At 50.9% G+C, this 57,671-nt stretch carries 51 protein-coding genes (1 of these 51 running past the window's edge); 31 read left to right on the forward strand and 20 right to left on the reverse strand.

Features of this window, described 5'->3' with window-relative positions:
- A partial coding sequence (locus tag OGY04_RS10235) for a DUF2931 family protein (protein ID WP_286585226.1) occupies positions 1-398 on the reverse strand: 398 nt, incomplete at its 3' end.
- The gene (gene tssD, locus OGY04_RS10240; protein ID WP_286585228.1) at positions 395-2,380 is read right to left on the reverse strand and encodes a type VI secretion system tube protein TssD; all 1,986 of its coding nucleotides are present in this window, start codon (positions 2,378-2,380) and stop codon (positions 395-397) included. The genes tssD and OGY04_RS10235, both read right to left, overlap by 4 nt.
- Before the next feature lie 277 nt (positions 2,381-2,657).
- Here tssD and parC point away from each other — a divergent pair, with 277 nt between their 5' ends.
- The 3 genes from parC to ftsP all read left to right on the forward strand — a co-directional run bounded on the left by parC (position 2,658) and on the right by ftsP (position 7,333).
- Positions 2,658-4,916 (forward strand): DNA topoisomerase IV subunit A, encoded by a 2,259-nt coding sequence (gene parC, locus OGY04_RS10245; protein WP_003828391.1) that lies wholly within the window; start codon positions 2,658-2,660, stop codon positions 4,914-4,916.
- Positions 4,917-5,111: 195 nt separating this feature from the next.
- On the forward strand, positions 5,112-5,849 hold the full coding sequence (plsC, locus tag OGY04_RS10250) for a 1-acylglycerol-3-phosphate O-acyltransferase (RefSeq protein WP_003024540.1): 738 nt from the start codon (positions 5,112-5,114) through the stop codon (positions 5,847-5,849).
- Between the two features lie 71 nt (positions 5,850-5,920).
- Positions 5,921-7,333 (forward strand): cell division protein FtsP, encoded by a 1,413-nt coding sequence (ftsP, locus tag OGY04_RS10255; RefSeq protein WP_286585229.1) that lies wholly within the window; start codon positions 5,921-5,923, stop codon positions 7,331-7,333.
- A gap of 16 nt (positions 7,334-7,349) precedes the next feature.
- On the opposite strand, the gene OGY04_RS10260 is transcribed toward ftsP, so the two are convergent.
- The gene (locus OGY04_RS10260) at positions 7,350-8,825 is read right to left on the reverse strand and encodes a TrkH family potassium uptake protein (protein ID WP_279850803.1); all 1,476 of its coding nucleotides are present in this window, start codon (positions 8,823-8,825) and stop codon (positions 7,350-7,352) included.
- A 199-nt stretch (positions 8,826-9,024) separates the two neighbouring features.
- Here OGY04_RS10260 and OGY04_RS10265 point away from each other — a divergent pair, with 199 nt between their 5' ends.
- Positions 9,025-11,196: a YgiQ family radical SAM protein gene (locus OGY04_RS10265; RefSeq protein ID WP_003024532.1), complete on the forward strand. Its 2,172-nt coding sequence runs from the start codon at positions 9,025-9,027 to the stop codon at positions 11,194-11,196.
- 103 nt (positions 11,197-11,299) lie between these two features.
- On the opposite strand, the gene OGY04_RS10270 is transcribed toward OGY04_RS10265, so the two are convergent.
- From OGY04_RS10270 to yqhD, 4 genes are all read right to left on the reverse strand, one after another.
- Positions 11,300-11,755 carry an HIT family protein gene (locus OGY04_RS10270; RefSeq protein WP_008785817.1) on the reverse strand — a complete coding sequence of 152 codons (456 nt, stop codon included), beginning with the start codon at positions 11,753-11,755 and terminating at the stop codon, positions 11,300-11,302.
- A 44-nt stretch (positions 11,756-11,799) separates the two neighbouring features.
- Complete coding sequence (locus tag OGY04_RS10275; RefSeq protein WP_003828381.1) at positions 11,800-13,254, reverse strand: DASS family sodium-coupled anion symporter; 1,455 nt, start codon at positions 13,252-13,254, stop codon at positions 11,800-11,802.
- Between the two features lie 187 nt (positions 13,255-13,441).
- Positions 13,442-14,269, reverse strand: coding sequence for a 2,5-didehydrogluconate reductase DkgA (gene dkgA, locus OGY04_RS10280; protein ID WP_032945014.1), 828 nt, complete (start codon positions 14,267-14,269; stop codon positions 13,442-13,444).
- Between the two features lie 224 nt (positions 14,270-14,493).
- On the reverse strand, positions 14,494-15,657 hold the full coding sequence (gene yqhD / locus OGY04_RS10285) for an alcohol dehydrogenase (protein WP_286585230.1): 1,164 nt from the start codon (positions 15,655-15,657) through the stop codon (positions 14,494-14,496).
- Positions 15,658-15,851: 194 nt separating this feature from the next.
- On the opposite strand from yqhD, the gene OGY04_RS10290 reads away from it, so the two are divergent.
- The gene (locus OGY04_RS10290) at positions 15,852-16,751 is read left to right on the forward strand and encodes an AraC family transcriptional regulator (protein WP_286585231.1); all 900 of its coding nucleotides are present in this window, start codon (positions 15,852-15,854) and stop codon (positions 16,749-16,751) included.
- 93 nt (positions 16,752-16,844) lie between these two features.
- Here the strand turns inward: OGY04_RS10290 and yghB are convergent, their stop codons facing one another.
- Positions 16,845-17,504, reverse strand: a complete 660-nt coding sequence (gene yghB, locus OGY04_RS10295; RefSeq protein WP_003024510.1) for a DedA family general envelope maintenance protein YghB — start codon at positions 17,502-17,504, stop codon at positions 16,845-16,847.
- 131 nt (positions 17,505-17,635) lie between these two features.
- Complete coding sequence (metC, locus tag OGY04_RS10300) at positions 17,636-18,823, reverse strand: cystathionine beta-lyase (RefSeq protein WP_032945009.1); 1,188 nt, start codon at positions 18,821-18,823, stop codon at positions 17,636-17,638.
- A 250-nt stretch (positions 18,824-19,073) separates the two neighbouring features.
- On the opposite strand from metC, the gene exbB reads away from it, so the two are divergent.
- Together exbB and exbD are read left to right on the forward strand one after the other, a co-directional pair.
- Positions 19,074-19,808, forward strand: a complete 735-nt coding sequence (gene exbB, locus OGY04_RS10305; RefSeq protein ID WP_003024507.1) for a tol-pal system-associated acyl-CoA thioesterase — start codon at positions 19,074-19,076, stop codon at positions 19,806-19,808.
- A 6-nt stretch (positions 19,809-19,814) separates the two neighbouring features.
- Complete coding sequence (gene exbD, locus OGY04_RS10310; RefSeq protein WP_003828370.1) at positions 19,815-20,240, forward strand: TonB system transport protein ExbD; 426 nt, start codon at positions 19,815-19,817, stop codon at positions 20,238-20,240.
- Between the two features lie 77 nt (positions 20,241-20,317).
- Here the strand turns inward: exbD and OGY04_RS10315 are convergent, their stop codons facing one another.
- Both OGY04_RS10315 and OGY04_RS10320 read right to left on the reverse strand, forming a co-directional pair.
- Positions 20,318-20,725: a hypothetical protein gene (locus tag OGY04_RS10315; RefSeq protein ID WP_008785811.1), complete on the reverse strand. Its 408-nt coding sequence runs from the start codon at positions 20,723-20,725 to the stop codon at positions 20,318-20,320.
- A gap of 1 nt (position 20,726) precedes the next feature.
- Positions 20,727-21,131: a hypothetical protein gene (locus OGY04_RS10320; RefSeq protein ID WP_008785810.1), complete on the reverse strand. Its 405-nt coding sequence runs from the start codon at positions 21,129-21,131 to the stop codon at positions 20,727-20,729.
- A 104-nt stretch (positions 21,132-21,235) separates the two neighbouring features.
- Here OGY04_RS10320 and OGY04_RS10325 point away from each other — a divergent pair, with 104 nt between their 5' ends.
- Positions 21,236-21,739: an ESA_00282 family adhesion-associated protein gene (locus OGY04_RS10325; RefSeq protein ID WP_286585232.1), complete on the forward strand. Its 504-nt coding sequence runs from the start codon at positions 21,236-21,238 to the stop codon at positions 21,737-21,739.
- Positions 21,740-21,807: 68 nt separating this feature from the next.
- Here the strand turns inward: OGY04_RS10325 and OGY04_RS10330 are convergent, their stop codons facing one another.
- Entirely contained in the window at positions 21,808-22,848 is a 1,041-nt protein-coding gene (locus OGY04_RS10330) for an aldo/keto reductase (RefSeq protein WP_032945003.1), read from the reverse strand.
- 155 nt (positions 22,849-23,003) lie between these two features.
- Between OGY04_RS10330 and yghX the strand changes: the two genes are divergently transcribed.
- The 11 genes from yghX (at position 23,004) to hybG (ending at position 32,871) form a co-directional block, all read left to right on the forward strand.
- Positions 23,004-23,891: a YghX family hydrolase gene (gene yghX, locus OGY04_RS10335; protein ID WP_020996329.1), complete on the forward strand. Its 888-nt coding sequence runs from the start codon at positions 23,004-23,006 to the stop codon at positions 23,889-23,891.
- A 215-nt stretch (positions 23,892-24,106) separates the two neighbouring features.
- Complete coding sequence (locus tag OGY04_RS10340; RefSeq protein WP_008785806.1) at positions 24,107-25,747, forward strand: methyl-accepting chemotaxis protein; 1,641 nt, start codon at positions 24,107-24,109, stop codon at positions 25,745-25,747.
- Between the two features lie 84 nt (positions 25,748-25,831).
- Positions 25,832-26,119 (forward strand): DUF2623 family protein, encoded by a 288-nt coding sequence (locus OGY04_RS10345; protein WP_003024490.1) that lies wholly within the window; start codon positions 25,832-25,834, stop codon positions 26,117-26,119.
- A 188-nt stretch (positions 26,120-26,307) separates the two neighbouring features.
- On the forward strand, positions 26,308-27,426 hold the full coding sequence (hybO, locus tag OGY04_RS10350; RefSeq protein WP_003024486.1) for a hydrogenase 2 small subunit: 1,119 nt from the start codon (positions 26,308-26,310) through the stop codon (positions 27,424-27,426).
- Between the two features lie 2 nt (positions 27,427-27,428).
- The gene (gene hybA / locus OGY04_RS10355; protein ID WP_003828357.1) at positions 27,429-28,415 is read left to right on the forward strand and encodes a hydrogenase 2 operon protein HybA; all 987 of its coding nucleotides are present in this window, start codon (positions 27,429-27,431) and stop codon (positions 28,413-28,415) included.
- The gene (gene hybB, locus OGY04_RS10360) at positions 28,405-29,583 is read left to right on the forward strand and encodes a Ni/Fe-hydrogenase cytochrome b subunit (protein WP_003828354.1); all 1,179 of its coding nucleotides are present in this window, start codon (positions 28,405-28,407) and stop codon (positions 29,581-29,583) included. Before hybA ends, hybB begins: the two co-directional genes overlap by 11 nt.
- On the forward strand, positions 29,580-31,283 hold the full coding sequence (gene hybC, locus OGY04_RS10365) for a hydrogenase 2 large subunit (RefSeq protein WP_286585233.1): 1,704 nt from the start codon (positions 29,580-29,582) through the stop codon (positions 31,281-31,283). The genes hybB and hybC overlap by 4 nt, the downstream gene beginning before the upstream one ends.
- Complete coding sequence (locus OGY04_RS10370; protein WP_032944999.1) at positions 31,283-31,777, forward strand: HyaD/HybD family hydrogenase maturation endopeptidase; 495 nt, start codon at positions 31,283-31,285, stop codon at positions 31,775-31,777. The genes hybC and OGY04_RS10370 overlap by 1 nt, the downstream gene beginning before the upstream one ends.
- A complete protein-coding gene (gene hybE, locus OGY04_RS10375) occupies positions 31,770-32,258 on the forward strand; it encodes a hydrogenase-2 assembly chaperone (RefSeq protein WP_234692379.1) in 489 nt (162 codons plus the stop codon). Before OGY04_RS10370 ends, hybE begins: the two co-directional genes overlap by 8 nt.
- Positions 32,251-32,592 (forward strand): hydrogenase maturation nickel metallochaperone HypA, encoded by a 342-nt coding sequence (gene hypA / locus OGY04_RS10380; protein WP_003828349.1) that lies wholly within the window; start codon positions 32,251-32,253, stop codon positions 32,590-32,592. The genes hybE and hypA overlap by 8 nt, the downstream gene beginning before the upstream one ends.
- A 30-nt stretch (positions 32,593-32,622) precedes the next feature.
- On the forward strand, positions 32,623-32,871 hold the full coding sequence (gene hybG / locus OGY04_RS10385) for a hydrogenase maturation factor HybG (protein ID WP_003024459.1): 249 nt from the start codon (positions 32,623-32,625) through the stop codon (positions 32,869-32,871).
- 94 nt (positions 32,872-32,965) lie between these two features.
- Here hybG and yghU read toward each other — a convergent pair whose 3' ends face one another.
- Positions 32,966-33,832, reverse strand: a complete 867-nt coding sequence (gene yghU / locus OGY04_RS10390; RefSeq protein WP_008785803.1) for a glutathione-dependent disulfide-bond oxidoreductase — start codon at positions 33,830-33,832, stop codon at positions 32,966-32,968.
- A gap of 218 nt (positions 33,833-34,050) precedes the next feature.
- On the opposite strand from yghU, the gene OGY04_RS10395 reads away from it, so the two are divergent.
- On the forward strand, positions 34,051-36,339 hold the full coding sequence (locus tag OGY04_RS10395) for an FdhF/YdeP family oxidoreductase (RefSeq protein WP_286585234.1): 2,289 nt from the start codon (positions 34,051-34,053) through the stop codon (positions 36,337-36,339).
- Positions 36,340-36,492: 153 nt separating this feature from the next.
- Positions 36,493-38,352 carry a bifunctional glutathionylspermidine amidase/synthase gene (gene gss / locus OGY04_RS10400; RefSeq protein ID WP_060683236.1) on the forward strand — a complete coding sequence of 620 codons (1,860 nt, stop codon included), beginning with the start codon at positions 36,493-36,495 and terminating at the stop codon, positions 38,350-38,352.
- A gap of 251 nt (positions 38,353-38,603) precedes the next feature.
- On the opposite strand, the gene OGY04_RS10405 is transcribed toward gss, so the two are convergent.
- The 7 genes from OGY04_RS10405 to OGY04_RS10435 form a co-directional block, all read right to left on the reverse strand.
- Complete coding sequence (locus OGY04_RS10405; RefSeq protein WP_186805001.1) at positions 38,604-38,759, reverse strand: hypothetical protein; 156 nt, start codon at positions 38,757-38,759, stop codon at positions 38,604-38,606.
- Between the two features lie 122 nt (positions 38,760-38,881).
- Entirely contained in the window at positions 38,882-39,991 is a 1,110-nt protein-coding gene (locus OGY04_RS10410) for a hypothetical protein (protein ID WP_286585235.1), read from the reverse strand.
- Between the two features lie 1,139 nt (positions 39,992-41,130).
- Complete coding sequence (locus OGY04_RS10415) at positions 41,131-41,520, reverse strand: hypothetical protein (RefSeq protein WP_286585236.1); 390 nt, start codon at positions 41,518-41,520, stop codon at positions 41,131-41,133.
- Positions 41,521-42,059: 539 nt separating this feature from the next.
- Positions 42,060-43,121 carry a PAAR domain-containing protein gene (locus OGY04_RS10420; protein WP_286585237.1) on the reverse strand — a complete coding sequence of 354 codons (1,062 nt, stop codon included), beginning with the start codon at positions 43,119-43,121 and terminating at the stop codon, positions 42,060-42,062.
- Between the two features lie 35 nt (positions 43,122-43,156).
- Positions 43,157-45,130 carry a type VI secretion system Vgr family protein gene (locus OGY04_RS10425; RefSeq protein WP_081364675.1) on the reverse strand — a complete coding sequence of 658 codons (1,974 nt, stop codon included), beginning with the start codon at positions 45,128-45,130 and terminating at the stop codon, positions 43,157-43,159.
- 603 nt (positions 45,131-45,733) lie between these two features.
- Entirely contained in the window at positions 45,734-46,462 is a 729-nt protein-coding gene (locus OGY04_RS10430; RefSeq protein WP_071445514.1) for a peptidoglycan recognition protein family protein, read from the reverse strand.
- Between the two features lie 474 nt (positions 46,463-46,936).
- Complete coding sequence (locus OGY04_RS10435; protein ID WP_047408665.1) at positions 46,937-47,455, reverse strand: Hcp family type VI secretion system effector; 519 nt, start codon at positions 47,453-47,455, stop codon at positions 46,937-46,939.
- A 674-nt stretch (positions 47,456-48,129) separates the two neighbouring features.
- On the opposite strand from OGY04_RS10435, the gene tssB reads away from it, so the two are divergent.
- The 10 genes in view from tssB to tssH are tightly spaced (at most 28 nt apart) and all read left to right on the forward strand, a layout consistent with a single transcriptional unit that may run on beyond the window.
- Positions 48,130-48,636, forward strand: coding sequence for a type VI secretion system contractile sheath small subunit (gene tssB / locus OGY04_RS10440; RefSeq protein WP_071445512.1), 507 nt, complete (start codon positions 48,130-48,132; stop codon positions 48,634-48,636).
- A gap of 19 nt (positions 48,637-48,655) precedes the next feature.
- Entirely contained in the window at positions 48,656-50,137 is a 1,482-nt protein-coding gene (gene tssC, locus OGY04_RS10445; protein WP_286585238.1) for a type VI secretion system contractile sheath large subunit, read from the forward strand.
- 5 nt (positions 50,138-50,142) lie between these two features.
- The gene (tssE, locus tag OGY04_RS10450; RefSeq protein ID WP_071445507.1) at positions 50,143-50,565 is read left to right on the forward strand and encodes a type VI secretion system baseplate subunit TssE; all 423 of its coding nucleotides are present in this window, start codon (positions 50,143-50,145) and stop codon (positions 50,563-50,565) included.
- 5 nt (positions 50,566-50,570) lie between these two features.
- Positions 50,571-52,403: a type VI secretion system baseplate subunit TssF gene (gene tssF / locus OGY04_RS10455; protein WP_071445504.1), complete on the forward strand. Its 1,833-nt coding sequence runs from the start codon at positions 50,571-50,573 to the stop codon at positions 52,401-52,403.
- Positions 52,370-53,413, forward strand: a complete 1,044-nt coding sequence (tssG, locus tag OGY04_RS10460) for a type VI secretion system baseplate subunit TssG (RefSeq protein ID WP_071445502.1) — start codon at positions 52,370-52,372, stop codon at positions 53,411-53,413. Before tssF ends, tssG begins: the two co-directional genes overlap by 34 nt.
- Before the next feature lie 28 nt (positions 53,414-53,441).
- Positions 53,442-54,716: a type VI secretion system-associated FHA domain protein TagH gene (gene tagH, locus OGY04_RS10465; protein WP_502872412.1), complete on the forward strand. Its 1,275-nt coding sequence runs from the start codon at positions 53,442-53,444 to the stop codon at positions 54,714-54,716.
- A gap of 23 nt (positions 54,717-54,739) precedes the next feature.
- Positions 54,740-55,246: a type VI secretion system lipoprotein TssJ gene (gene tssJ / locus OGY04_RS10470; RefSeq protein WP_502872413.1), complete on the forward strand. Its 507-nt coding sequence runs from the start codon at positions 54,740-54,742 to the stop codon at positions 55,244-55,246.
- A gap of 2 nt (positions 55,247-55,248) precedes the next feature.
- The gene (gene tssK / locus OGY04_RS10475; RefSeq protein ID WP_071445497.1) at positions 55,249-56,592 is read left to right on the forward strand and encodes a type VI secretion system baseplate subunit TssK; all 1,344 of its coding nucleotides are present in this window, start codon (positions 55,249-55,251) and stop codon (positions 56,590-56,592) included.
- 3 nt (positions 56,593-56,595) lie between these two features.
- A complete protein-coding gene (icmH, locus tag OGY04_RS10480; protein WP_240500708.1) occupies positions 56,596-57,405 on the forward strand; it encodes a type IVB secretion system protein IcmH/DotU in 810 nt (269 codons plus the stop codon).
- An 11-nt stretch (positions 57,406-57,416) separates the two neighbouring features.
- Positions 57,417-57,671 carry the 5' portion of a type VI secretion system ATPase TssH gene (tssH, locus tag OGY04_RS10485; RefSeq protein ID WP_071445495.1) on the forward strand. It continues 2,484 nt past the right edge of the window, so only the first 255 of its 2,739 coding nucleotides appear in the window; its start codon is at positions 57,417-57,419; its stop codon lies off the right edge, out of view.

The raw sequence follows: 57,671 nt of genomic DNA on the forward strand, positions 1-57,671 counted from the left end.
CAGGTTTCGGGGCCGAAGACGGCGCTGGTTTCATAGGTCTGCTGGTCAATATAGGAATCCCAGCAGAAGACAATGTACTGTGGGGGCTTGTTGACTTTGTTGAACTGATCGCCAAAACCATGCGCGTTTTCAGCCCATTCTTTGACGGAATCAGGGTCGGGAGAAGCCTGGTCAAGCGTATTAAACGTATACAGATAACCATCGGTGTCGATAACTCTTGCGTGGTTGACCATTGAGGGTAATTCATAGGGGGTGATAAAAGCGAAGATCCACTTACCGTAAGGTAGGGTCCAGTCGCCGCTGGCGGCCTGTTTTGACTGTAAAGGGTGAGACTGATGTGGGCTGCAGCCTGCAGCGGCCAGGAACAGGGCAAGCGCCAGGGCGTAAGATATTTTCATCGTTTATTTCCATCCATGTTGTAAATGGTTCTGATCCAGTTAGCGTCCGGCCGGTTGACAAAGCTGACGGTTTCCGAGGCTGATGCTCCACCCTGTAACTCCCCGCTCTGTTTGAGCTCCACTGCATTCCAGTGGGCTGAGCAGTGGATATAGCGGCCGGCAATCCGATCCACCTCTTCAGGCGTAAAGCCGGCGGTGCTTCTGTGCTGACGGGCTGCTTTTCCCATTTCCCGGGCTTGTTCGCACAACGGCTTTAGCGCATCCGGTAGGGCGTGTCTCTGAATTTTATCGACGTCCGACAGTAACGCCCCGGCCTCAACCGCCGCATCGACCATCACCCGCAACGCTACCTTCGACCAGTCGAAAAAGACCGTCCGCTGGCGCAACGTCAGGGCGGTAAAGGTGCGTTTTTGTGGCTGGGTGTAACGGTCAGTAGGTGCCCGCGGGTCCTCCCAGACCTTCGGGGTGATCTCATGGGTGCGTATAATGGGCATGATAGCCGGTGAATGTTCGAGCACACGCAACTGCGCCATCGTCTGCGCGTATATGTGAGACTGCGCCCCGGGCTGGTTCTGCGGCAGGGTTTCCACCTGCGGACGGGTGAGAAAGAGGTCTTCGCGTAGTTGCGGCAAATAGCCGCCGCCGATATCGGAGTGCACGCCGGGAAGCGCCAGCTCTGGCCAGGCGGGGGCCACGCTGTTAAGGGCGAAGTTGTAGCGGCACTCGTTCCGGGCGGTAAGATGAAACACCTTTTGCGCCACGCCCGGACGCAGCCGGAGGGTAACGTTGCCGGTGTCGGCGCTGTGTGGGTCGAGTCCGTTGGTTACCGTACCGACAGCCGCCACGGTGTCCATGATGCCGAGAAAACGGGTGTTGCCAGCCGGAGTTCCGCGATAGCTAATTTTGCCCATGCCCGCTGAAATGGCGTTGATAATGGCCTGATCTTCCGCCTGGACACGGTTAGCGAAGTGGCGGGCTGCGGCTGCGCCGCGGCTGAAGCCGAAGATATCGAACAGCAACGCCTCGACTATAAATTTTCCTTCCAGTAGTTTCAGTGCCTTTTTTATCGCTGCACCCAGTTGCGCCACCGCATCATCGGTTTTGGCAATAATCCCGGTTTCTGCGGCGCCCAGTCCCAGACCTATTGGGTTATCGGGTTCACCCGCCCGGGTACCAATTCCTTCTACATATAGTCTGTTTTGTACATAACTGCTGTCTGCAGGAAATTGCCACTGATATAACTCATTCAACCAGTGAATATTTGTGTAATACCCCAGATAACTGGTCGCTCCTACCCCGCTGATCCCCATCTTCTCCTGTGCATTTCTGGCAAGAATGCTTTGGGCATCCGGACTCTCAATATCAAAATGCTGCGCGGTGAGCGCCTCAAGCATGTTGCGGGTATTCACGGCGTTATTGCCGGTGCCGTCGAAGAATATCCCCAGCACCAGCGTCACCTTACGCACCGGCTGCTCTGCGGGCAAAATGCTCTTTTGCACCACCGGGAAAAGCCGATCGTAATTGTCCGGTGTCAGCAGGTAATCAAACTCGGTGCAGGCAATCAGATGGCGACACAGAATATAATCGTAATTTATCGATATATATTCATAATCCATATCGTTCATCTTGGACTCCTGGTGAATAGCCTGCACCGTCGCACCACGAAGTTCGATTAAGTAATATTTTTCCATGCGACCGTATCGATTGATGCGGTATATATCAAACCTCATTTTAAGACGTTCATTATTATTAATAGCATTGCAGAATAACGGAGAGCTTTTATCCAGGAGTTTGCAAAAGCGCAGGCCGAGGTGCTTAACGCCGCCTTGTATGCTGCTTTGCGCCTGCGTCAGGCTGAAGACAAAGATACTATCTTCATGCGCTGACTGATAGCGATTGCCCACGGAGGCCTGCGAGTTACAGCCTGCAGAAATCGGTCCTTGAATATCACCCTCGAGCGTTAAATAAATAAGGCTGCTCATTTATTTTCCCTTAAGGAGGTTTTTACTCAGGAAGAAGCGTAATGATAAAACGGATAAAATAACCTGCCATCAATCAAATTAAGTCGCAAATTTAGTTTATTATTTAATCGTAAAAGGAAGCGCTAATAGAAAAAATAGCCTGCCTTCTCTCTGCCTGTGATGGCGATACTGCCGCGTATCCGGCCCTTTTCTTTGTGACTCAACACGCCAGATAGGGTAGTATCTGCGGCAATATTGCCCTTCAATAGAGGGGTACAAAGTTGAGGAACCACGATTAATGAGCGATATGGCAGAGCGCCTGGCGCTGCATGAATTCACGGAAAACGCCTATCTGAACTATTCCATGTACGTCATCATGGACAGGGCGTTGCCGTTTATTGGCGATGGTTTGAAACCCGTTCAGCGTCGCATCGTATACGCGATGTCCGAACTGGGGCTGAATGCCAGCGCCAAATTTAAAAAATCCGCCCGTACCGTCGGTGACGTGCTGGGTAAATACCATCCGCATGGCGACAGCGCCTGCTATGAAGCGATGGTGCTGATGGCGCAGCCGTTCTCTTACCGTTACCCGCTGGTTGACGGGCAGGGGAACTGGGGGGCACCGGACGATCCGAAATCCTTCGCGGCGATGCGTTATACCGAATCACGCCTGTCTAAATATGCGGAAGTCCTGCTGGGTGAACTCGGTCAGGGAACGTCGGACTGGGTGCCAAACTTCGACGGCACCATGCAGGAGCCGAAGATGCTGCCTGCGCGTCTGCCAAATATTCTGCTGAACGGCACGACCGGTATTGCCGTTGGTATGGCAACGGACATTCCTCCACATAACCTGCGTGAAGTGGCAAAAGCAGCGATAACTCTGATTGAGCAGCCGAAAACGACGCTGGATCAGTTGCTGGATATCGTACAAGGGCCGGATTACCCGACCGAAGCGGAGATTATTACTTCGCGCGCGGAAATTCGTAAGATTTACGAAAACGGACGCGGCTCCGTACGTATGCGCGCGGTATGGACGAAAGAAGACGGCGCGGTGGTGATTTCCGCGCTGCCGCATCAGGTTTCCGGGGCAAAAGTGCTGGAGCAGATCGCTGCTCAAATGCGCAATAAAAAGCTGCCGATGGTAGACGACCTGCGCGACGAATCGGATCACGAAAACCCGACCCGTCTGGTGATTGTCCCGCGCTCTAATCGTGTGGATATGGAGCAGGTGATGAACCACCTGTTTGCCACTACCGATCTGGAAAAGAGCTACCGTATCAACCTGAACATGATCGGTCTTGATGGTCGTCCGGCGGTGAAAAACCTGCTGGAGATCCTCACCGAATGGCTGGCGTTCCGCCGCGATACCGTACGTCGCCGCCTGAATTATCGTCTGGAAAAAGTGCTCAAGCGCCTGCACATCCTTGAAGGTTTGCTGGTGGCGTTCCTCAACATTGACGAAGTCATCGAAATTATTCGTCATGAAGATGAACCTAAGCCTGAGCTGATGTCGCGGTTTGGCATTTCTGAAACCCAGGCTGAAGCCATCCTTGAGCTGAAATTGCGCCACCTTGCCAAACTCGAAGAGATGAAAATCCGCGGTGAGCAGGATGAGCTGGCGAAAGAGCGCGATCAGTTGCAGGCCATTCTGGCTTCCGAACGTAAAATGAGTAACCTGCTGAAGAAAGAGCTGCAGGCCGATGCAGATGCCTATGGCGACGATCGTCGCTCTCCGTTGCAGGAACGTGAAGAAGCGAAGGCGATGAGCGAGCACGACATGCTGCCATCTGAGCCGGTTACCATTGTGTTGTCCCAGAGTGGCTGGGTGCGTAGCGCGAAAGGCCACGACATCGATGCACCGGGATTAAGCTATAAAGCGGGCGACAGCTTTAAGTCGGCAGTGAAGGGTAAGAGCAACCAGCCGGTGGTGTTCGTGGACTCGACCGGACGCAGCTATGCCATCGACCCGATTACGCTGCCGTCGGCGCGCGGTCAGGGTGAACCGCTGACCGGGAAGCTCACGCTGCCGCCAGGCGCGACGGTTGAGCACATGCTGATGGAAGGCGACGATCAAAAACTGCTGATGGCCTCCGATGCGGGCTACGGTTTTGTCTGTACCTTCAATGACCTGGTCGCACGTAACCGTGCTGGTAAGGCATTGATTACACTGCCAGAAAATGCGCGCGTGATGCAGCCGGTGGTGATTGAAGATGAAACCGATATGCTACTGGCTATTACTCAGGCTGGTCGCATGTTGATGTTCCCGGTGAGCGATTTACCGCAGCTGTCGAAAGGCAAAGGGAACAAGATCATTAATATCCCTTCAGCGGAAGCGGCGAAAGGCGAGGATGGTCTGGCGCAACTTTACGTGCTGCCGCCGCAGAGCACGCTGACCATCCACGTTGGTAAGCGCAAAATCAAACTGCGTCCTGAAGAGTTGCAGAAAGTGACCGGTGAGCGCGGCCGTCGCGGCACGCTAATGCGTGGTCTGCAGCGTATCGACAGCATTGAGATTGACTCGCCTCGACGCGCCAGTCACGGCGACAGCGAAGAATAACGCTACCGTCCGGCTCTCCCTGTTAAAGCCCAGGGAGAGCCAACGTTAAAAATTCCCGTGAAACCGTTGTTTATTCGTGCGTTGCGATTAACAATACGCTTTTCCAGAGAGCCGCCCTTAACAAAGCCCTAACCTGATACCGCGTGATGAATCAGGTGACGTAAAATGCCAGGCTCTTAGGCCTTAGAGGTTGTTATGCTATATATTTTTCGTTTAATTATTACTGTTATTTACTGCGTTCTGGTCTGTATTTTCGGTTGCATATACTGTCTGTTCAGCCCACGAAATCCAAAACACGTTGCAACGTTCGGCCATATGTTTGGCCGCCTGGCTCCCCTTTATGGCCTGAAGGTCGAGTGCCGCATGCCGGCAGACGCGCAGAACTATGGTAATGCTATCTATATTTGTAACCATCAGAACAACTATGACATGGTTACCGCTGCGAATATCGTTCAGCCGCCGACGGTGACGGTAGGTAAAAAAAGCCTGCTGTGGATCCCTTTCTTCGGGCAGCTGTACTGGTTAACCGGTAACCTGTTGATTGACAGAAACAACCGCGCTAAAGCGCACAGCACCATTGCTGCCGTGGTGAATCATTTCAAAAAACGTCGCATTTCTATCTGGATGTTCCCTGAAGGGACACGTAGCCGCGGTCGCGGTCTGCTGCCGTTTAAAACCGGCGCGTTCCATGCAGCGATTGCTGCTGGTGTCCCGGTCATTCCGGTGTGCGTTTCCACAACCTCGAACAAGATAAAACTCAATCGACTCAATAATGGTCTGGCAATTGTCGAGATGTTGCCACCGGTGGATATTAGCCACTTTGGGAAAGATCAGGTTCGTGAACTGGCAGCGCATTGCCGCACGCTGATGGAACAAAAAATCGCAGAACTCGATAAAGAAGTTGCTGAGCGGGAAGCCGCCGGAAAGGTTTAATCCGCGCAATTCGGGTTTTTTACAGGAAATGACTTCCTGCGTGTTAATAGCCAGTTTTTTATGGAGTTTATATGTCATTCAGTCGGCGTCAGTTCATTCAGGCATCGGGGATCGCACTGTGTGCAGGTGCTGTTCCGCTGAAGGCTAATGCTGCCGGTCAGCAACAACCGTTACCCGTGCCTCCGCTGCTGGAATCCCGCCGGGGGCAGCCGCTATTTATGACGCTGCAACGTGCGCACTGGTCCTTTACGCAAGGCACGCGCGCACCTGTCTGGGGAATTAACGGCCGCTATCTGGGACCGACAATCCGTGTCTGGAAAGGGGATGACGTCAAGCTTATCTACAGCAACCGTCTGACTGAAAATGTCTCGATGACCGTCGCCGGGTTGCAGGTACCAGGCCCGCTGATGGGCGGCCCGGCGCGCATGATGTCCCCGAATGCTGACTGGGCGCCGGTGCTACCGATTCGCCAGAATGCCGCCACGTTGTGGTATCACGCTAATACGCCAAATCGTACTGCTCAGCAGGTCTACAACGGTCTTGCCGGGATGTGGCTGGTTGAAGATGAAGTGAGTAAATCACTGTCTATTCCCAACCACTATGGCGTGGATGATTTTCCGGTCATAATCCAGGACAAGCGGCTGGACAACTTTGGCACGCCGGAATACAGCGAGCCCGGCAGCGGTGGCTTTGTCGGTGATACGCTGCTGGTCAATGGGGCGCAGAGCCCGTATGTCGAAGTCTCCCGCGGCTGGGTGCGCTTGCGTTTGCTGAACGCTTCAAACTCGCGTCGTTACCAGCTGCAAATGAGCGATGGCCGTCCGCTGCATGTGATTTCCAGCGATCAGGGTTTTTTACCTGCGCCTGTTTCGGTGAAGCAGCTCTCGTTGGCTCCGGGCGAGCGTCGTGAGATCCTGGTGGATATGACTAACGGTAATGAGGTCTCTATCACCTGTGGTGAGGCGGCCAGTATTGTCGACAGGATCCGCGGGTTCTTTGAGCCCTCCAGTATTCTCATCTCCACGCTGGTATTGACGTTGCGCCCGACAGGTCTCCTGCCGCTGGTGACTGACAGCCTGCCAATGCGCCTGCTGCCAACGGAAATCCTCAGCGGTTCGCCGATTCGCAGCCGTGATATCAGCCTGGACGACGATCCTGGCATCAACGGTCAGCTGTGGGACGTCAATCGTATGGATATTACTGCCCAGCAGGGCTCCTGGGAACGCTGGACGGTGCGGGCGGATATGCCCCAGTCCTTCCATATTGAAGGTGTTTCGTTCCTGATCCGTAATGTGAATGGCGCGATGCCGTTCCCGGAAGACAGAGGCTGGAAAGATACTGTCTGGGTTGATGGCCAGGTTGAATTACTGGTTTATTACGGACAGCCTTCCTGGGCCCATTTCCCGTTCTACTTTAATAGCCAGACGCTGGAAATGGCGGATCGTGGCTCAATCGGACAGATGTTGGTGAACCCGGCGCCGTAATGCGCCGGGGTATTCGTTACGCCCGCCAGAACATGCGCGAGAACAGGATCAGAATGGGGTAAATCTCCAGACGCCCCATGATCATGGCCGCGCACATTAGTAGCTTTGCTTCCTCGTTTAAGGTGCCAAATGTCGTGGCGGTGACGCCAAATCCCAGCCCCATATTGTTGATGCAGGCGGCGACGGTGGCGAAAGAGGAGAAGAGATCGTAGCCCATCAGATTGAGCGCCCAGATAAAAAAGCTGGTGAACAAAACGTAGAGAAAGAAAAAGCTCCATACCGAACGCACCACCCGGTCGCTTACCACGCTATTGCCCACTTTGATATTCAGCAGGGCGCGAGGGTGCGCGAGCTGGTGTAACTCCTGACGGCACTGCTTGAACATAATCAAAAAGCGCAGCACCTTAATCCCCCCGCAGGTCGAACCCACACAACCGCCGAAGAAACTGGCGCTGAGCAGCATGAAGATCGTGTGCGAAGGCCACTGCGCGTAATCCGCCGTCGACAGGCCATTATCTGTCAGCATCGAACTGGCCAGAAAAAAAGCATGCACCAGGCTGTCCGTTAATCCGTACATGCCTGCCCGCCAAACTTGCCAGGTGGCGATCAGAGTGACCACCAACGCAATAAGCAAAAAGAAACGCAATTCGGCATTACGACGAAAGGGTTTGAAGGTACGTTTCACGATAGCAACGTACCAGAGGGTGAAGTTAAACGCAGACAGCAGTGAAAATACCCCGGCGACAAGCTCAATGGCATGGCTGTTATAAAAGCCGATGCTCTCGCTGCGAGTGGAAAATCCGCCGAGAGAGACCGTCGACAGCCCGTGGCATAAGGCGTCGAAAAACGACATCCCGGCAGCCCGGTAGGCCAGAGTACAAATAAGACCCAGAATGACATAGGTCATCCACAGCGTGCGTGCAGTATCAGCAAGTCTTGGCGTGAGGCGTTCTTCTTTAAAAGGGCCCGGCATTTCAGACTGATACAGCTTCATGCCACCAATACCCAGCAGCGGCAATACAGCCACGGCGAGGACGATAACACCCAGACCGCCAATAAAATTGAGCTGAGCCCGATAGTACAGATACGACTTCGGCAAGGCGCTGACGTCATCAATCACCGTTGCGCCTGTAGTGGTAATCCCAGAAACTCCTTCAAACAGGGCATCCGCAAAAGAGAGGTTTAAGCCATCGTCCATCCACATCGGCATCGCGCTGATAAACGAAAACAACAGCCAGAACAGGACGATAATGACGAAACCATCCCGGGTGCGCAGTTGAATCCCCGCATGTTTGGTTGCCAACCACGCCCCGCCGCCGAGGGTGAAGAAAGTCATAAACGTGCTGAAAAAAGCGAACAAGCTCCGCTCTTTGTTTAACAAAGCGATGAGCATCGGCGGCAGCATAGAAAAGCTGTAGAGAAGAACCAGAAATCCGCACAGGTGAACAACAACCCGTAACTGGGAAATATGCAGTGAATCGTTGAGTCGCAATGAAAAATCCCCCGCCGAAAAAGAGTTATCTCAGCTGGCTGGCATGGTGTTAATTATGATTGATAAAAATGATCGTCGTAAAATTTAACAATTTATATAACTTTCTACTGGTCTGGTTCAGACTCCACTTCATTTCTTGCCGACATACAGCGTATAATCCTCGGCCTTTGATTATTTTTTTACCATTTTTGGAAGCATTATGAGCGCAATATCCCTGATCCAGCCGGACAGAGACCTTTTCTCCTGGCCGCAGTACTGGGCTGCCTGTTTTGGCCCGGCACCGTTTTTGCCGATGTCACGCGACGAAATGGACCAACTTGGCTGGGATAGCTGCGACATCATTCTGGTTACCGGCGATGCATACGTCGATCATCCCAGCTTTGGCATGGCAATTTGCGGACGTATGCTGGAAGCACAAGGCTTTCGCGTAGGGATTATCGCCCAGCCGGAGTGGAACAACAAAGACGATTTTATGCGTTTGGGTAAACCGAACCTGTTCTTTGGTGTGACCGCAGGCAACATGGACTCGATGATCAACCGTTACACCGCCGATCGCCGACTGCGCCATGACGATGCCTACACACCGGACAACGTTGCGGGCAAACGTCCGGACCGCGCCACGCTGGTCTATACCCAGCGCTGTAAAGAAGCATGGAAAGATGTGCCGGTTATTCTCGGCGGTATTGAGGCCAGCCTGCGCCGTACCGCGCACTATGACTATTGGTCTGATACCGTTCGTCGCTCTGTTCTGGTGGATTCCAAAGCCGACATGCTGATGTTCGGCAACGGCGAACGTCCGCTGGTGGAAGTGGCGCATCGTCTGGCGATGGGCGAAACCATCGATCAGATCCGCGACGTGCGTAACACTGCGATTATGGTTAAAGAAGCGCTGCCGGGCTGGAGTGGGGTGGATTCCACGCGCCTCGACACGCCGGGTAAGATTGACCCGATCCCGCATCCGTATGGTGAAGATCTGCCGTGTGCTGACAACAAGCCGGTCGCACCGAAAAAGCAGGAAGCGAAAGCGGTAACCGTACAGCCGCCGCGCCCGAAACCGTGGGAAAAAACCTACGTGCTGCTGCCGTCCTTCGAAAAAGTGAAGGGCGATAAAGTGCTGTATGCGCATGCGTCGCGTATCCTGCACCACGAAACCAACCCAGGCTGCGCGCGTGCGCTGATGCAAAAGCACGGCGATCGCTACATCTGGATCAACCCGCCAGCCATTCCGCTCTCTACCGAAGAGATGGATAGCGTCTTTGCGCTGCCGTACAAACGCGTGCCGCATCCGGCGTATGGCGACAGCCGCATTCCGGCCTATGAGATGATCCGTTTCTCGATCAACATTATGCGTGGCTGCTTTGGCGGCTGTTCGTTCTGTTCGATCACCGAGCACGAAGGTCGCATCATCCAGAGCCGCTCTGAAGACTCGATCATCAATGAAATCGAAGCCATTCGCGACACCGTTCCAGGCTTTACCGGCGTGATTTCCGACCTCGGCGGCCCAACGGCGAACATGTATATGCTGCGCTGTAAGTCACCGCGCGCGGAGCAAACTTGCCGTCGTCTGTCATGCGTCTACCCGGATATCTGTCCGCATATGGACACCAACCACGAACCGACGATTAACCTTTATCGTCGTGCGCGTGATTTGAAAGGCATTAAAAAGATCCTCATCGCTTCGGGCGTGCGTTATGACATCGCGGTTGAAGACCCGCGCTATATCAAAGAACTGGCGACACACCACGTTGGCGGCTATCTGAAGATTGCGCCAGAGCATACCGAAGAAGGCCCGCTGTCGAAGATGATGAAGCCGGGGATGGGCAGCTACGATCGCTTTAAGGAATTGTTCGATACCTACTCTAAACAAGCGGGTAAAGAGCAGTACCTGATCCCGTACTTTATTTCCGCGCACCCGGGTACGCGTGATGAAGATATGGTGAATCTGGCGTTGTGGTTGAAGCAACGTCGTTTCCGTCTGGATCAGGTGCAGAACTTCTATCCATCACCGTTGGCGAACTCCACAACCATGTATTACACCGGGAAAAACCCGCTGGGTAAAATTGGTTATAAGAGTGAAGATGTGGTGGTGCCGAAAGGTGATAAGCAGCGTCGTTTGCATAAAGCCCTGCTGCGTTACCACGATCCAGCAAACTGGCCGTTAATCCGCCAGGCGCTGGAAGATATGGGTAAAAAGCATCTGATCGGCGGTCGTCGCGAATGTCTGGTCCCGGCGCCTACGCTGGAAGAGATGCGAGAAGCGCGTCGCCAGAACCGTCATACTCGCCCGGCATTGACCAAGCACACACCGGTGGCGCATCAGCGCCAGACGCCAGCCGCAAACAAAAAACGCGGGAAAGTGGCAGGGCGCTAATCTGCCTTGCCCGGTGGTGAAACGCTTATCAGGTCTACGAATAGCACGATTTTGTAGGCCGGATAAGGTGCTTGAACCGCCATCCGGCAGAGAGACTCAGTATTTATGCTTCACGAATTCTGGCCGCTAATGCGGCCAGTTTTGCATCATCCGCCCGTTCATGATCGTGTGAAGAAAGATATCCTTCATACTGCTCGAAAAATTTGTTCTGCCGCGCTTCAATCGGTTTCCAGTGGGTTAGATCGCCAGTGCCATGCATGGGGCTTAATTTGCTGTGCACATGGTCTACGCCGAAACCTTCGAAGAACATCCCCGTACGACTGACATCCGGGAAAGCCTTATCCAGTTTCTTAGCCACTTTTTGGGTCGCCAGCATCAGATCAGCCAGTGCCTGCGGCGGCATATCGAAGGCATAGCTGGGATAATGCTTTTTCGGGATCACCACGGTAAAACCGTCGGTGTTCGGGAAAATCGACAGAAAAGCCAGATGATGCTCGTCTTCCCAGACCTTATGGCAGGGTGCTTTACCTTCAACTATTTGACAGAAAATACAGGTCATTCCTTTTCTCCGCAGGTAAGGTGATTCGTCAGGACGCAGTCAGTTTAGTACAGACCCAACACCTTCCACCACATCAGACCCACGGTGATAAACACCGCCTGGTTAAACAAGCTGATGATAAATCCTGTACGCCACCAGACGCCCGTTGGAACGTACCCGGCACCAAACAGGATTGGACCGCGAGCGTGGGTGTACTGGGTGAGCGAGCAGTACAAACTGCTGGTGAAGGCCAGCATTAATGCCGTGGGGGCTGCGGGAATGTTCAGATGCAGACCGACACCAAGGAAAACGGCGTACAGCGCGGCAATCTGTGCATTACCGCTGGCAAAAAAGTAGTGGGTATAGAAGTAGGCGGCGTTCAGCAGCAGCAGGACGATCACCCAACTGGTACCGTGCATAGTACTGCTCAGGCTATCGCCGATCAGATTGCCAAACCAGGTGGTGAAGCCCAGTTTTTTCAGCTGGTTCGCCATCATCAACAGCGCGGCAAACCAAATCAGTGTGTCCCATGCGCCTTTCTCGCTCTTCACATCTTCCCAGCTCAGAACGCCGCTTAGCAATAAAATGGACAGTCCCACGAACGAAGCAGTGGTGGCGTCGACGCCTAACGTATCGCCAAAAATCCACAGCACCAGCAGTACGCCGACGGTAGCCAGCATCAGCCATTCGCCGCGAGACATACTGCCCATTTCCGCCAGCTCTTTGCGCGCCAGGTTAGGGGCATCCGGCGTGTGTTTAATTTCCGGGCGCACGATCCAGTAGACCAGCAGTGGAACCAGCAGTAAGGACACCAGGCATGGCAGCAGAGCCGCCATAAACCAGCCGCCCCAGGTCAGCGTGACGCCCGCATTGGCCGCCAGCTTCACCGCCAACAGGTTGCCGGTATAGCCGGTCATAAAGAGCGCGGCGGTGACGTCGTTGACGTTGCCAATACAGGTGATAAGAAAGGTACCGATTTTACTGCGGGACTCATCTTCCGGGTTCGAATGGAAACTGCGTGCCAGAGAGTCAGCAATCGGATAGATGACGCCGCCGCAGCGTGCTGTATTACTCGGCATTGCCGGGGAGAGGATCAGATCGGCAAAGGCCAGACCATAGGCGAGTCCCAGCGTGCGCTTGCCGAGCAGACGGATCATCTGCAGCGCAATGCGTCGTCCGAGGCCGGTTTTGATAAACCCGCGGGCAATCATAAAAGCCACGACGATAAGCCAGATAAGTGAACTGTTCAGCTCACTCAGTGCCGTGGTGATAGCGCCGCTGGCGGTTTTATCTCCGGCAGCATAGGCGAGCGCGAATACCGTAATACCAATAATGCCGACCGCGCCGATGGGTAATACTTTAGCCACAATAGAAGCGATGGTGGCGACGAAAATAATTGCCGAATGCCAGGCTGGCGCACTTAGCCCGGAAGGTGGAGTAAGCTGCCACAGTCCGGCAGAAATGAATATTATAAGAATTAATGGGAGCCATTTGACTCCGCTACTTTTTTTCTCAGTCACGTTTACGCACCTATAGATATGGTGAATATATTCATCAAATAAATATATTTATTTAATAATTAACAGGTTATGTTGCGTAATGCTGCTCCAGCGACTGCAAGAAATACATCAATATATATGTGTGAATTGTTTCCTGATATTTCAAATCAGTAAAGGCCCGACGAGAGTGTCGGGCTGGAGGAAGGGGTTAACCGCCGAACTGATCCGGGTCTGGCCCCAGACGTTTGCCCTGATCGAGTTTCGCGATTTCGCCTAATTCGTCTTTATCCAGGCGGAAGTCCCAGACGTTAAAGTTTTCTGCGATACGCGCAGGGGTGACCGATTTTGGAATCACCACCAGCCCGCTATCCAGATGCCAGCGGATGACAATCTGCGCCGGTGATTTGCCATATTTCTCAGCGAGGTCGCGGATGATCTTTTGATCAAAGACGTCTTTGCCGCCCTGCGCCAGCGGGCTCCAGGATTCGGTCTGGATTTTATGCGTTGCGTTCCAGGCATGCAGTTGGCGCTGTTGCATAAGCGGATGAAGTTCGATCTGGTTAATCACCGGAGGTACGCCGGTTTCATCCATCAACCGCTGGAGATGATTGATCTGAAAGTTGCACACGCCGATGCTCTTAATCAGACCTTCTTTTTGCAGGTCGATCATGTTTTCCCACGCTTCAACGTAGTGGTCGATCGCCGGAACCGGCCAGTGCATCAGGTATAGATCGAGGTAATCAAGTTGGAGTTTTTCCATGCTTTCGAGCAAGGCTTCCCGGGGGCGTTTTTGGTCATCATTCCACAGCTTGGTGGTGATGAATAACTCGTCCCGTGGTACGCCAGCATCGCGTATTGCTTTGCCGACACCTTCTTCGTTTTTGTACGCCGCAGCGGTATCAATTGAGCGATACCCCACTTCCAGCGCTTTATGAATGGCGGTGATGACTTCTTCGTTGCTTGCCTTCCAGACCCCCAGGCCCAGTTGTGGCATGACGTTACCATCCTGTAGCTTGATAATGGTTGGACTGGTCATAATTCCCCCCCACACTTAATCCTTCAGGCTGCCTCTTTGTTGGCTGCTTGCGTTTACCCCGGTCACGTACTTATGTACGCTCCCGGGGATTCACTTAATTGCCGCCTCGATGCACCATGAATGATTGGGTGTAAATTGAGTTCACCGGGGCAGCCCCCGGTGAGTTAGGTGTGACTTAAGCCTGGTATAAATACCCAAAAACGAAAGGCGGAGGTTAAAAAACCTTAGCGGGCAGCTTCGTAAATCCGACGGCTGACTTCAAGCGTAATGTCCTGATGTTCGCCCAGTTGCGTACCACCGTGTGCTTCCAGTTTTTCCAGCAATGCCGGGATGGAGCTACCGTCCAGGCCATAGTCAGACAGGCGAGTGGGTACGCCCATTTGTTCGAAGAAAGCGCGGGTAGCGGCAATGGCGGCGTCGATGCGCTGGTCGTCGGAACCTTCGGTGATATTCCAGATACGCTCTGCGTATTGCAGCAGTTTGGCACGCTTGGTATCACGTTTTTCATTCCACAGCGCTGGCAGAACGATGGCCAGCGTTTGAGCATGATCCAGACCGTGCATTGCGGTCAGTTCATGGCCCAGCATATGCGTTGCCCAGTCCTGCGGTACGCCTGCGCCAATCAGGCCGTTCAGCGCCTGGGTTGCCGCCCACATGACGTTCGCACGCACGTTGTAGTTTTCCGGCTCCTGCAAGGCTTTCGGACCTTCTTCTACCAGCGTGAGCAGAATGCCTTCGGCAAAGCGATCCTGAATTTTCCCGTCTACCGGATAAGTCACATACTGTTCCACGGTATGAACAAAAGCATCCACAACACCGTTTGCAACCTGACGCGGCGGCAGGGTGTAGGTGTAAACCGGATCCAGAACGGCAAACACTGGCTGCACAAACGGGGTCATAAAGGCCAGTTTATCGCCGGTGGTTTTACGCGAAATTACCGCGCCGGAGTTAGATTCAGAGCCGGTTGCAGGCAGGGTTAATACGGAGCCCATCGGGATGGCGCTTGTTACGTCGTTGCCGTGGGTTTCCAGAATGCGCCATGGATCGATGCCATCAGCGTACTGTGCCGCTGCCGCGATGAATTTGGTGCCGTCCAGCACTGAACCGCCACCTACCGCCAGCAGAAACGTCACTTTCTCATCACGCACGATTTTTACCGCGTCCATCAGCGTTTCATAAGACGGGTTTGGCTCGATACCGCCAAACTCCAGCACATCCAGGCCTTTCAGCGCGTCCTGAACCTGCGCCAGGACGCCAGTTTTTTTCACGCTGCCGCCGCCATAGGTAACCAGTACGCGAGCGTCCTGAGGAATTTGATCGCGCAGATCAGCAATCGCGCCTTTACCAAACAAAATACGTGTTGGGGTATGGAGATTAAAGTTGTTCATTGCTCATTCCCTTTAGTGGGTAATAAAAGAGGGCAGGTGAGTGTCTGCCGGATGATGAACATTGTGGTCGCCCGCCGCGTTGCTCTCAATGCTCATTTCTGCCGAAGTCTTGCCCATTTCTACAGACTGCTGGAGAAAACGGATAAATCTGCGCATTATGTCAGGGTCGAAAACCGATGATGAAATGGTGCCCCATGAACCGTGATGAGATCTGTCTTCTGCTGACAGATAAAATTAAGCAGCTGAAAAACAATGAAAATAGACTTAACGAACTGCTGCCAGATGTCCGCCTGCTACACGGTACGGAGCCGGCGGCGCGTACACCGGTCATGTATCAGCCAGGCATCATATTTCTCTTTTCGGGACATAAAATTGGTTACATCAATGAGCGCGTATTTCGCTATGACGCCAACGAATACCTGCTGCTAACCGTACCTTTACCCTTTGAATGTGAAACCTATGCGACGCCGGAGGTTCCTCTGGCCGGTATTTATCTGAATGTCGATATCCTGCAATTGCAGGAGCTGCTGATGGACATTGGGGAAGACGAGCTGTTCCAGCCCGCCATGGCTGCCAGCGGGATTAACTCTGCAACGCTCTCTGACGAAATTCTCTGCGCTGCTGAGCGCCTGCTGGATGTGATGGAGCGACCGCTGGATGCGCGTATTCTGGGGAAACAGATTATTCGCGAGATCCTCTACCATGTGCTGACCGGACCGCGCGGCGGCGCGTTACTTGCGCTGGTCAGTCGCCAGACGCATTTCAGTTTGATAAGCCGGGTACTGAAGCGGATTGAAACCAAATACACCGAAAACCTCAATGTAGAACAGCTGGCGGCAGAGGCGAACATGAGCGTGTCGGCGTTTCATCATAATTTTAAAGCGGTGACCAGCACGTCGCCGCTGCAATATCTTAAGAGCTATCGCCTGCATAAAGCACGGATGATGATGGTTCACGATGGGATGAAGGCCAGTGCGGCTGCCATGCGCGTCGGCTATGAGAGCGCATCGCAATTCAGTCGGGAGTTCAAACGTTTCTTTGGCGTAACGCCGGGGGAAGATGCGGCAAAAATTCGTATGATGCAGGGGAGTTGATTTCTTGTAGTAGGCCTGACAGGTATACCGTAGGCCTTAAAGCCGCGCGCCATCAGGCATAATGCCGGGAATTACCCCGGCTACGGATAATACTCAGGCGCTACAGTATTTTTTTTTAATCACCACGAACAATGTTCCCAACAATCCTGCGGTTAACAGGGCAATCGGCAGGATCATTAGAAAGGTCATCACCTGATCTTCATGGCGTTTAACGAACGGGATCATGCTCAGCGCATAGCCGAAACTGGTGACGACGGTGACCCACAGCAGGCCACTCAGCCAGTTAAAAAACTGGAACCGACGGTTAGGAAGCCCTGAAATGCCCGCCATCGTTGGCAGCAAGGTGCGAACGAACGCCAGGAAACGCCCTGCCAGCAGCGCCATCAGGCCGTGTTGATCAAACATGCAGGTGGCGCGCTGATGGTATTTTTCCGGTAATTGCGCCAGCCAGCCTTTCACCGTGCGCGTGTTGCCTAGCCAGCGTCCCTGAATATAACTCAGCCAGCAGCCCAGACTGGCTGCGGCCGTCAGAATAGCTATGGTAGGTAAAAAACTCATCACGTCCTGAGCGATCAGCGCTCCTGCCAGTAATAACAGGCTGTCTCCGGGTAAAAAGGAGGCGGGCAGCAGGCCATTTTCTAAAAACAGCGTGGCGAACATGACGAAGTACACCACGCTCACAACGTGCGGATCCGCCAGTGCGGCAAAATCGTGTTGCCAGAGCGCGGAGACAATATCTTGAATGACTACCATGGACTTTCCTGTGGAACAGCATTTATGTGTGGATTGTACTCCTGAATTGCCCGGGATGCCTTGATCCCGGACGCAACAATTGCAGACTTTTCCACCAGAAGTGTCTGCATATATGTCCATCTGTGGCAATTTTACTCGATTCGGGCAAATCCTGCGGCCAAATCGGCAATCAGATCGTCAACATTCTCTAAACCGATATGTAAACGGATGAGCGTTCCGCTGAAATCCACCTCGCCTTGCGGACGGATTGCCGCAATGTGTTCCGGCTGGTTGGCGAGAATCAGCGACTCAAAACCGCCCCAGGAGTAGGCCATACTGAACAGGCTGAAGTGATCCAGATACGCAGCAAGCTCCTCATTATTGAGCTTCTTATTCAATACAAAGGAGAACAGGCCGCTACTACCGGTAAAATCACGCTTCCAGAATTCATGCCCTTTGCTGCCGGGCAGTGCCGGGTGGTTCACGCGGGCGACCTGCGGATGGCTGGCCAGCCACTCGGCGACCTTTAAGCTGCTTTCATGGTGCTGACGCAGGCGAACGCTCAGCGTACGCAGTCCACGGCTGGTCATATAGGCGGTATCGGCGTCCAGCATTTGCCCCATCAGATAGGCATTTTCGCGCAGTTGATCCCAGCAGCGGGCATTAGATACCGCCGTGCCGACCATGCCGTCAGAATGACCAATCAGATATTTGGTGCCTGCCTGAATAGAGATATCAATGCCAAAATCCAACGCTTTGAACAGCACCCCGGCAGCCCAGGTGTTATCAATCATGATGATTGCATCCGGCGCGACGCTTCTGACGGCGGCAACAATAGCTGGAACATCATGCACTTCCATAGTGACAGAGCCGGGAGATTCCAGAAATACGACTTTCGTGTTCGGCTGTATGTGCTTAACGATATCGGCGCCAACCAGCGGATCGAACCAGCCGGTGGACACGCCGAGCTTGCCGAGAATTTTGGTACAGAAATCCTGACTGGGTTCATAGGCTGTGTTGGTCATCAGCACATGATCCCCTTGCTCCACAAAGGCAAGGATGGTGTTGGCAACGGCCGCCGCACCGCAGGGGAACAGCGCGCAACCCGCACCACCTTCCAGTTCGCACATCGCTTCCTGAAGAGAGAAATGCGTCAGGGTTCCGCGACGCCCATAGAAAAGCGCACCGTTCGCCCGGTTGTGCGTGGCCTGTTTTTTAGCCTCTACGGTGTCAAAAACCAGCGAAGAAGCGCGCTGGATCACGCTATTTACCGAGCCCAGCGTGTACTTTTTACTGCGTCCTGCGTGAACGAGTTTGGTTTCAAGTTGCTTATCTGCCATGTTGTCTTACCTGTTTTTATACGTCTGGATGTCTAAACTACCATGAATCAAAGATGACGCATCCTGCAGAACGGTCATACAGTAGAAAATAATCTCAAAATGCTTCTGGTGACTTTTTTACTGCGTAAGCGCAAGGAAAAGAAACCAAAGGTGCGGCAATATGTAAATAGTAATGAGAACGACTATCAATTCGACGTCGTTTTGATATGATTATGCTCAGATTTTGTGATTTGCGTCCTGGAGATACAGAGTGGGTAATAATTTGATGCAGACGGATCTTTCCGTCTGGGGTATGTATCAGCACGCCGATATCGTGGTTAAGTGCGTGATGATTGGGCTGATTTTGGCGTCAGTGGTCACCTGGGCTATCTTCTTTAGTAAGAGCCTTGAGTTCTTTACTCAGAAACGCCGCCTTAAGCGTGAACAGCAACTGCTGGCGGAAGCCCGCTCTTTAGATCAGGCAAGTGAAATTGCCGCAGGATTCGATGGCAAAAGCCTGGGCGCACAGTTGATTAACGAAGCGCAGAACGAGCTGGAACTGTCAGAAGGCAGCGACGATAACGAAGGCATTAAAGAGCGTACCGGCTTCCGTCTGGAGCGTCGTGTGGCGGCGGTAGGTCGTCATATGGGCCGCGGTAACGGATACCTGGCCACCATCGGGGCTATCTCTCCATTCGTCGGTCTGTTCGGTACCGTATGGGGCATCATGAATAGCTTCATCGGGATTGCACAAACTCAAACGACCAACCTCGCCGTTGTTGCGCCGGGTATCGCAGAAGCGCTGTTAGCGACCGCAATTGGTCTGGTTGCAGCAATTCCAGCGGTTGTTATCTACAACATTTTCGCACGTCAGATTGGCAGCTATAAAGCGATGCTGGGCGATGTCGCGGCACAGGTGCTGTTGTTGCAAAGTCGCGATCTGGACCTGAATGCAAGCGCATCCGCGCATCCGGTACGTGCAGCGCAGAAATTACGTGTAGGATAATGTTCCATGGCAATGAGCTTTAATGAAAACCTGGACGATAACGGTGAAATGCATGAAATCAACGTGACGCCGTTTATCGACGTTATGTTGGTTTTATTGATCATCTTTATGGTTGCCGCGCCGTTGGCAACCGTAGATGTGAAGGTGAATCTCCCTGCCTCCACCAGCACGCCGCAGCCGCGTCCGGAAAAACCGGTTTACCTGTCAGTTAAAGCCGATAAGAGTATGTTCATTGGCAACAATCAGGTGACGGATGAAACCATGATTAACGAGCTAAATGCGCTAACTGAAGGGAAGAAAGACACCACGATTTTCTTCCGGGCAGATAAAACCGTTGATTATGAGACCATGATGAAGGTGATGGATACGCTGCATCAGGCGGGCTTCCTGAAGATTGGTCTGGTTGGCGAAGAGACAGTGAAAGCGAAGTAATCTTCCTCATTGCCGGGTAATGGTTGCCGCCTTACCCGGCGTGTCTCTCCTGATTCAACTCCCTCGCACACTTGTTCTTATCTGTTCTCATCTAACGCGACCGTGGTTATCCTGGTGGGTTCGTAGTTCCCTTCAGACAGCTTTCGCGTCAGGCGTAAGGTGGCCGTTTCCCGCGCGAGTATATGCTGGTAGGTGCTTTCCAGTCGGGCCATGATTTTGTCCCGCAGTTCTGGTTGCTGCTCCATAATGGCTTCGATCGCGGCACCGTAGATCTCTTCTTTAGCCTGTAGCGAGTAAATTTCACGGCGATTTTGCCATTTCATCCGCACCAGTGCAGCGGGAATAGAGACTATCTCCTGAGCAACGCTTTCCAGTGTCGCGTTTTTATTGGCAATCAACACGGCTAAATTTTGCTTTAAGACAAACTCATCGCTTTTATGGTTATCTAAAGCCAAATAAACATTATTATCCTCAACATCTTTCATTTTATTTCTCTTCCAGAGAATAAAAAATAGGGTCGCTGGTTTCACGGGTAATTAAATTAAGCCAAATTTTGTTGCCCTGTTCATTTATGATGGCTGTTTTTTGAGTCAAAATTTTACTTAATTCTTGTGCATTAATGTCGCCTTCTGCCTGTAGTGAATTGAGCAGGCGAGAGAATGACTCAATTTTTGCTGCACGAAACAGGCGCTCTTTTAAATGGCGGTCGCACTCTTCAAATAGCATATTTCGTGACTGGCCGGTAGCAGCTGAGCTAATCAAAATATCGGATTCGTAATCGCTTAATGTTATCTTCCCCTGAGTCAAATTTTCACTATTATCTGTGGAGGTGGTATTGTCAGGTGAGCTGGATAAGTGAAAACGCGAGGGAACAAGATGCTCGGGAAGCATGTTGAAATATCCTTTGATGCCAATGATATGTTGTTTTAAATAAACCATGCCGCGTTGACAATAGCATGGCGTAATTTTAAAATCAAAAAAAATGGAGCCAGTATATGAACAGTATATTTTATTCTGTTATTACCCTGCTATTGCTGACCTGCGGGGTACTTTTGTTGATGCGCAGTGCAAATAAAAACCGTAATGCAGAAAATGGATACGCTGAAAACCAGCCGGAAATACTGAGTAAAGAAGAGGGTGAAGATCATTTCTCGGTACTGATGAATTCGATTACTCCGGTTTGGTATTGGCGCGTCAATCACGAATATATCGATTTTATCCACTCGACGATCAAACGGATGACAATGGTGGAGCTGAATGAGACGCCAGGGCTATTTGATGCACAGCGGCGTTGCAGCGATCTCAACTCTGCAGTGTATAAATATTACGACAATATTAAAAAACGCTGTCTGAGTGGCGAGAAAGTCCCGCATGCCGATCTGGACGTGCTTAACTTACGTCAGTGCTTCAGGGAGTTCAGCGTGGAAGCCTACCCTGCACTTGTCGCGCTGGTGTGGCCGGAATATCAGCGCCCAGAAATCAAAGCAGAAGAGGTGTGAGGAGCTGGCTGGCCCGTATTATGTGCCGGGAAGAACAACGTTGCTACCCGGCACGGTATTACCTACGGCTATTTGTCAGATGAGGCCTGCCACAGGTTCAGCTTACCGTCCGCGACGTGCTTATCGATCTGCGCCAGTTCTTCGGCGCTGAACGTCAGATTCGCCAGCGCCTGAACGTTTTCTTCCAGTTGCTCCGGTCGACTGGCGCCAATCAATACCGACGTTACCCTGTTGTCTTTTAGCAGCCAGCTTAAGGCCATTTGTGCCATCGACTGTCCACGCTGTTGCGCCATCTCATTAAGCAAACGCAGGCTGGTAAGGTTTTCTTCCGTCAGCATGTTTTCCGTTAACCCACGAACCTTTTTCCCTTCACGCTGCATGCGTGAACCTTCCGGAATACCGTTGAGGTATTTCCCCGTCAGCAGTCCCTGAGCCAGCGGCGTAAATGCGATGCAGCCCATGCCGTTGGATTCCAGCGTATCCAGCAGGCCGCTGCTGTCTACCCAGCGGTTAAGCAGGTTGTAAGACGGCTGATGGATCAGCAATGGAATTTTCCATTCCCGCATCAACTCGGCCATTTTCTGCGTACGTTCCGGAGAATAGGATGAGATGCCGACATACAGCGCTTTACCGCTTTGCACGGCGTGGGCCAGCGCCGAGGCGGTCTCTTCCATTGGCGTATTTTCGTCAACGCGGTGAGAGTAGAAGATATCGACATAGTCGAGACCCATGCGTTTCAGACTCTGGTCGAGGCTGGCGAGCAGGTATTTGCGCGAACCGCCAGAACCGTATGGCCCAGGCCACATGTCATAGCCTGCCTTGGTGGAGATAATCAGTTCATCGCGATAGTGTGCAAAATCCTCGCGCAGTAATCGGCCAAAATTCTCTTCTGCGCTGCCTGGTGGCGGCCCATAGTTATTGGCTAAATCAAAATGCGTGATGCCTAAATCAAATGCTTTACGCAACAGGGCGCGCTGTGAATCCAGCGCCTGAACGTGCCCAAAACTGTGCCATAAACCCAGCGATAGCGCGGGTAAACGCAAACCGCTGCGCCCACAGTAGCGATAGAGCATCTGCTCGTAACGTTCAGGATTGGCAAACCAAGCCATGAGATCTCCTTAGTGCAGGTGAATTTCGAAACAACGTTTCTATTCTAGCGGGTTCACGGTGAATATCCCGTTCACCAGGTCACACTGAGATGAAAAACTGGGCAAAAACAGGTCACTGTGCTTTGCTTAAAAAAACACCAATCAGGAGTGCGACGATGCCGCGTTTGACTGCCAAAGATTTTCCGCAAGAACTGCTCGACTACTATGACTATTACGCGCATGGCAAAATAACGAAACGCGAGTTTCTCAATCTGGCAGCGAAATATGCAGTGGGTGGCATGACGGCGTTGGCTTTATTCAATTTATTGAAACCCAACTATGCCCTCGCAACGCAGGTAGAATTTACCGATCCCGATATTTTGGCGGAATATATTACCTATCCTTCGCCTGAAGGGCATGGTGATGTGCGGGGGTATTTAGTTAAACCTGCGAAGGTGACAGGGAAAGTTCCGGCGGTGGTGGTAGTGCATGAGAATCGTGGGCTGAATCCGTATATTGAAGATGTGGCGAGACGGGTGGCGAAGGCGGGCTTTATGGCACTTGCACCGGATGGATTAAGTTCGGTAGGAGGATATCCTGGCAATGATGATAAAGGTCGGGAATTGCAGCAGCAGGTTGATCCCGTAAAGTTGATGAATGATTTTTTTGCCGCCATTGAATTTATGCAACATTATTCAGGGACGACGGGAAAGGTAGGTATTACCGGATTTTGCTACGGTGGTGGTGTGTCGAATGCCGCTGCTGTGGCTTTCCCTGAACTGGCCTGCGCGGTGCCTTTTTATGGGCGGCAGGTTCCTGCATCAGATGTCCCTAAAATAAACGCGCCTTTATTACTGCACTATGCGCAATTAGACACACGTATTAATGAGGGATGGCCTGCCTATGAAGCGGCGCTTAAGGCCAATAAGAAAGTCTATGAAGCCTATATCTATCCCGGTGTTAATCATGGCTTTCACAACGATTCGACCCCCCGTTATGATAAAGCTGCCGCTGATTTAGCCTGGGAACGTACTCTTGCGTGGTTTAACAAATATTTGCGATAGAAAACAATAGATTATTTAATGCTTATAACTAATTACCTGAATAATAATGCTACCTAATTTCATTAGCATTCATATTGATATAGTGTGGAGAGATAGTGGATGTACTTAAGAAAGTAAAAAAATAAAGAACGCATTATATCTTCTCTACTGCCTGCCGATAACAAGGATAAGTATCGCCTGATGGCGAATTCCTCATCAACGGCAAGGAAATTATTATGCGTTTGCTGAAAAACTTCACTATTCGTATTGTCATGTTGGCAATACTGGGACTTTTTTGCCTGCTCTGGTCGGGCGTGGGTTTATTCAGTCTTCATTCGTTATCAAAAATATCTGAAGGCAATGATATTGACCGTCATCTTGTCCATCAGATGACGGTTCTCAGTCAGGGTAACGATCAGTACTTTCGCTTCGTAACGCGCTTAAGTCGCGCCATGGATGTCAAAATGAGTGGCGGAACGCCTGATTTTGCGCCAGCGCAACAGTCCCTGGAGAATATGAGCAAAAAACTCCAGGAGATGAAAACGTTGTCTCCGGGACCAATGGATCCTGACGTCGCTAACGCAGTACTGACGAAGTGGCAGGCGCTGCTGGACAACGGCGTGATCCCGCAAATGCAACTGGCGCAGCAGGGCACGCTTACGGCCTTTGCGGAGCATGCCAGCACTATTACACCCGCGTTGAGCCGTGAATTTGGCGCCAGTGCCGAGCGTTTTAACGCCACGGCAGGTGAGCGACTCGATACCACCCGCGTGATGGTCGATGGCAAAACCTCTATCATCCGGACGCTAATTATCACCGCCGTTATTCTTGGGATTGCCCTCCTTTTCTTTACCGACCGCTACCTTGTTTCCATGATGGTGAAACCGCTGGGACGTATTCGCCAACAGTTCCAGCAGATTGCGCAGGGCGATCTCAGCCATCCCATCGAAGATTTTGGTCGTAACTGTGTGGGTCAACTGGTGCCGTTATTGTGCGCGATGCAGGATAGCCTACGTGAAGCCGTCAGTACCATCCGTTCAGGTAGTGACAACATCTGGCGAGGGGCGACGGAAATTTCGACCGGCAATAACGATCTCTCCTCACGTACTGAAGAGCAGGCTGCGGCTCTGGAAGAGACCGCTGCCAGCATGGAGCAACTGACCGCAACGGTAAAACTGAACGCAGAAAATGCGCGTGAAGCCAGCCAGCTTGCCGATACGGCCACAGAAACGGCAGGCAAAGGGAGCACGCTGGTTTCAGAAGTGGTTGAGACGATGGACGGCATTGCCGCCAGCTCTAAACAGATCGCGGAAATCACGTCAGTTATTAATAGCATTGCTTTCCAGACCAACATTCTGGCGCTGAACGCGGCGGTTGAAGCTGCCAGGGCAGGCGAGCAGGGGCGCGGTTTTGCCGTCGTCGCCGGTGAAGTACGCAACCTTGCCAGTCGCAGCGCCGGGGCGGCGAAAGAGATTGAGACACTGATTGGCGAGTCATCGCGTCGTGTTGATCAGGGCGCTCGTCTGGTTAAAGAAACAGGATTAACCATGGAGGCGATTCTGCGCGGCGCCACCGAAGTGACTGTCATCATGAAGCAAATTGCCTCTGCCTCGGAAGAACAGAATAAGGGTATCTCGCAGGTGAGCGTGGCGATCACGCAGATGGACAGCGTAACGCAACAGAACGCTGCATTGGTAGAACAAGTTTCCGCCGCGGCAGTGGCGCTGGAACGACAAACAGAGGAGCTGCAACGCTCGGTGCAACAGTTCCGCCTTTCCGCTAATGATGTGCAATACGCAGCCAGCCAAACCACTTCCTCTTCAGCAGACAGCAAAACGTCTGCGGCCGCTAAAACGGATGAGTGGGTGTCCTTTTAAGCCGTTATAAAAAGTTCGTGATACCTCTGGTCTTTGCTTAAAAAATCGCTATATAATTTATTATATAGCGATTGGAGGTTATGCATGGACAACCATTTTGGTAAAGGCCTGATGGCCGGATTAAACGCCTCAAGTGCGGACAGTGCACGCTCGGTGGCGAATTTTTGTGCGGATTATAAGCGTGGTTTTGTGCTGGGATTTTCACATCGAATGTTTGAAAAAACGGGCGATCGACAGCTCAGCGCGTGGGAAGCGGGGATCCTGACGCGCCGTTATGGGCTGGATAAAGAGATGGTGATGGATTTCTTTAAAGAGAACCAGTCCAGTACAACAATTCGGTTTTTCATGGCTGGCTATCGACTCGAAGCTTGATCCGAAAGGGGTATTATCTTGCTTTAATTAATTACACTATTGACCTACGCCTTCGTTTTGTTGCTCCGCCGAAGTATTATAATGCACATAACCATATAAAAAGTGTGGTAATGGCGCGCCGATCGCAATATGCAACATGCGAATGGTGCAAAATAAAAGCCAGGTCTTCGCAACGGAATAACTATAAAATGACTGGAGATAACTCTCTCATCAATTCGAGCGGCATTAATCGCCGTGATTTCATGAAGCTTTGTGCAGCACTGGCCGCTACCATGGGGCTCAGTAGCAAAGCCGCCGCAGAAATGGCCGAATCAGTTTCTCGTCCTCAGCGCCCACCGGTTATCTGGATTGGTGCTCAGGAGTGTACGGGTTGTACTGAATCGCTGCTTCGCGCGACACACCCTACAGTGGAAAACCTCGTTCTGGAGACAATCTCTCTGGAATACCATGAGGTGCTCTCTGCCGCCTTCGGCCATCAGGTCGAAGAGAACAAACATAACGCTCTGGAGAAGTACAAAGGGCAATATGTTCTGGTAGTAGATGGTTCTATCCCACTGAAAGATAATGGCATTTACTGCATGGTTGCCGGCGAGCCGATCGTGGATCACATCCGCCGGGCCGCAGAAGGCGCAGCCGCTATCATTGCCATCGGCTCTTGCGCCGCATGGGGTGGTGTTGCTGCCGCTGGCGTTAACCCAACGGGTGCCGTCGGCCTGCAAGAAGTTCTGCCAGGCAAAACCATCATCAACATTCCCGGCTGTCCGCCGAACCCGCATAACTTCCTCGCAACGGTCGCGCATATCATCACTTATGGTAAGCCGCCGAAGCTGGATACCAAAAACCGTCCGACATTCGCCTATGGCCGTTTGATTCACGAACACTGCGAACGTCGCCCGCACTTCGATGCTGGTCGTTTTGCTAAAGAGTTTGGTGATGAAGGCCACCGCGAAGGTTGGTGCCTCTACCATCTGGGCTGTAAAGGACCAGAAACCTACGGCAACTGCTCAACGCTGCAATTCTGCGATGTGGGCGGCGTGTGGCCGGTGGCTATCGGTCACCCTTGCTACGGCTGTAACGAAGAAGGCGTCGGCTTCCATAAAGGTATTCACCAGCTTGCTCACGTGGAAAACCAAACGCCGCGTTCCGAGAAACCTGACGTCAACATGAAAGAAGGCGGCAATGTTTCTGCCGGAGCGATTGGACTGCTGGGTGGCGTAGTAGGACTGGTTGCCGGTGTCAGCGTGATGGCGGTTCGTGAACTGGGGCGTCAGCAGAAGAAAGATAACGCTGACTCACGGGGAGAATAACCGTGAACAGACGTAACTTTATTAAAGCAGCCTCCAGCGGGGCATTGCTGTTGGGCGCAGCGCCGTCCATCAGCCATGCGGCTGCAGAAAACCGTCCGCCGATCCCAGGTTCTCTTGGGATGCTCTATGACTCGACGCTGTGCGTAGGCTGCCAGGCCTGTGTCACCAAGTGTCAGGATATCAACTTCCCGGCGCGTAACCCGGAAGGCGAGCAAACCTGGTCGAACAACGACAAACTGTCGCCGTATACCAATAACATCATTCAGGTGTGGCGTAGCGGAACAGGCGTTAACAAAGACCAGGAAGAAAATGGCTACGCATACATCAAGAAACAGTGCATGCACTGTGTTGATCCGAACTGCGTTTCCGTTTGCCCGGTCTCCGCGCTGAAAAAAGATCCGAAAACCGGCATCGTCCATTATGACAAAGATGTCTGCACGGGCTGTCGTTACTGCATGGTCGCCTGCCCGTACAACGTGCCTAAGTACGACTACAACAACCCGTTTGGTGCACTTCACAAATGTGAACTGTGTAACCAGAAAGGCGTTGAGCGTCTGGACAAAGGTGGTTTACCGGGTTGTGTTGAAGTGTGCCCAGCCGGTGCGGTGATTTTTGGTACGCGTGAAGAGCTGATGGCTGAGGCGAAAAAACGTCTCGCGCTGAAGCCTGGTAGCGAATACCACTATCCGCGTCAGACGGTGAAAGCAGGCGATACCTATCTGCATACGGTACCGAAGTACTACCCGCACCTGTACGGTGAGAAAGAAGGTGGTGGTACGCAGGTTATGGTACTGACGGGTGTTCCTTACGAGGATTTGGATCTGCCGAAGCTGGATGATCTTTCAACTGGTGCGCGTTCCGAACATGTTCAACATTCCCTGTACAAGGGCATGATATTACCCCTGGCTGCGCTGGCGGGCTTAACCGTGCTGGTTCGTCGTAACACGAAAAACGACCATCACGATGGAGGAGACGATCATGAGTCATGATCCTAAACCGCTGGGCGGAAAAATAATCAGCAAACCGGTCATTATTTTTGGGCCGCTTATCGTCCTGTGTATGCTCCTGATCGTGAAACGTCTGGTCTTCGGACTGGGCTCAGTCTCCGATCTGAACGGCGGTTTCCCATGGGGGGTATGGATCGCGTTTGACCTGTTGATTGGTACTGGCTTCGCGTGCGGCGGTTGGGCGCTGGCGTGGGCGGTGTACGTTTTCAACAGAGGACAATACCATCCGTTGGTTCGTCCGGCGCTGCTGGCGAGCCTGTTTGGCTACTCGTTGGGTGGTCTGTCGATCACCATTGACGTCGGTCGTTACTGGAACCTGCCGTATTTCTACATTCCGGGCCACTTCAACGTGAACTCGGTACTGTTCGAAACGGCGGTCTGTATGACCATCTATATCGGCATCATGGCGCTGGAATTTGCTCCGGCTCTGTTTGAACGCTTGGGGTGGAAAGTTTCCCTCAAACGTTTGAATAAAGTGATGTTCTTTATTATTGCCCTCGGCGCGCTGCTGCCAACCATGCACCAGTCTTCAATGGGTTCATTGATGATTTCTGCGGGTTATAAGGTGCATCCGCTATGGCAAGCTTATGAAATGCTGCCGCTTTTCTCGGTATTAACCGCCTTTATTATGGGCTTCTCGATCGTCATCTTTGAAGGCTCGTTGGTACAAGCCGGTCTGAAAGGTAACGGTCCGGACGAGAAAAGTTTGTTCATCAAGCTGACGAATACCATCAGCGTGCTGCTGGCTATTTTCGTCGTCCTGCGCTTTGGCGAACTGATCTATCGCGACAAGCTGTCCTATGCGTTCTCAGGCGATCTTTACTCCCTGATGTTCTGGCTTGAAGTCGTGCTGATGGTCTTCCCGCTGGTGGTGCTGCGCGTCACTAAGCTGCGTAATGACTCGCGCATGCTGTATCTGTCTGCGCTGAGCGCATTGCTGGGTTGTGCAACATGGCGTCTGTCCTATTCGCTGGTGGCGTTCAATCCTGGTGGTGGCTACCACTACTTCCCAACCTGGGAAGAGCTGTTGATTTCTATTGGTTTTGTGGCTATTGAGATTTGTGCATACATCGTACTCATTCGTCTACTGCCGATACTTCCTCCTTTAAAACAAAACGATCAAAATCGTCATGAGGCGAGCAAAGCATGAGCCAGAGAATTACTATTGATCCGGTAACCCGTATTGAGGGTCATTTACGCATCGACTGCGAAATCGAAAATGGCGTGGTATCTAAAGCATGGGCTTCCGGTACCATGTGGCGCGGCATGGAAGAGATCGTGAAAAACCGCGATCCGCGCGATGCCTGGATGATTGTGCAGCGTATCTGTGGCGTTTGTACGACCACTCACGCTATCTCTTCCGTTCGTGCAGCAGAAAGTGCGCTGAATATTGATGTTCCGGTGAACGCACAGTATATCCGTAACATCATTCTGGCCGCGCACACCACGCATGACCACATTGTTCACTTCTATCAGCTGTCTGCGCTGGACTGGGTGGATATCACCTCTGCTCTGAAAGCTGACCCAGCGAAAGCGTCTGCCATGCTGAACGGCGTGTCCTCCTGGCACCTGAACAGCGCAGAAGAGTTCACCAAGGTTCAGAACAAGATCAAAGATCTTGTTGCCAGCGGTCAGTTAGGCATTTTTGCTAACGGTTGCTGGGGTCACCCGGCAATGCAGCTGCCGCCGGAAGTGAACCTGATTGCGGTCGCACACTACCTGCAAGCGCTGGAATGCCAGCGTGATGCCAACCGCGTTGTGGCACTGTTGGGCGGTAAAACGCCGCACATCCAGAACCTGGCGGTAGGTGGGGTTGCTAACCCAATTAACCTTGACGGCCTCGGTGTGCTGAACCTTGAACGCCTGATGTACATCAAGTCCTTCATCGATAAGCTGAGCGACTTCGTTGAGCAGGTGTACAAGGTTGATACCGCGGTTATTGCTGCGTTCTATCCTGAGTGGCTGGAACGTGGTCAGGGTGCGGTTAACTATCTGAGTGTGCCGGAATTCCCGACAGACGGTAAAAACGGCAGCTTCCTGTTCCCGGGCGGTTATATCACCGATGCTGATCTGTCGACCTATCGTCCGATCACCTCTCACTCCGATGAGTACCTGATCAAAGGGATTCAGGAGAGTGCGAAACACGCGTGGTACAAAGATGAAGCGCCGCAGGCTCCGTGGGAAGGCACAACGGTTCCTGATTACACCGGTTGGTCAGATGACGGCAAATACTCCTGGGTTAAAGCACCGACCTTCTACGGTAAAACGGTTGAAGTGGGTCCGCTGGCCAACATGCTGTGTAAACTGGCGGCCAAACGCGAGTCTACCCATGCCAAGCTGAATGAAATCATCGCGATTTACACCAAGCTGACCGGTAAAACTATCGAAGTGTCGCAGTTGCACTCTACGCTGGGCCGTATTATTGGCCGTACCGTTCACTGCTGTGAACTGCAGAACGTTCTGCAGGATCAGTACAATGCGCTGATTGTGAACATCGGTAAAGGCGACCACACCACCTTCGTGAAACCGGATATTCCGGCAACAGGCGAATTCAAAGGTGTTGGTTTCCTCGAAGCGCCACGCGGTATGCTGTCTCACTGGATGGTGATTAAAGACGGCATTATCAGCAACTACCAGGCGGTTGTACCGTCAACCTGGAACTCTGGCCCACGTAACTTTAATGATGAAGTGGGACCGTATGAGCGCTCGCTGGTAGGTACGCCGATTGCCGATCCAAACAAACCGCTGGAAGTGGTTCGTACCATTCACTCCTTCGACCCTTGTATGTCATGTGCGGTGCATGTGGTGGACGTTGACGGGAACGAAGTGGTCTCAGTTAAGGTTCTGTAATGCGGATATTAGTCTTAGGGGTCGGCAATATTTTGCTGACCGACGAAGCCATCGGGGTACGTATCGTTGAGGCATTAGAGCAACGGTACATCCTGCCAGACTTTGTTGATGTTCTGGACGGTGGTACGGCTGGGATGGAGCTTCTCGGCGATATGGCGAACAGAGATCATCTGATCATTGCTGACGCCATTGTGTCGAAGAAAAACACGCCAGGAACGATGATGGTCCTGCGGGATGAAGAGATCCCGGCGCTGTTTACTAACAAAATCTCACCGCACCAGCTTGGCCTGGCCGACGTATTGTCGGCCCTGCGTTTTACCGGCGAGTTTCCGAAAAAGCTGACCTTAGTCGGCGTTATTCCGGAATCGCTGGAACCGCATATCGGGCTAACGCCAACGGTTGAAGCGATGATTGAACCTGCGCTGGAGCAGGTTCTTGCCGCGCTTCGCGAATCAGGCGTTGAAGCGATCCCTCGGGAGGCGGCTCATGTCTGAGGAGTTTGTCGGTTTTCAGACGGCCCCGAAGACGCAGATTCAGGCAGCGTTTGAAGAGGTTGCCCGGCGTTCGATGCACGATCTCTCTTTCTTGCATCCGAACATGCCGGTATATGTCTCTGATTTTACGCTGTTTGAAGGACAGTGGACGGGGTGTGTTATCACACCCTGGATGCTCAGCGCACTGATTTTCCCCGGACCGGACCAGATCTGGCCGGTGCGTAAAGTCAGCGAAAAAATCGGGCTGCGTCTGCCGTATGGCGAGATGACCTTTACCGTTGGTGAACTGGATGGCGTATCGCAATACCTTTCCTGTTCACTGATGTCGCCGCTTTCGCACAGTATGTCGGTGCAAGAAGGTGTGCGTCTGACTGACGATTGCGCGCGCATGCTGTTATCGCTGCCGGTGAGCGATCCGAATGCGCCGCAGCTAAATCGCCGCGCGCTGCTGCTGGGTCGTCGGAACTGCGAAAATGCATGAGCTGTCCCTTTGTCAGAGCGCGGTTGAGATTGTTCAACAGCAGGCAGAGCAGCACGGTGTCAAACGTGTAACCGGCGTTTGGCTGGAAATCGGAGCGCTCTCGTGCGTTGAAGAGAGCGCCGTCCGTTTCAGTTTCGACATCGTCTGTCAGGGCACGCTGGCGCAAGGGTGTGAGTTGCATATTGATTACAAACCAGCCCAGGCATGGTGCTGGGATTGCAGTCAGGTTGTGGAAATCACCCAGCATGATGCGCAGTGTCCACTATGTCAGGGCGATCGTCTGCGGGTTGATGCAGGCGATTCACTGAAAGTGAAAAGTATTGAAGTCGAATAACCCATAGGTTGCTATGGGGCGGAGTCAGATATGTGTATTGGAGTCCCTGGTCAGGTTCTGGCCGTTGGTGAAGATATTCACCAGCTTGCGCAGGTTGAAGTGTGCGGCATCAAACGTGATGTCAATATTGCCCTGATTTGTGAAGGTGATACCGCTGAGCTGGTCGGGCAATGGGTGCTGGTGCACGTAGGGTTCGCCATGAGCATCATTGATGAAGATGAAGCTAAAGCCACGTTAGACGCACTTCGCCGCATGGAGTACGACGTCACCAGCGCGTGACAATCGGTTAGTGCCTGATGGCGTTACGCTTATCAGGCCTACGCCTTCTATGTAGGCCGGATAAGGCATTTATGCCGCCATCCGGCATCTTGCGTTAACCCTGGCGCTTATCTTCGGTATTGGTGTCGAAGTCGCTGGCGTCATGACGTTCATGAAGCTGCTCGTTTAGCGGCCCGTTAGTGCGGTTTACAATACGACCTCGCTTAACTGCCGGACGCGCGGCAACCTCTTTTGCCCAGCGTTGCACGTGCTTGTAACTTCCTGCATCGAGGAACTCTGCCGCGTCGTACACGTTGCCCAGCACCACATTGCCAAACCACGGCCAAACCGCCATATCGGCAATGGTGTATTCATCTCCTGCCACAAACTGATTCTGTGCTAACTGCTTGTCCAGTACGTCGAGTAAGCGTTTGGCTTCCATCGTGAAGCGGTTAATAGCGTACTCGATTTTTACCGGCGCATAGTTATAGAAGTGACCAAAACCACCGCCGAGGAATGGCGCCGCGCCTTGTAGCCAGAACAGCCAGTTCAGCGTTTCAGTACGTTTTGCCAAATCCTGCGGCAGGAAATAACCGTATTTTTCCGCCAGATAGAGCAGGATTGCGCCAGATTCGAATACGCGAACCGGTGGGTTTTGCGAGTGGTCACGCAGTGCCGGGATCTTCGAGTTCGGATTCACTTCAACAAAGCCGCTGGAAAACTGATCGCCATCGCCGATGCGGATAATCCAGGCATCGTATTCTGCGCCTTTCACGCCCTGCGCCAGCAGCTCCTCCAGCATAATCGTCACTTTCTGCCCGTTTGGCGTCCCCAACGAATAGAGCTGTAGCGGATGCTTGCCAACCGGCAGCGTCTTCTCGTGGGTGGCGCCGGAAATCGGGCGGTTGATATTGGCGAATGCGCCGCCGTTCGATTTTTCCCACGTCCAGACTTTCGCGGGCTGATAGGTATTGTCTGACATATTGACCTGCCTTCTGAGTGGTTGTGTTGATGCAGTGTAGCAGTTAGGTAGAACTCAATTTAACAGATTGGGACTTTATGTCGCTTTGTGCTGAAAGGGGAAGATAAATCTAACCCGTTCATTGTACCTGGCCCGTACTCCATGAAGAGGAAATCAATGTTGGACGGAAATTGCTACCGTATTCACCATCAAAAATTGGCGGTGAATAAGCAGTAATAATGAAAAATGGTGTTCCAGGAGTAAGCGGTTATCAGGGCCCTGCGGGTGGGTGGGGTGCGGTAAAAGCCGTCACTGCTTCGGTGTTTTCGCAAAAGGCTGTCGCGCGCGACATTATCGCGATGTTCAAAATGAACCAGGTGAAAGGGTTCGATTGTCCGGGCTGTGCGTGGCCGGACCCCGGGCATCGTGCGCCAATGGAGCTGTGCGAAAATGGCGTTAAGGCGGTTTCCTGGGAGACAACCAGTAAGAAAGCGTCACCGGAATTTTTCAGTCGTCACCCGGTTTCCACACTCTGGCACTACAGCGATTATGAACTGGAAAACATTGGTCGTTTGACGCATCCAATGAAATACGATGCAGTGTCAGACACCTGGCAGGCGGTGGATTGGGATATCGCCTTTCGGGAGATCGGCGAGCGTCTGCGCAGCTATGATTCAGCACAACAGGTTGAGTTTTATACCTCCGGCAGAACGTCAAATGAGGCGGCGTTCCTGTATCAGCTGTTTGCCCGCGAATATGGTAGCAGCAACTTTCCTGATTGCTCAAACATGTGCCACGGACCGACCAGCGCAGGGCTAACGCCAGCCATTGGCCTTGGGAAAGGGACCGTTGAACTTGATGATTTTGACCACTGCGATCTGGTGATTTGTATCGGGCATAACCCTGGTACTAACCATCCACGCATGCTGACCACCTTACGCGACGTTGCCAAACGTGGAGCCAAAATTATCTCCATCAACCCGCTGAACGAAAGGGGGCTTGAGCGCTTTAGCTTCCCGCAAAGTGCGAAAGAGATGTTCACCGGTCAGGCGACGGAGCTGAGCAACGACTACTACCAGGTAAAAATGGGCGGTGACGCCTCGTTGCTCAAAGGCATAATGAAGGCGCTGATCGAAATGGACGAAGCGCGGATCCTACTGGATCAGCAGCCGACGCTCGATCATGCGTTTATCGACCAACATACCTCGGGATATGCAGCGCTGTATGACGACTTACGTCAGCATAACTGGGCTGAGCTGGAACAGGACTCGGGCCTGACGCGCAGTCAGATGGAAGATCTGGCGCACAGCTACAGTAAATCCAGCGCCACGATTGTTTGTTATGGTCTGGGCATCACTCAGCATAAAAACGGCACCGAGAACGTTCAGCAGCTGGTAAATCTGTTGTTGCTGAAAGGCAATATGGGTAAGCCGGGGGCGGGGATCTGCCCGTTACGCGGCCATTCTAACGTGCAGGGCGATCGTTCTGTGGGGATCAACGAAGCGGCGTCCGAAGACTTCCTGCAACGCCTTGAGAAGCATTTTTCTATCCGCGTTCCGCGCAAACATGGACGCTCCAGCGTGGTGAGCATTCGGGCCATCGAGCGGGGAGATGCAAAAGCGCTCATCTGCATGGGCGGCAATCTGGCGGTAGCGATGCCCCAGCCGCAGCGTACCTTTGCGGCGATGAAAAATCTGGATCTGCAGGTCCATGTGGCGACCAAACTGAACAGATCGCATCTGCTGCTGGCAAAGCATAACTACCTGCTACCTGCATTAGGCCGAACGGAGCGCGACATGCAGGCGACGGGGATTCAGTCAGTCACCGTCGAAGATTCTATGTCGATGGTCCACGCTTCCTGTGGCGCGCTGAAGCCGGCTTCCCGCTGGCTAAAATCGGAGCCCGCGATTGTGGCGGGCATGGCGCGTGCCACGCTGCCGCATTCTCCGATCAACTGGGAAGCATTTACCGGGGACTACGCGTTGATCCGTGACGCCATTGAAGCCGTGATCCCGGCGTTCCACGATTACAACGCACGTATTGCCGAGCCGGGCGGATTTCGTATGGATACACCTGCTTCGCGCCGTGAATGGCGAACGGAGAATGGCAAAGCCAACTTTATCGTCAGCCATCAGCGGGCGGTAGAGCGGGAACATCAGCCTGCTGATGCACTGGTTCTGGCGACGCTGCGTAGCCACGATCAGTACAACACCACGATTTATGGGATGAACGATCGCTATCGTGGCATTACTGGCCGTCGGGATGTGGTGTTTTTAAGCGCCGAAGAAGCGACGAGCCGCGGTCTGAGCCAGGGTGATGTGGTCAACGTTCAGGCGCTGGACGACAACGGTCAGCCCTGCGCGGATCGCATCATGTACGGCTTAACGGTGGTGATTTACAACATGGCGGCTGGCTCAATTGGCGCTTATCTGCCTGAAGCGAATGTCCTGCTTTCGCTGGATGCAGTAGATACACAAAGTTTGACTCCGGCGTATAAAAGCGTACCGGTCACCCTGACCAAAGCGTAGTTCCTGCTGTGAATTTTTCGCCTCTGAGCGCCAGCCGCTGCGTTGAGGTGTATGATGATGTCGACCTCTGTCCGGTTAGTGTCGCAGAGCAGGCAATCAGAGCGAAAAATTCACGCCAACCTGCTCAGGCTGTATTGTTTTGAGGTAAGGTGCATGAGCAAAGGAACGACCAGTCAGGATGCCCCATTCGGGACATTATTGGGCTATGCCCCAGGTGGCGTAGCAATCTACTCTTCAGATTACAGCTCCCTCGACCCACGGGACTACGACGATGATGCAGCATTTCGCAGCTATATCGACGATGAATACATGGGCCACAAATGGCAGTGCGTAGAGTTCGCACGCCGCTTTCTCTTCCTTAACTATGGCATGGTCTTCACCGATGTGGGTATGGCCTGGGAGATCTTCTCCTTACGCTTCCTGCGCGAAGTAGTGAATGACAACATCCTACCGTTACAGGCATTTCCGAATGGCTCGCCCCGCGCGCCGGTAGCAGGGGCTCTGCTTATCTGGCAAAAAGGCGGCGAATTTAAAGATACCGGGCATGTGGCGGTCGTCACCCAGTTGCTGGAAAACAAAATCCGTATTGCCGAACAGAACGTGCTCCATACGCCGCTGCCTCCCGGACAGCAGTGGACCCGCGAACTGGAGATGGTGGTTGAGAACGGTTGTTACACCCTGCGTGATACCTTTGACGACACGACCATTCTTGGTTGGATGATCCAGACCGATGATACCCGTTTCAGCCTGCCGCAGCCGGAGATCGCCAATGACTCGCTGAAAATTGGCGGCGCGCGACTGGAAGATAACGGGCAATTTGACGGTAAATGGCTGAATGAGCAGGATCCGCTGCAAAAAGCCTACGTGCTGGCGAACGGCCATGTGATTAATCAGGACCCGCATCAATACTTCACCATTACCGAGAGCGCCGAGCAGGAGCTGATTAAAGCCACCAACGAGCTGCACCTGATGTATCTGCACGCGACCGATAAGGTGCTGAAAGACGACAACCTGCTGGCACTGTTTGATATCCCGAAAATCCTCTGGCCGCGCCTGCGCCTTTCCTGGCAGCGTCGTCGGCATCATATGATTACGGGGCGTATGGATTTCTGTATGGATGAACGTGGACTGAAGGTGTATGAGTACAACGCCGATTCCGCATCGTGCCATACCGAAGCCGGTTTGATCCTCGAAAGATGGGCCGAGCGTGGTTACACAGGGCAGGGACACAACCCGGCTGAAGGGTTGATCAACGAACTGGCGGGGGCCTGGAAGCACAGCCGCGCACGTCCGTTTGTCCACATCATGCAGGATAAGGATATCGAGGAGAACTATCACGCGCAGTTTATGCAGCAGGCGCTGCGTCAGGCCGGGTTTGACAGCAAAATTCTGCGAGGTCTGGATGAACTGTGCTGGGATGATGCCGGTCAGCTGATTGACGGTGACGGCCGTCTGGTGAACTGCGTCTGGAAGACCTGGGCGTGGGAAACCGCAATTGAACAGGTGCGCGAGGTCAGCGAAACGGAGTACGCCGCGGTGCCAATTCGTACCGGGCATACGAATCAGGAAGTGCGTTTAATCGACGTGCTGCTGCGCCCGGAAGTGCTGGTCTTCGAACCTCTGTGGACGGTGATCCCTGGCAACAAAGCGATTCTGCCGATCCTCTGGCAACTGTTCCCGCACCACCGTTATCTGCTTGATACGGATTTCACTGTTAATGAAGAGCTGGCGCAAACCGGTTATGCGGTGAAACCTATTGCAGGACGTTGTGGCAGCAACATCGATCTGGTGAGTCATCAGGAAGAGCTACTGGATAAAACCAGCGGTAAGTTTGCCGAGCAGAAGAACATTTATCAGCAGCTTTGGTGTCTGCCAAAAGTTGCCGGTAAATATATCCAGGTTTGTACCTTTACCGTAGGTGGTAACTACGGCGGTACCTGCCTGCGTGGTGACGAGTCGCTGGTGATTAAAAAAGAGAGCGATATTGAACCGCTGATTGTGGTGAAGGAATAACCGCTCAACCCCTGTGATGGTGATGTTGCCATCACGGGGGCTTTTGACCTGCGCTGATTTTTACTCATGCCAAATCGATAGCATTGGAAATACGCCAACTTAGTATCATCAAATAAGTCAGCGCTTTCGCTGATTCAGGCTGATTGTAAGCCTTATTATAAGGGTCGCAAAATCCAGGGCAAGATTACGAAACCCCGCAAGGATTGACGCGAGGTACTCTCTGTCCATTGCCGCTCTTTCGTGATCTTGCCCTAAGCTGCCACCAGGTCCGGAAGCCCGCTGGCGATGTCCACTTTGAGGGCAAAAGGAGTGGAATGTGGCTGGTAAAGGCCGAAGCCCACCACTGCGGTGGCTGTCTCCGGCAGTCCGTCCACGTTCAGCGTAAAACGCAATTCTTTTAATGACATGTTGTTCTCCCTGGTGTTTACAGGAATAAAGACATTCCGCTGTTCAGCGGCAGTACAGTGTTACGCTTGTGTTCAGGCACGCTACCTACTCTGCTAAATTATTGGGTCTATTGAGTGTTATATCAATGCTCAATATAAAACTGATCTTCATACTCTAAGTCGTAGTTATTAAGTGAATTTAAGATAATATCTATTGCTCGTTTTCCCGCGGCCCAGGAACCGAAATGTTGTTTTTGTAGAGCAAATGACCCAATTATATAGAACCAACTTTCCTGAATCTTTCCGGCAAAAACAACTAACATGCCTTCTCCATTTCTTGCATTCTTTACTTTTAACTCACCAGTCCATAATTCCGTAATGTTCTTATTGAATATATCTTTGCGTTCTCTTAGTGAAATTTCATCAATTTCAAGGTGATTATTTTCTTTTAGTTGACTGACAATTAGTTTACAAACCTGTTCTTTATTGATTGCCGCATCATGGTATAAAAAATAGCCATCAATAATGCCATGAACGTTACTTTCTTCTTTTAAAGATAACGAATAGTAGCTCATCTTTTCGTTATTATATCGTTCTGAATATAGCCATGAGGCAGGGTAATAAAAGGAATGGTTTGCAGGTACATCCAGATTTATACTCTTTAGTTCTTCTGCCAAATGCCATTTTGAGTCATTAATTAAAGTGAAAAAATTCACACAATGAAAGAGATCCTCAGCCAGCGATTCATAATCCTTCCAGTTGCAACAGGCTTTTACCATTATCACATTGGCCCTGTTGTTTTCAAAATCATAATTTTTAAATACTCTGATTCTTGATGTGATGGTTTCGATATCGATATCTTTTTTTGTCAAAAAATCAGCATATCGACCACTAACGCTATAATAATATTTACAGTAAAGGATTTCTTCACCTAAAAGGTCTAATATATATTCTCCCCAGTCACTGGCATCGATGTCGTTATTTATATGTTCATAGACTACATCAACTTCTGTAAAGGGGTATTTTGCTCCAGAAATGGTCTGATAGCAGCCAATAGCATAGAGGTTATTGGTTCCTGCGATTAGCTCAGGTTTAATGCTGACCGGTTTTACATCTAGTGGGAGTAATATCTTGTAATATAAGCTTGTTACTTCTGAGGATGTATAGCGGCATCGCCAAAAATGCTCTTTTTGGTATTCAAAACTATATGTCACTGCCCTTGGGATGGATGGTTTGTTATTGCTTTCTCTCATTATAATAACTCTCTCTGGATTATCTACATTTCGTTTTTTAACATAAAATACATCACAACTAGAAAACCCAAATTAAAAGCCAATTTATATCCTTTAGATACCAGATTCTCTCCTTCAATGAAATTTTTAAGAAGTGATTTTTTGATATTTTCTTGGTTATATTTTTGATGGAACGATACTATATTATTGACGCCAGCATCAATAAGAGAAAATACAAAAAAATACAAAAACAGATAACAGCCGATAAGAAAGCATATAGTTGACAATCGAGTGTATTGTAAATCATCATTTAACATAACACTAATGCAGGAAAGTAGTAAAAAAGCTACAACCCCAAATAACATTCTAAACATTCTATTGTATTGGTTCATTTAACCTCCAATGATAACAGTTGCTACACCTGAATGGAATAATTCCACATTACCGATAGTTGAATCGATAAGAGAAAAAAGTAACAACCAATAAAAACAAGCGTTCGCCAAGCCAGTGTCCATTGGCATAGTGCCAACTTGGGTTAATAATAAAAACCATCTTTCTAGGTGATGTTTTAAAAATTTTGTCACATTGGCTAATTTAAATCTGAAATATTCATTGTTTATTATAAAATGTTTTTAATATTTAAGTATTATGAAATTAAAAACCATGTAAATATAAAATAAAAACACACAGCTTCAGAGAGATATTTATCGTGTATTTATGCCTCGCGAATGAAGAAATTAGCTTTTTATTAATATTATCATTGTTAAATTTGATATGGAAGGAGTATATTTTTCAATCCCAATGTCGACTAATGAAAATGCGCTATAGTAAAAAACATAAATCCTGATAACGCCACAAGAAATTTAACAAGTATAATGCTATGTACATGATGTATGTTTTTAATCAATAAAAAGCAAATCAGAGATGACAATGCAATACCAAAATAAAATCTAAAAATTTGTTATGATACACCTTGATAATATTGCTTAAAGTTTCATAGAAGAACAATACTAACCTCCAATGATGACGTTTGTTTTTCCAGTCAATATAACACCTGATGTTGAAATTGCCAACCCCAGTAATACAGGCCAAGGGGTTTCAGTGAAGGGGCCTATTTGTATATCGTCCTCCCAATCAATTCCAATAACCAGTGCAAGCTTTCATGCCAGCTTTACTCTGAACATGAGATTATCTGTATCCCACCAAACCCCACTTTTCAGGCCTCCCCCTACTGAGCCAGCACTTACAGCAAGGGAACTTTTTTGTTTTAAATATTTAGATTCCAGAGCACTTGATAATTCGCCTTTTGCGGCAGCTGCTTCAGCCCCCAATTCAAAAGCAGCGCCTCCTTGATGCTTATCCTCACCATTAATTAATGTTTCAGAGGCTTTTGCTTCAGCAGTTCCAAATGTTCCTTCTATTTTTATATCTTTAAAATCACCCGAATTTTCCTTTCCAAAACTAACCCCCGTATTTATAGAAAAACCGGTAGCCTTTACACCATATGTTCCTGATAACTGTGTATCGTTTGAGATAGTACCTGCATTCATTTCTACTTTACCAACAACAGTTCCTAAATTTTCTATCTTATCATTTTTTTCATAATAATATTTCTGAGTTGTCTTGGTTGTATTTATAAAGTTTGATGTGCAGAATGAATAAGGATTTAAAATTAGCCATTGCTTAAATGTTGCTATGAGTGGTGGTTGTCAATTATGGTATGTACATAAGATACATGAAACACGCATATATATATATAAAGACAAATATGAGCTTAAGGAATCTTGATATGTTAAATTGATTGGATAAATACCATTTTATTGGTTGTCTGTCGATGTTGGTACTATTATTTTTTATATGAAATGCAGCTAATCGTTTAGCACCACCATCTATCATTGAAAAAATAGTATAGTAAAAAAAAGCATAAATACCAAGTAGGTGTACTATTTTTAATGATGTTATATTTCGAACGTGATGAAATATAATATATACTGAAAGGAGGTATAGGGCAATACCTAAAAAAAATCTAAATACAAGATTATTGTATAATGGAAAGACAGATTCTGATATGCGAATAATTTTACTCATATTATCCCCCAATAGTAACAGTAGATGCACCTGATAGCACTATACCAGATTTGGAAGAGGTAAATCCAAGTCGCTCTTGAATAGGGACGCTAGTAAATGGTCCAAGCTGGATATCAATATCGCCCCCTAATCCTAATATAAATGCTATTTTCCCTGACAATTGAACTTTTACCATTATATTATCAAAATCCACCCATGCCCCTCCTCCCAATCCTAAACCTGCCGACCCAGCAGTTCCATCAACGGAACCTTTCAATTTAAAATATTTTGAGTCTATAGCACCTGAAAGCTGCCCTTTTGCAACAGCTGCCTCTGCTCCAAGTTCAAAGGCGGCACCAACTCTTGCTTCGTCAAGATCGTGTGTTAAATTATAGTTGCCTTTTCCTTCAGCTAACCCGATTGTACCTTCAGCTTTTGCCTCCACATAGTCACCAGATCCTGCTTTTCCTGAACTGAGGTCTACATTCCCAGAAATACCCTCTAACTTTGCATCAACCGAGCTGGAATGTACATCCTCATTTGCAACTGTCCCTGCCTTCATTTCAGCCTTGCCAACAGTACCTCCGAGACTAATGTTCGTCCCACTTTCTCCAATCGGATGATTTAGTTGAAAATCTATAATGCCTGCTTTTAAGTCACTCGTATCATATTGACCATCACCATCACCATCACCATCACCATCACCATCCGTTAGAGCTGACACTGCGTATCCAGTATATAATTTAAACTCATCTGAGCCATTTGGATTTTTTACCGAGCCATCTTCATTTCTATTTTTAACTATTGTTATAGAATGATATTCAGGAAGTTTAGGTCCTGTTGTCGGTGGTAATGATTTTTTACCACAAACTACCTTATCCCCTTTTCTGGCGGCAGGTATTCCATTTATTGTAACTGTTTTAGAACCTTCACTGATTACACCGGGCCCATGCTCTTTACAAACAAAAGTATCCCCCATTCGAGCAGCCGGAAAACCTCCTGTTGAGACATTACTACTGCCTGATGTTATTGGCCCATCATGTCCGGCTGTATCTGCCGTTTGTCTTGCTGCATCCTTACCCATATCGCATTCTCTTATGTGGCAATTAACTAATTTAATTATGGATTTAATTTTAACATGCCACCGGTCAGCACCTGTTCCTCGCTACCATCTGCTGATAATTTTTTGGTATTGACATGATATTCATCTTTCGCAGTATTCTTAATTATTTTTCCACTAATCGTAATTTCTCCATTCTCCAACAAGGTAATGCTCGACTCTCCACAAATAAACTCGATCTTCTCTTCTGAAGAAACGCTGATGGTTTTTTTTACCTTTATTGTTTGCTTCCCTTCATGAAGGGTAATTTCCTGATCTCCTTTATCTATATCGGTTGTTTTATTTCCTTCAGTAACTTCGGTGATCTGATTATTAACTACCGTTGTTTTTTGATCATTAGCTACCGTCACCGTCTGGTCATGACCACCTGCCTTTTTACTGCCCACCTTCACTGTTTGCCCCACAACCACCGTCTCCGTATGGTTGTTGTTTACCGTCGTGGTCCGGTCGTGCAGCACCTCCGTATCCATGTTCTTCTGCGCATGGATATACACCCGCTCCTTTCCGGTGGCGTCATCAAACGTCAGCTCGTTAAATCCGCCGCCTTTATAGGTTTTCGAGCGGATGGTCATCTGCGTTTTCGTGCCCGGCAGACTGCCCGGTGGGCGGTTGTCCTGGTGGTAGGTGCGTCCCATGATGATGGGCTGGTCCGGGTCGCCGTTGAGGAAGTCCACAATAACCTCCTGGCCCACACGCGGAATGGCGAGATTGCCAAATCCCGTTCCCGCCCACGCCTGCGATACCCGTACCCAGCACGAACTGTCCTCATTCCCCGGACAGTAACGGTCCCAGTGAAAACGTATCCGCACCCGGCCATGTTCGTCACAGAAGATTTCTTCCCCGGCCGGGCCGGTGACGATGGCGCTCTGTGGGCCGTCTACGGAGGGCTTCGGCAGGGGAGGGACACGCCATGTTCTGTCGGCCGGGATAACCTCGAAACGATTGCTGAGAGTGGTTCCTGTTCCCTGACTGCCATGCAGTGCCTGCGGCTGGTCTCCTGCCAGTACGCTACCCACAATCTGCCATTCCCTGTTCAGCGATACTGATGGATGTCCTGTCAGGGTAAAGCGCTTCCCCGGCCACATTTTTGGTGAGTTACTGTAACCTGTTGCTGTCTCTGCATTATGTCTCCGGCCCTCAATCTGGTAGCGGGCAAACGCCTGTCCGTGGGATTCGTCTTTGAAACGTCCGGGATAATCGAAGATTTCATACTGCGTGAGTTGGCCGTTCAGGTTCTCAGCAGCGCGGTTGTAATAGCCGGGCCAGGCGGGCGTTTTGAAGGTGTAGTCCTGAGTTTCGACGGATGAAGGCCGTATCTGCGCATGATATCTGAACTGGCTGATGTGTTCGGTGGATGCCTCGGCCGTCGTATTCGGATTAAATGGCATGGATCCCAGTGACGATACTCCTGCCACATCATCGCAAAGTACCAGCTTTTGCTCTGTCCCTTCCGGAGTGCACCAGTCAAAATAAAAGATGCCTTCTTCTGACCACAGGCGGTTCAGGAAGGCAAGGTCAGTCTCACCGTACTGCACGCAGAACTCGCGTGCCGGGTGCGGCTCATAAAATACCGGGGTCCACCCGGTGATACCATTTTCACTGAGCAGGGTGGAGGAGATGGCTTTGATATCCTGCTGCTGGAAGATGCGGAAGTTCTGGCGTAAACCGCTTCTCCAGAGTGGTGGTGAGATAATTATATGGTATCCCATCTGCCAGTGATTGTTTTCACTGAGGGTTACGGCAGAGACAATACCACTGATATAGCGTAATGGCTCCATTCCCTGCCAGATGGTCAGTACGGCATTTTTTTCCAGGAAATCAGTTGCGGTCAGGTCAGAAAGACCGCTGGCAATATCCACTATTAGCTGGAAAGGTTTTGAGTAATGCTGAGTAAGTCGAAAACTGACCACCGCGGTGGTCATTTCCGACAGACCGTCCACTGCCAGTGTGAAGCGCAGTCCTTTTAACGACATATTACCTCCTGATGGTGATTGTCAACGGATTTACCTCAAATTCTCTTACAATGCTTTTATTAATTTGGTTGTTTAGTAGAGGAGTGAAACATCAGATAACTATATCCTGTAAGTTTAATTTTTCATCAATGTTTATTCTGTAACTCATGTTAATTCTTATCTTGCATTTTGTTAGCAGAAAATACATGTCTCCTGGATTTATCTGGGCCGTTATATTAGACGGTCGTATCATTCAGTCGGGTATATAGAATCCATTAGTAAGAAGTTTTTTCTTTATTGTTTTTCTACATTCCGATAGTTGTTTTCCATACCTTACTTGGCAGTAATTATACAATTTATCATTCTCATTTTTGGTTGTTGGTGAATCTCTTAGAATGTCAGAAGGCGAGACAGGTAATTCAAAAAATAAAGTTGATGATATGGTGTGTTTAATGAAAGGAATTGGTATCCAGGGCATGTCGCCTTCTTCATAGTATAGCTGTTTATCTATTCCAAGTAGAAAATATAAAAAAATAGATAAGATGATAAATTTATGGAATGAATGGGATCGCATATATAATATTGTACTCGAGAAAAATTTTCATTCGAAAACAAGTGTTAATTTCAGGGGGCACTTAACTTGAACTTTGTTCTGAGATTGGCAGCAATCTGAAGACCATAAGTTCCTGGACAAGCACGACCTAAGCCATTTAAAGAGGCAAACTCCCTATGTCCTCCTAACTGTGTGATTGGGAAAAATTTTATAAGAGTCCTAACTAAGACATTAATAGCATTTTTCTGTTTATCGGTAGGTATATCAACGGATATATCCCAGTCATCCTTAACTTGTCCGGCAAACTCACTTAATGATCCCCATCGGGATGGTCCAAATTGTGAGGCTTCACCTGGTAAACTAAAATCTGATAAAAAAACTATACCAATTTTTCCTGTGTTTGCCCCTTTTAGGTGAGCGCCTTTTTCTCTTATATCCAGAGCTTCATAAACTACACCTGTGCAATCTATAGCATAATGATAACTTAAGTGATTAAAACTTTTGATGTCGGTTTCTTCAGCCTGGCGCATTTTAGCTTCCCCATCTTTAGTACATGAGTAACTATTTCCAGCATGATGTATTACAATTGCAGGATAGTCCCAGTCTTCACCATCACTTCCTGGGGTGGTTTTTGCTTTCCAATCACTTCGTTTTCTGACAGTTATTCCTGCTTCATGCAAGTCAGAAAATATAGATTCCCTTACCTCGTTCTTTTTTTTACGTTCTTTTATGGACTTTGATATTGCATCAAGCCCTGTATGAATCAACTCTTCAGTTACTTTATAATAATCGTTTTCCATATTAAGACCGTTTGAATGTAATTGATGACTAAATGCTCATGAATTTATAAATTAACGTGTTGATTTTATTGTGAATTTTATGATGACCATCGTGCGGGAAATATACTTCTCTTATGTGTTCTCACTGCAAAATCATCACAGCCATAGGTCTACGTGCGTTACGTACTACCCGGCCTGCTTTCCCTTTAATTACTCTACTATTTGGCACTGCTATCTATTCTGCTTCCATTGTAAAACTCTGTCCTTTTAACGACATATCAACCTCCCTAAAGTATGACTCTCGCTGTTTAGTGACTGTGACGGTACGTACAGTGTTACGCTTGCGTTCAGGCACGCTACCGCCGAAGTTTCCGGCGTCCGCCATCTCCCGTAAAAACGTAATTCCTTACTGACAGCCTTCTTCTTTATTGATTGCCTGTGGCGCAATACAAAAACAGCACCCTGCCCGTGAGGGCCGGATGCTGTGGTTTTAACTTATGCTTCCAGCGGTGCACGCCAGTCGTCAGCACCGGAAGTACCGGACTTGATGTGTTCCCACTCGACTTTACGGTACGCCAGTGATACGGCGAGCAGCTGAGTGAACTCACGCTGTGTCGGGTCCTGGCAGTGCGGCATATGCAGGTTCATATCCACAATCGTTGAGTCCGTCAGGCGGGTAGTGAAGTAATGTTCCTGCTTACCTTCGACAGAAGTGCGCCACCAGTGCAGTTCAACTTTTGGCAGCATCTCACCGGACGCCAGCGCGTTATACAGTAGCGGAACGGCTTTATTCAGCGCCACGGTAAAGATGAATGGCTTGTGGGCACGCTGGCCTGCGGGCTGACCGGACTGTGGGTCGGTTGGCACGGTGACGTTGTGCAAAAACTCCTGCACCAGCATTTCGTCTTCGTGGCCCTGCACATAGATGTTACCGACAGAATCGGCGGTGAATGCGCCAGCGGTGATATTGCCCTGAGTCTGGCCTGTTATTGAAATGTAACATGGGGTTGGCATTTGTCGTGCTCCTTGTGGGTGTTGTTAACAACTATTTCCGGTGGTCTGCCGTTAATTCCCGACAGGCCGATAATAATGCGGCTCACTCCAGGAGTCGCATTATGCTTCTGCATCCGGCTTACGAACAAACCGAAGATGTGGTAACTCGATGAATGATATTTAATATTTATTAATTATGTTTTTAATTTAATCTAAATATATATTATCAACTATTGCAATTCATTTTCTCAGATGCCTATGTCTGGAAATGGACATTGGTTAATCATGAATAATATTATATTCGCTGCGCTTTATTGAGAAAAGTCTGTGAGGTGTTTCTTAATATGTTTCATCCTTTTATCCATAAGTTTTATACATAGCAATCCACTATAATTATTCCTGATAATGCATAAAATAAATTCATTTAAATTCAATGCGTTATGGTTTTGCATTGTGCGATTTTGTGTTGCTTTTGTTTCTTCTGTACTTATATCTATCGAGCGAATAATAAAATTATACCCTTCTTTCAATTGAAGAAAAAGATCTTTTAAAATTTATCATTGAGCGTAAAATGCGGAGCATGAAGGGTGTGGAATTTATCTTTTACTGCCACTGGAACGGCATTGTTAGTAATTTTTTGTAGTAACGAAAATGCTGTGTTCATGGCTCGAGCGACAATCTTACGGACTATTTTTATGAGCAGCAGAAAAAATGACAGCAGTGGCAGTATTGCCCCTAAAGAACGTGTAAATATTAAATTTCAGCCGAAAACGGGAAACCAGACAGCAGAAGTGGAACTGCCGCTTAATTTATTAGTAACCGGCAATCTGACAGGTGGAACAGATGACACTCCGCTGGACGAACGCCAGCCTGTTGCTATTAATCGTAACAATTTTAACGCCGTGCTGGATCAGGCGGATATCGGGCGTGATTTTACGGTGCCCTCTGCGCTTAGCGAAGCTTCTGATGTACGTATGAACGTCAATCTGAAAGTGAAATCACTGGCCGATCTGTCACCGGACAATATTGCCGCCCAGGTTCCGGAGATGCGCAAAATGCTGGAACTGCGCGAAGCGCTGGTTGCACTCCGGGGGCCAATGGGCAATATGCCTGCCTTCCGTGCGCAACTTCAGGCTCTGCTTGCTGACGAAAAGAGCCGCGAACAACTGATTGCGGAGCTGGGCCTCGCTGGCCGGAAATAACTTGTACAAGGATTTCAGTATGTCAGAAACCACCTTACCGGAAGCGCTTGCTTCCACTGCATCTGTCGCCGCACCCAGCCTGCTGGATGAGATCATGGCGCAGACCCGTTTTAAACCAGAATCAGAAAGCTACGATATCGCCCGTCAAGGTGTGACTGCCTTTATCACCGCACTGTTGCAGGATGATGAGACAGAATCAGTCGATATCCTGGCCGTTAACGGCATGATTGCTGATATTGATGCGCGTATGGGCCGCCAGATGGATCTGATCCTCCATGCCCCGGAGTTTCAAGAGATGGAGTCGTTCCTACGCTCACTGAAGCTGCTGGTTGACCATGCCGATCCGCGTGAAAACATCAAAATTCACATCATGCACGCTACTAAAGAAGAGCTGTTGGATGACTTTGAATTTTCAGCGGAAATAACCCAGTCTGGGTTCTATCGGCATGTCTATTCCAGCGGTTTTGGTCAGTTTGGCGGTGAGCCGTTTGCCGCAGTGATTGGCAATTACGCTTTTAACAATACCGCTGCTGATATGAAGCTGCTGAAGTATGTTAGCGCCGTCAGTGCGATGAGCCACTGCCCATTTCTGTCTTCCGTATCACCGGAATTCTTTGGTCTGGATTCGTTTACCGAACTTCCTGGCATTAAAGACGTTGCTGCTATTTTTGAAGGCCCGGCCTACACCAAATGGCGTTCGTTGCGCGAGTCCGAAGATTCCCGCAATCTGGGCCTGACAGCACCGCGTTTCCTGCTGCGTCATCCTTATGCACCGGATGAAAACCCGGTTAAGAGCTTTAACTACCATGAAAACGTCAGCAAAAATCATGAGCATTATCTGTGGGGAAACACGGCTTTTTTGCTTGCGGCAAACATGGCTGAAAGTTTCATGTCCACCCGCTGGTGCCCAAATATCGTCGGTCCGCAGAGCGGTGGCGCGGTAAAAGATTTGCCGGTGCATTTATATGAAGCCATGGGCCAGCTTCAGGCCAAAGTTCCGACCGAAATTCTCATTACCGACCGGCGGGAGTATGAACTGGCGGAGCAGGGCTTTATTACTCTGACAATGCGCAAAGGCTCTGATAATGCGGCATTTTTCTCTGCCAATTCGGTTCAGAAACCCAAAGTGTTCCCTAACACGGTGGAAGGGAAGGAGGCTGAAACCAACTACAAACTTGGTACGCAGCTCCCTTATCTTTTCATCATTAACCGACTGGCGCACTACATCAAAGTATTGCAACGCGAACAGCTTGGTTCATGGAAAGAAAGAGGGGATCTGGAGCGTGAGCTGAACGGCTGGATACGCCAGTACGTAGCTGACCAGGAGAACCCGCCTTCTGACGTGCGCAGCCGTAAACCGCTGCGTCAGGCGAAGATTGAAGTCTCTGATGTGGAAGGTGAACCAGGCTGGTACCAGGTTGCTCTGAGCGTCCGTCCGCACTTTAAGTACATGGGGGCATCATTTGAGTTGTCCTTGGTCGGGCGTCTGGATAAAGAGTAGTCACCATGATAATGGAGCGGGAGTCTGGGGGGAGTCTGTTTGAACGTATCGGGGAGGCGGCAAAACCATCTTCACGCCAGCGCCCAAAGACGGCGCTGTTGCATTCTATACGCGATAACCTGCGCAATATCCTCAACACCCGTTCCGGTAGCTGTTATGGCTCACCGGAGCTGGGGATCACGGATTTTATCGACAGGCCACCCGAGCGCCAGAACATCCGGGAATGGATGGTTCAGGCGATCCAGAACTGTATTCTGCGTTACGAACCCCGGATATCGGATGTGGCGGTGACTGCTGCCACAGAGGATAGCCATGCGCCACTGAACCTGCGTTTTCATATTGTGGCATATATGGATTTCAGCGACAGGCAGGATGTCCTGGAGTTTGACATTCTGCTGGATAACCACCAGCACTGGTGCGTGGAGTAAACCTGATGGCCTTCGAAGAGCGTTATTACCGCGAAGAACTGGACTATCTGCGTCAACTGGGCAAACTTCTTGGTCGTGAAAAACCCCATCTTGCCCGTTTTCTGGCCGAGAAAGAGGGCGATCCTGATGTGGAACGCCTGATGGAGGCATTTGCTTTCCTTTCTGGTGGCCTGCGGCAAAAGCTGGAGGATGAGTTCCCGGAGTTTACGCACAGCCTGATTAATATGCTGTGGCCCAATTATTTACGTCCTGTACCGTCAATGGCCGTGGTTGAATACAACCCTGTTGCGACACAGTTTTCTGCGCCCGTTCAGGTTTGTCGTGATGAACTGATTTGCTCAGGCCCGGTTCGCGTGACGTCTTCGGGACGTAAGATTCTGGCCGGGGATGATGCTACCCAGTCTCCTGTATGCCATTTTACTCTGGCACGCGATACCTGGCTGCAACCGTTACATATTCGCGATGTGCGTAACACCAGCACGCTGAAAAAAGGGTACGTTGACATTGATTTTTTCACCGAAGGTAGTGTTTCTCCCGACACATTGGATCTGAATAAACTCACTTTCTGGCTGGGAAACGGAGATGACTATACCCGCCAGCAACTCTATTTATGGTTCAGTGAGCGGTTAATGGATGCGGAACTGGTGGCTGGAGAGCGGCGTATTCCCCTACCGGATTTGTGGCTGGACGCAGCTGGGTTTGAACGGGAAGATGCACTATTGCCGTGGCCGAAAAACGTCCATAGTGGCTATCGCGTGCTTCAGGAGTATTTTTGCTACCCGGAGAGCTTTTTCTTCTTTCATTTACAGGGGGCCACGTCGCTACCGGCAGACTTCCCGGTCGGCGCGTTTACACTGCGTTTGCATTTTAATCTGCCATTACCTGTGGATATCAAGCTTCGCAAAGATTCACTGCGCCTGTACTGTACGCCGGTGGTGAATTTATTCGCTCACCATTCTGAGCCTGTCAGGCCGGACGACAGTTCACCGCAATATGCGTTACGGGCCAGTCAACAGAACCCGGAACACTATGATGTTTTCCAGGTGAAGACGGTTTCCAGTAAGGTTGCAGCGTCGGATAAAACTCCCGGTCCTGATGAAGCAATACATATCTGGCCTGAGTTTGAAGGGTTTCAGCATCAGATCGAGTACAGCCGTCAGCGTGAAGTTGTCTACTGGCACCACCGCACCAGAACCTCCCTGTTTCATCGTGGTCTGGAACACGCCATTGCCTTTGTTCACGCCGATGGCAATCAGCCTGACTCTTCCCGGCTGAACGGTGAAGTATTCACCGCTTCGCTGGTGTGCACTAACCAAATGTTACCTGCGTCACTGCATACCGGCGATATCTGCGTTCCTGTTAACAAAAATCCAGCGGTGGCATCGTTCAGCAACGTTACGCGCCCGACCCGTCCTCTGTATCCAGTAACGGATGGCGATATGCACTGGTCGCTGATTTCCTGCATGAACCTGAACTACCTTTCGCTGTTGGACCGGGAGGCGCTGATCCAGGTGTTGCGTACCTTCGATATGCCGGGTATCCACCATCCACAGCAGGCACGGCTTTCCTCACAGAAGCTCGATGCCATCGAAAAAATGGAATCCCGCCCGGTTGACCGTCTGTTTAAAGGCGTCCCGGTTCGCGGTCTGTCCACCACGCTGTGGATCAATCCCGCCCCCTTTGTCTGTGAAGGCGAGATCTACCTGTTGGGTACCGTACTGTCATACTTTTTTGCGCTGTACGCCAGCATCAACTCATTTCACTGCCTCAAAATTATTAACACGGAAAGTCAGGAGTCCTGGGAATGGCAACACACAGGCCAGCACGCCCTGATGTAGGGGAAACGCTACCGCTCCCGGATGTGCGCGGGATGAATTTTTATGTGCTGATGGAGTCACTGTACCGCCAGTATGGTGAGCCGGGCTGTGAGCCATCCCTGCGCACCGAACCGGAGCATGAAGTGGCGCTGTTCAAATCTGATGCCAGTATTGCCTTTCCGGGCAGCGATCTGAGTACGCTTGAACGCAGTGACAGCGGGCAGTTTATCCTGACGACAAAATTCCTGGGCTTCTCCGGCAGTCAGTCGCCGCTGCCCGGCTATTACCTGGATCGGATGGCGCGCGAATCTGCGCAAAATGAAGAGGGGCTGAAAGCGTTCCTCGATCTGTTCAGCCACCGCTGGACGCAGTTTGCTTACCATGCCTGGCGCAAATACCGCTATTACGTCTGTTTTCGCAACGGTGGAACTGATGTCTTTTCACAGCGGATGTATGCGCTGGTGGGCCTGGGCAATCAAAGCGTGCGAGACAAACTCGCCATCAATCACAGCAAAATGCTGGCCTACGCCGGGATACTGGCAACACCTGGGCGCTCGCCGGACGTGGTAAGTAACCTGGTCAGCCACTGCTTCGATTTACCTGATGTCAGCATCGAAAATTGGCAGTTGCGTAAGGTAGTCCTTGAACCCGCGCAACAAAACCGGCTGGGCGTGCGTAATCCTAAACGGAAAACGGCCGGGTATGTGCCGGGCCGCTCGGTGATCGGCGTTAATTTTACCCTCGGTGCCAGAGTGCCGGATCGCAGTGGAAAATTTCTGTTGCGGATCGGTAATCTCTCGATGGCGCGCTACCTCTCTTTTTTACCGGAAGGCGAAAACCACCAGGCGCTGACGATGTTTGTCTCCTTTCTGCTACGCGATCAGTTCGCCTGGGATCTGCGGCTTGATCTCGCACCGGACCAGGCGAAGGGAATGCGGCTGGGCGATCGCTCTCGATCCTGTATCGGACGCACGGCGTTTATCGGCCAGCCGAAAATGCCGCCAACCGTCACCCTCCATATTAGGGATTAATTTAATGGAAACGCAAATGGCTGAGGAAATAACGCACGCTCCCGTACTCTCACTGACGCTACAGGTGATGAACGGTAACGAACTGGAGAGCGGACGCGCCGCAAAATGTCTGTTTACCGCCGATGGCGGGGAAATTGGCAACGCATCCACCTGCCACTGGCCGGTGCAGGACAGGGCGGGTTCTGTTGCCGAACGCGCCTGTCAGGTGGTGATGCATGACGGCACATTTTGTCTGAAAAGCCTGGTATCGGGGCTGATGATTAACCTGGCACCGGTGTCCACGGAGACCGGGCTGGTGCGCCTGCGGCAGGGCGATGAGGTCGTTCTGGGGGCTCTGGCGCTGAAGGTATTTATCCACAATGGACAGCTGGTCAGCTACAGCGAACAGATGGCGGCACCGGAAACCATCGTCACCAACCGTGACCGCCTGGCAGACGCGCTGCTGACGACGAACGGTCAGCCTGCGTATCCGGGCATGCCCCGAATGCACCAGCTTGCGGATACCGTGGTCAACAGCTTTTCCGCCGATCCGCTTCAAGCACTCCAGATGGAAAGTCTGACAGTGGCAGGCGATCCGCTTGCGGGGGTTGTCCCTGTCCGCTCTTCTGTTCCTGACAGGGATGGCGTGATCGACACCCCGTTTATGGATTTACCGCCGCGGTATTCCGATCAACAGACTCGCTACGAGGATGCGGCATCACCGACAGATACTGCCCAGCTCCATCTTGCCGTGACCCCGCTGTTGCGTGGGCTGGGCGGCTCGCTTGCCGTGCGTAACTCACAGGATGCCGATGATTTTCTGGAAGAAGCAGGGCGGACGTTGCAGGCGGCGATAAAAGGTCTGCTTGAGCTACAACAGCGCCGCAACAGCCTGTCGGACAAGCATCTGCGTCCGCTGGAAGATAACCCGCTGCGCCTGAATATGGACTACACCACCGCCCTTGACGTGATGTTTGCGGAAGGCAAAAGCCCGGTGCATCTGGCGGCACCCGCCGCCGTTGGTGAGAGTCTGCGCAATATCCGTCATCACGAAGAGGCCAACCGGGCCGCGATTGTCGAATCGCTGCGCGTGTTGCTGGATGCGTTCTCGCCGCAGAGCCTGATGCGTCGCTTTGTGCATTACCGGCGCAGCCATGAATTACGAAAGCCACTGGATGATGCCGGTTCCTGGCAAATGTACTGCGATTACTACGACGAACTGGCCTCCAGCCGCCAGCAGGGTTTTGAAATGCTGTTTAACGAAGTCTATGCCCAGGTGTATGACCGGGTACTACGCGAAAAACAGCGGGAGCCGGAAGCATGACAGGACGTTTTTTTCGTTTCTGCATGGTGATGTTGCTTTTCAGCCTCACCCTGACAGGCTGCGAAACGGTGAAAAAGTTCGGCCAGGTGATTAAGAACCCGGATGTTCAGGTCGGGAAACTGGCAGATCAGTCATCGGAGGTAACGGTCACGTTACTGACCGAGCCTGACACGAATATCAATGCGGACGGTGAGGCGGCTGCGGTTGATGTGCAACTGATTTATATGAGCGATGACTCGAAGTTGCAGGCGGCTGACTACGACATGGTTGCCAGCACGCCGCTGCCGGAGGTGCTGGGGAAAAATTATATCGACCACCAGGACTTTAACCTGCTGCCGGATACCATAAAAACGTTGCCGCCAGTGAAACTGGATGAAAAAACGCAGTTCATTGGTGTGGTGGCGTACTTCTCTGATGACCAGGCCACTGAGTGGAAGCAAATCGAACGAGTAGAAGGAGCGGGTCATCACTACCGTCTGCTGGTGCATGTACGACAGGGCAGTATCGAAATGAAGAAAGAGGACAACTGAGAATGGCGACCATGAAAAACAGGGTGATCTGGCAAGAAGGTCTGTTTGCCCTGCCGCAGCACTTCCAGCAGCAGCAGCGTCATCAGGAATATTTGCTGAACCAGCGTATGAGTGCGCAGGATGATTTTGCCTGGGGATTCACCTCGTTGTCGATTAATACCGAGCTGCTTGCCCAGGGGAAACTGATGCTGGACTACGCGACGGGTTGTATGCCGGATGGCACGGTGTTCAGCATTCCGGAGCAGGATCAACTCCCTCTGCCGTACCAGCCGCTCGATCTCTCCCGATCCGGCAGCAATGATATTTATTTGGCATTGCCCGTTATCAGTGATATCACCTGTGAAATCGAAGGTCGCCGGAGTGCTGGGCAGGGAACAGAGCGTTACCGCCTGACCCAGGCCGATACCCGCGATTTGCATTCCGATGATGGCGACGTGCAGCCTATCGTGCTGGGACAACTGGCACCGAAAATCGTCAGCGGCGCGGACGATCTCAGCGCCATGGTCACGCTGCCGCTGTGCCGTATCCGCAGCCAGCAATCCGGTGGCGCACTGGTGCTGGATGACAGCTTTATCCCGACCAGTCAGGCCATCCGCGTAAGCCCCGTGCTGAACGGATTTGCTGGCGATGTGCAGGGGCTTCTCAGCAACCGCGCCAGCGAGCTGGCAAAACGTATCGGTTCGCCGGAGCAGAGCGGTATCGCAGATGTGGCTGAGTTCATGATGTTGCAGATGCTTAACCGCAGCCAGATGCACTTTACTCATCGTACCCACCTACACACCCTGCACCCGGAAACGTTTTATCTGGATCTGGTCCGCTTACTGGGGGAACTGATGACCTTTACGGAAGACAGTCGTCTGCCCTGTCCGGTGGAGCCCTACGACCACCGTAATCTTACGCAGTCGTTTAATTCCGTAATCCCGGAGCTGCGCCGGGCGCTCAACACCGTACTGATGCCGCGTGCGCAGAATCTGCCACTCGTCTTCTCTGACGGGTTTTATGTTGCCACGGTTAACGATCCGACCCTGTTGCGCTCCGGCACATTCATTCTGGCGGTGCGCTCACGGATGCCGCACAGCCAGCTTATTCACCAGTTTACCCAGCAGTCAAAAATCGCGGCCACCAACAAAATCCGCGATATGGTCAGTGTGCAGGTACCAGGTGTACCGCTGACGCCGCGAACTGCCGCCCCGCGCCAGTTACCGTACCACGACGGTTTTGTTTACTTCGAGCTGGACAAAGGTGCTGCCGCCTGGCAGGACGTGGTGAAAACCGGTGCGCTGGCGCTGCATATTTCCGGTACCTTCCCGGATCTGGGGATACAGTTGTGGGCGATAAGGGGTTAAACCATGAATGAGTCATTCGTTCCGTCCATTGACAGTCTGACCACAGGGAACCCGTCGGGAAAGGTCAATACTGCGCCGCAGCTCGTGGACGAAAGTCTCTCTGGTCGCCAGTACCGGCTGGCTCTGCGCGGTAACAGCATCAACCCGATGATTGACGCCGCCACACCCCTGCTGGGGATGGTGATGCGCGTGGACGGGATGAACAGCCAGAGTATGCCGGAACACCTTTTTGCGCAGGTGGTGACGGACGTTCAGGCCGTGGAACAATTGTTGCAGGAGCAGGGCTACGAGCCGGGTGTGATTGTCTCGTTTCGTTATGTTCTCTGCACCTTTATTGATGAGGCTGCGCTGGGCAATGGCTGGTCGAACAAAAACGAATGGATCAAACAGTCGTTACTGGTGCATTTCCATAATGAAGCCTGGGGCGGTGAAAAAGTGTTCATCCTGCTGGAGCGCCTGATCCGCGAACCAAAGCGCTATCAGGATCTGCTTGAGTTTTTATTTCTGTGCTTTTCGCTGGGATTTCGCGGGCGCTACAGGGTGGCTGCGCAGGATCAAGGGGAGTTTGAACAGATATATCGCCGCCTGCATCACGTTCTGCATCAGCTTCGTGGCGATGCGCCTTTTCCGCTGCTGCATCAGGATAAAAAAACGCAGGGCGGACGCTATCAGCTTATAAAACGACTGACTATTCGACATGTTCTCTGTGGCGGCATCGTCGTGCTGGCGCTGTTTTATTTCTTTTATCTGTTGCGGCTGGACAGCCAGACGCAGGATATTCTGCATCAACTGAACCGGCTGCTTGCCAGGTAAGGACACAACATATGATCCAGATTAATCTGGCCTCTCTGGTTAAGCATCTTAATCGGTTTTCCCGCCAGGCGCTGGAGGCTGCGGCGGCAGAGTGTATGAGCCAGCAGGCAACGGAAATCACCGTGGCACATGTGATGTTGCAGATGCTGGCAGCGGTGCGCAGTGACGTGAGGGTGATTGCTGGCCGGGCAGAAATTGATACAGATGCGCTTCGCCGGGCACTGACGGTGGAAAATTACACGACGTCGCGAGCGACAGACAGCTAT

Source organism: Citrobacter sp. Cpo091 (genome assembly GCF_030332645.1).
Taxonomy (GTDB): domain Bacteria; phylum Pseudomonadota; class Gammaproteobacteria; order Enterobacterales; family Enterobacteriaceae; genus Citrobacter; species Citrobacter portucalensis.

What these genes read in the sequence shown, in the direction of transcription:
- tssD (WP_286585228.1), bottom strand. Translation starts at nt 2,380, where the DNA reads ATGAGCAGCCTTATTTATTTAACGCTCGAGGGTGATATTCAAGGACCG.
- parC (WP_003828391.1), top strand. Translation starts at nt 2,658, where the DNA reads ATGAGCGATATGGCAGAGCGCCTGGCGCTGCATGAATTCACGGAAAAC.
- plsC (WP_003024540.1), top strand. Translation starts at nt 5,112, where the DNA reads ATGCTATATATTTTTCGTTTAATTATTACTGTTATTTACTGCGTTCTG.
- ftsP (WP_286585229.1), top strand. Translation starts at nt 5,921, where the DNA reads ATGTCATTCAGTCGGCGTCAGTTCATTCAGGCATCGGGGATCGCACTG.
- OGY04_RS10265 (WP_003024532.1), top strand. Translation starts at nt 9,025, where the DNA reads ATGAGCGCAATATCCCTGATCCAGCCGGACAGAGACCTTTTCTCCTGG.
- OGY04_RS10270 (WP_008785817.1), bottom strand. Translation starts at nt 11,755, where the DNA reads ATGACCTGTATTTTCTGTCAAATAGTTGAAGGTAAAGCACCCTGCCAT.
- dkgA (WP_032945014.1), bottom strand. Translation starts at nt 14,269, where the DNA reads ATGACCAGTCCAACCATTATCAAGCTACAGGATGGTAACGTCATGCCA.
- yqhD (WP_286585230.1), bottom strand. Translation starts at nt 15,657, where the DNA reads ATGAACAACTTTAATCTCCATACCCCAACACGTATTTTGTTTGGTAAA.
- OGY04_RS10290 (WP_286585231.1), top strand. Translation starts at nt 15,852, where the DNA reads ATGAACCGTGATGAGATCTGTCTTCTGCTGACAGATAAAATTAAGCAG.
- yghB (WP_003024510.1), bottom strand. Translation starts at nt 17,504, where the DNA reads ATGGTAGTCATTCAAGATATTGTCTCCGCGCTCTGGCAACACGATTTT.
- metC (WP_032945009.1), bottom strand. Translation starts at nt 18,823, where the DNA reads ATGGCAGATAAGCAACTTGAAACCAAACTCGTTCACGCAGGACGCAGT.
- exbD (WP_003828370.1), top strand. Translation starts at nt 19,815, where the DNA reads ATGGCAATGAGCTTTAATGAAAACCTGGACGATAACGGTGAAATGCAT.
- OGY04_RS10315 (WP_008785811.1), bottom strand. Translation starts at nt 20,725, where the DNA reads ATGAAAGATGTTGAGGATAATAATGTTTATTTGGCTTTAGATAACCAT.
- OGY04_RS10320 (WP_008785810.1), bottom strand. Translation starts at nt 21,131, where the DNA reads ATGCTTCCCGAGCATCTTGTTCCCTCGCGTTTTCACTTATCCAGCTCA.
- OGY04_RS10325 (WP_286585232.1), top strand. Translation starts at nt 21,236, where the DNA reads ATGAACAGTATATTTTATTCTGTTATTACCCTGCTATTGCTGACCTGC.
- OGY04_RS10330 (WP_032945003.1), bottom strand. Translation starts at nt 22,848, where the DNA reads ATGGCTTGGTTTGCCAATCCTGAACGTTACGAGCAGATGCTCTATCGC.
- yghX (WP_020996329.1), top strand. Translation starts at nt 23,004, where the DNA reads ATGCCGCGTTTGACTGCCAAAGATTTTCCGCAAGAACTGCTCGACTAC.
- OGY04_RS10340 (WP_008785806.1), top strand. Translation starts at nt 24,107, where the DNA reads ATGCGTTTGCTGAAAAACTTCACTATTCGTATTGTCATGTTGGCAATA.
- OGY04_RS10345 (WP_003024490.1), top strand. Translation starts at nt 25,832, where the DNA reads ATGGACAACCATTTTGGTAAAGGCCTGATGGCCGGATTAAACGCCTCA.
- hybO (WP_003024486.1), top strand. Translation starts at nt 26,308, where the DNA reads ATGACTGGAGATAACTCTCTCATCAATTCGAGCGGCATTAATCGCCGT.
- hybB (WP_003828354.1), top strand. Translation starts at nt 28,405, where the DNA reads ATGAGTCATGATCCTAAACCGCTGGGCGGAAAAATAATCAGCAAACCG.
- hybC (WP_286585233.1), top strand. Translation starts at nt 29,580, where the DNA reads ATGAGCCAGAGAATTACTATTGATCCGGTAACCCGTATTGAGGGTCAT.
- OGY04_RS10370 (WP_032944999.1), top strand. Translation starts at nt 31,283, where the DNA reads ATGCGGATATTAGTCTTAGGGGTCGGCAATATTTTGCTGACCGACGAA.
- hybE (WP_234692379.1), top strand. Translation starts at nt 31,770, where the DNA reads ATGTCTGAGGAGTTTGTCGGTTTTCAGACGGCCCCGAAGACGCAGATT.
- hypA (WP_003828349.1), top strand. Translation starts at nt 32,251, where the DNA reads ATGCATGAGCTGTCCCTTTGTCAGAGCGCGGTTGAGATTGTTCAACAG.
- hybG (WP_003024459.1), top strand. Translation starts at nt 32,623, where the DNA reads ATGTGTATTGGAGTCCCTGGTCAGGTTCTGGCCGTTGGTGAAGATATT.
- yghU (WP_008785803.1), bottom strand. Translation starts at nt 33,832, where the DNA reads ATGTCAGACAATACCTATCAGCCCGCGAAAGTCTGGACGTGGGAAAAA.
- OGY04_RS10395 (WP_286585234.1), top strand. Translation starts at nt 34,051, where the DNA reads ATGAAAAATGGTGTTCCAGGAGTAAGCGGTTATCAGGGCCCTGCGGGT.
- gss (WP_060683236.1), top strand. Translation starts at nt 36,493, where the DNA reads ATGAGCAAAGGAACGACCAGTCAGGATGCCCCATTCGGGACATTATTG.
- OGY04_RS10405 (WP_186805001.1), bottom strand. Translation starts at nt 38,759, where the DNA reads ATGTCATTAAAAGAATTGCGTTTTACGCTGAACGTGGACGGACTGCCG.
- OGY04_RS10410 (WP_286585235.1), bottom strand. Translation starts at nt 39,991, where the DNA reads ATGAGAGAAAGCAATAACAAACCATCCATCCCAAGGGCAGTGACATAT.
- OGY04_RS10415 (WP_286585236.1), bottom strand. Translation starts at nt 41,520, where the DNA reads ATGAATGCAGGTACTATCTCAAACGATACACAGTTATCAGGAACATAT.
- OGY04_RS10420 (WP_286585237.1), bottom strand. Translation starts at nt 43,121, where the DNA reads ATGGGTAAGGATGCAGCAAGACAAACGGCAGATACAGCCGGACATGAT.
- OGY04_RS10425 (WP_081364675.1), bottom strand. Translation starts at nt 45,130, where the DNA reads ATGTCGTTAAAAGGACTGCGCTTCACACTGGCAGTGGACGGTCTGTCG.
- OGY04_RS10430 (WP_071445514.1), bottom strand. Translation starts at nt 46,462, where the DNA reads ATGGAAAACGATTATTATAAAGTAACTGAAGAGTTGATTCATACAGGG.
- OGY04_RS10435 (WP_047408665.1), bottom strand. Translation starts at nt 47,455, where the DNA reads ATGCCAACCCCATGTTACATTTCAATAACAGGCCAGACTCAGGGCAAT.
- tssB (WP_071445512.1), top strand. Translation starts at nt 48,130, where the DNA reads ATGAGCAGCAGAAAAAATGACAGCAGTGGCAGTATTGCCCCTAAAGAA.
- tssC (WP_286585238.1), top strand. Translation starts at nt 48,656, where the DNA reads ATGTCAGAAACCACCTTACCGGAAGCGCTTGCTTCCACTGCATCTGTC.
- tssE (WP_071445507.1), top strand. Translation starts at nt 50,143, where the DNA reads ATGATAATGGAGCGGGAGTCTGGGGGGAGTCTGTTTGAACGTATCGGG.
- tssF (WP_071445504.1), top strand. Translation starts at nt 50,571, where the DNA reads ATGGCCTTCGAAGAGCGTTATTACCGCGAAGAACTGGACTATCTGCGT.
- tssG (WP_071445502.1), top strand. Translation starts at nt 52,370, where the DNA reads ATGGCAACACACAGGCCAGCACGCCCTGATGTAGGGGAAACGCTACCG.
- tssJ (WP_502872413.1), top strand. Translation starts at nt 54,740, where the DNA reads ATGGTGATGTTGCTTTTCAGCCTCACCCTGACAGGCTGCGAAACGGTG.
- tssK (WP_071445497.1), top strand. Translation starts at nt 55,249, where the DNA reads ATGGCGACCATGAAAAACAGGGTGATCTGGCAAGAAGGTCTGTTTGCC.
- icmH (WP_240500708.1), top strand. Translation starts at nt 56,596, where the DNA reads ATGAATGAGTCATTCGTTCCGTCCATTGACAGTCTGACCACAGGGAAC.